General features: G+C 71.2%; 55 protein-coding genes and 1 tRNA gene (2 of these 56 only partly in view). 32 read left to right on the top strand and 24 right to left on the bottom strand.

What is annotated here, in order from left to right:
- A protein-coding gene (locus ABT294_RS24785) for a T3SS effector HopA1 family protein (RefSeq protein ID WP_350808630.1) crosses the window boundary here: on the bottom strand, positions 1 to 437 show its start. 589 nt of this gene lie to the left of the window's left edge; only the first 437 of its 1,026 coding nucleotides appear in the window; its start codon is at positions 435 to 437; its stop codon lies beyond the left edge, outside the window.
- Entirely contained in the window at positions 434 to 1,588 is a 1,155-nt protein-coding gene (gene lxmK, locus ABT294_RS24780; RefSeq protein ID WP_350808629.1) for a class V lanthionine synthetase subunit LxmK, read from the bottom strand. The genes ABT294_RS24785 and lxmK overlap by 4 nt, the downstream gene beginning before the upstream one ends.
- A gap of 205 nt (positions 1,589 to 1,793) precedes the next feature.
- On the opposite strand from lxmK, the gene ABT294_RS24775 reads away from it, so the two are divergent.
- The gene (locus tag ABT294_RS24775) at positions 1,794 to 2,432 is read left to right on the top strand and encodes a GOLPH3/VPS74 family protein (RefSeq protein WP_350808628.1); all 639 of its coding nucleotides are present in this window, start codon (positions 1,794 to 1,796) and stop codon (positions 2,430 to 2,432) included.
- A 69-nt stretch (positions 2,433 to 2,501) separates the two neighbouring features.
- Here the strand turns inward: ABT294_RS24775 and ABT294_RS24770 are convergent, their stop codons facing one another.
- Positions 2,502 to 2,942, bottom strand: coding sequence for a hypothetical protein (locus ABT294_RS24770; protein WP_350808627.1), 441 nt, complete (start codon positions 2,940 to 2,942; stop codon positions 2,502 to 2,504).
- A 372-nt stretch (positions 2,943 to 3,314) separates the two neighbouring features.
- Here ABT294_RS24770 and ABT294_RS24765 point away from each other — a divergent pair, with 372 nt between their 5' ends.
- From ABT294_RS24765 to ABT294_RS24735, 7 genes are read left to right on the top strand one after another with little or no spacing between them, the layout of a single operon-like run.
- The gene (locus ABT294_RS24765) at positions 3,315 to 4,832 is read left to right on the top strand and encodes a nucleotide-binding protein (RefSeq protein WP_350808626.1); all 1,518 of its coding nucleotides are present in this window, start codon (positions 3,315 to 3,317) and stop codon (positions 4,830 to 4,832) included.
- Positions 4,829 to 5,716, top strand: coding sequence for an ATP-binding cassette domain-containing protein (locus ABT294_RS24760; protein ID WP_350808625.1), 888 nt, complete (start codon positions 4,829 to 4,831; stop codon positions 5,714 to 5,716). Before ABT294_RS24765 ends, ABT294_RS24760 begins: the two co-directional genes overlap by 4 nt.
- 2 nt (positions 5,717 to 5,718) lie before the next feature.
- Complete coding sequence (locus ABT294_RS24755) at positions 5,719 to 6,492, top strand: ABC transporter permease (protein ID WP_350808624.1); 774 nt, start codon at positions 5,719 to 5,721, stop codon at positions 6,490 to 6,492.
- Positions 6,489 to 6,992 carry a hypothetical protein gene (locus ABT294_RS24750; protein ID WP_350808623.1) on the top strand — a complete coding sequence of 168 codons (504 nt, stop codon included), beginning with the start codon at positions 6,489 to 6,491 and terminating at the stop codon, positions 6,990 to 6,992. The genes ABT294_RS24755 and ABT294_RS24750 overlap by 4 nt, the downstream gene beginning before the upstream one ends.
- Positions 6,989 to 8,086, top strand: a complete 1,098-nt coding sequence (locus ABT294_RS24745; RefSeq protein WP_350808622.1) for a peptidoglycan-binding protein — start codon at positions 6,989 to 6,991, stop codon at positions 8,084 to 8,086. Before ABT294_RS24750 ends, ABT294_RS24745 begins: the two co-directional genes overlap by 4 nt.
- Positions 8,083 to 8,748, top strand: a complete 666-nt coding sequence (locus tag ABT294_RS24740; protein WP_350808621.1) for an ABC transporter ATP-binding protein — start codon at positions 8,083 to 8,085, stop codon at positions 8,746 to 8,748. The genes ABT294_RS24745 and ABT294_RS24740 overlap by 4 nt, the downstream gene beginning before the upstream one ends.
- Positions 8,745 to 9,935, top strand: a complete 1,191-nt coding sequence (locus ABT294_RS24735) for an ABC transporter permease (RefSeq protein ID WP_350808620.1) — start codon at positions 8,745 to 8,747, stop codon at positions 9,933 to 9,935. Before ABT294_RS24740 ends, ABT294_RS24735 begins: the two co-directional genes overlap by 4 nt.
- A gap of 105 nt (positions 9,936 to 10,040) precedes the next feature.
- On the opposite strand, the gene ABT294_RS24730 is transcribed toward ABT294_RS24735, so the two are convergent.
- The 3 genes from ABT294_RS24730 to ABT294_RS24720 all read right to left on the bottom strand — a co-directional run bounded on the left by ABT294_RS24730 (position 10,041) and on the right by ABT294_RS24720 (position 12,578).
- Positions 10,041 to 10,901 (bottom strand): DivIVA domain-containing protein, encoded by an 861-nt coding sequence (locus ABT294_RS24730; protein WP_350808619.1) that lies wholly within the window; start codon positions 10,899 to 10,901, stop codon positions 10,041 to 10,043.
- Entirely contained in the window at positions 10,898 to 12,031 is a 1,134-nt protein-coding gene (locus tag ABT294_RS24725) for a globin domain-containing protein (protein ID WP_350808618.1), read from the bottom strand. Before ABT294_RS24725 ends, ABT294_RS24730 begins: the two co-directional genes overlap by 4 nt.
- A 130-nt stretch (positions 12,032 to 12,161) precedes the next feature.
- Positions 12,162 to 12,578 (bottom strand): hypothetical protein, encoded by a 417-nt coding sequence (locus ABT294_RS24720; protein WP_350808617.1) that lies wholly within the window; start codon positions 12,576 to 12,578, stop codon positions 12,162 to 12,164.
- 136 nt (positions 12,579 to 12,714) lie between these two features.
- Here ABT294_RS24720 and ABT294_RS24715 point away from each other — a divergent pair, with 136 nt between their 5' ends.
- The 4 genes from ABT294_RS24715 (at position 12,715) to ABT294_RS24700 (ending at position 17,425) form a co-directional block, all read left to right on the top strand.
- Positions 12,715 to 13,488 carry a phytanoyl-CoA dioxygenase family protein gene (locus ABT294_RS24715; RefSeq protein ID WP_350808616.1) on the top strand — a complete coding sequence of 258 codons (774 nt, stop codon included), beginning with the start codon at positions 12,715 to 12,717 and terminating at the stop codon, positions 13,486 to 13,488.
- Between the two features lie 45 nt (positions 13,489 to 13,533).
- Positions 13,534 to 13,914: an NHL repeat-containing protein gene (locus ABT294_RS24710; RefSeq protein WP_350808615.1), complete on the top strand. Its 381-nt coding sequence runs from the start codon at positions 13,534 to 13,536 to the stop codon at positions 13,912 to 13,914.
- 145 nt (positions 13,915 to 14,059) lie between these two features.
- Positions 14,060 to 14,962, top strand: coding sequence for a helix-turn-helix transcriptional regulator (locus ABT294_RS24705; protein WP_350808614.1), 903 nt, complete (start codon positions 14,060 to 14,062; stop codon positions 14,960 to 14,962).
- A 333-nt stretch (positions 14,963 to 15,295) separates the two neighbouring features.
- The gene (locus ABT294_RS24700; protein ID WP_350808613.1) at positions 15,296 to 17,425 is read left to right on the top strand and encodes a family 20 glycosylhydrolase; all 2,130 of its coding nucleotides are present in this window, start codon (positions 15,296 to 15,298) and stop codon (positions 17,423 to 17,425) included.
- 323 nt (positions 17,426 to 17,748) lie between these two features.
- On the opposite strand, the gene ABT294_RS24695 is transcribed toward ABT294_RS24700, so the two are convergent.
- Entirely contained in the window at positions 17,749 to 18,300 is a 552-nt protein-coding gene (locus tag ABT294_RS24695) for a hypothetical protein (RefSeq protein ID WP_350808612.1), read from the bottom strand.
- A gap of 1,086 nt (positions 18,301 to 19,386) precedes the next feature.
- On the opposite strand from ABT294_RS24695, the gene ABT294_RS24690 reads away from it, so the two are divergent.
- On the top strand, positions 19,387 to 19,551 hold the full coding sequence (locus tag ABT294_RS24690; RefSeq protein ID WP_350808611.1) for a hypothetical protein: 165 nt from the start codon (positions 19,387 to 19,389) through the stop codon (positions 19,549 to 19,551).
- Positions 19,552 to 19,925: 374 nt separating this feature from the next.
- Here the strand turns inward: ABT294_RS24690 and ABT294_RS24685 are convergent.
- Positions 19,926 to 20,002, bottom strand: a tRNA-Lys gene (locus tag ABT294_RS24685).
- 113 nt (positions 20,003 to 20,115) lie between these two features.
- Between ABT294_RS24685 and ABT294_RS24680 the strand changes: the two genes are divergently transcribed.
- Positions 20,116 to 20,949 carry an AAA family ATPase gene (locus tag ABT294_RS24680; RefSeq protein WP_350808610.1) on the top strand — a complete coding sequence of 278 codons (834 nt, stop codon included), beginning with the start codon at positions 20,116 to 20,118 and terminating at the stop codon, positions 20,947 to 20,949.
- Positions 20,950 to 20,980: 31 nt separating this feature from the next.
- Entirely contained in the window at positions 20,981 to 22,339 is a 1,359-nt protein-coding gene (locus ABT294_RS24675; RefSeq protein ID WP_350808609.1) for a vWA domain-containing protein, read from the top strand.
- Between the two features lie 38 nt (positions 22,340 to 22,377).
- On the opposite strand, the gene ABT294_RS24670 is transcribed toward ABT294_RS24675, so the two are convergent.
- Together ABT294_RS24670 and ABT294_RS24665 are read right to left on the bottom strand one after the other, a co-directional pair.
- On the bottom strand, positions 22,378 to 23,523 hold the full coding sequence (locus ABT294_RS24670) for a hypothetical protein (RefSeq protein ID WP_350808608.1): 1,146 nt from the start codon (positions 23,521 to 23,523) through the stop codon (positions 22,378 to 22,380).
- A gap of 265 nt (positions 23,524 to 23,788) precedes the next feature.
- Positions 23,789 to 24,553: a nuclease-related domain-containing protein gene (locus tag ABT294_RS24665; protein WP_350808607.1), complete on the bottom strand. Its 765-nt coding sequence runs from the start codon at positions 24,551 to 24,553 to the stop codon at positions 23,789 to 23,791.
- A 184-nt stretch (positions 24,554 to 24,737) separates the two neighbouring features.
- Between ABT294_RS24665 and ABT294_RS24660 the strand changes: the two genes are divergently transcribed.
- On the top strand, positions 24,738 to 25,328 hold the full coding sequence (locus ABT294_RS24660) for a TetR/AcrR family transcriptional regulator (protein WP_350808606.1): 591 nt from the start codon (positions 24,738 to 24,740) through the stop codon (positions 25,326 to 25,328).
- Here the strand turns inward: ABT294_RS24660 and ABT294_RS24655 are convergent.
- From ABT294_RS24655 to ABT294_RS24645, 3 genes are read right to left on the bottom strand one after another with little or no spacing between them, the layout of a single operon-like run.
- A complete protein-coding gene (locus tag ABT294_RS24655; protein WP_350808605.1) occupies positions 25,287 to 26,414 on the bottom strand; it encodes an acyl-CoA dehydrogenase family protein in 1,128 nt (375 codons plus the stop codon). The two genes, ABT294_RS24660 and ABT294_RS24655, sit on opposite strands and share 42 nt — an antisense overlap.
- Positions 26,411 to 27,574, bottom strand: a complete 1,164-nt coding sequence (locus ABT294_RS24650; protein ID WP_350808604.1) for an acyl-CoA dehydrogenase family protein — start codon at positions 27,572 to 27,574, stop codon at positions 26,411 to 26,413. The genes ABT294_RS24655 and ABT294_RS24650 overlap by 4 nt, the downstream gene beginning before the upstream one ends.
- Positions 27,575 to 27,588: 14 nt before the next feature.
- Entirely contained in the window at positions 27,589 to 28,791 is a 1,203-nt protein-coding gene (locus ABT294_RS24645; protein ID WP_350808603.1) for an acyl-CoA dehydrogenase family protein, read from the bottom strand.
- A gap of 106 nt (positions 28,792 to 28,897) precedes the next feature.
- Between ABT294_RS24645 and ABT294_RS24640 the strand changes: the two genes are divergently transcribed.
- Positions 28,898 to 29,476: a GNAT family N-acetyltransferase gene (locus ABT294_RS24640; protein WP_350808602.1), complete on the top strand. Its 579-nt coding sequence runs from the start codon at positions 28,898 to 28,900 to the stop codon at positions 29,474 to 29,476.
- A gap of 24 nt (positions 29,477 to 29,500) precedes the next feature.
- On the top strand, positions 29,501 to 31,906 hold the full coding sequence (locus ABT294_RS24635; RefSeq protein ID WP_350808601.1) for a protein kinase family protein: 2,406 nt from the start codon (positions 29,501 to 29,503) through the stop codon (positions 31,904 to 31,906).
- A 133-nt stretch (positions 31,907 to 32,039) separates the two neighbouring features.
- Here ABT294_RS24635 and ABT294_RS24630 read toward each other — a convergent pair whose 3' ends face one another.
- The gene (locus ABT294_RS24630) at positions 32,040 to 32,594 is read right to left on the bottom strand and encodes a TetR/AcrR family transcriptional regulator (protein ID WP_350808600.1); all 555 of its coding nucleotides are present in this window, start codon (positions 32,592 to 32,594) and stop codon (positions 32,040 to 32,042) included.
- Between the two features lie 150 nt (positions 32,595 to 32,744).
- Between ABT294_RS24630 and ABT294_RS24625 the strand changes: the two genes are divergently transcribed.
- A complete protein-coding gene (locus tag ABT294_RS24625; protein WP_350808599.1) occupies positions 32,745 to 33,905 on the top strand; it encodes an FAD-dependent monooxygenase in 1,161 nt (386 codons plus the stop codon).
- On the opposite strand, the gene ABT294_RS24620 is transcribed toward ABT294_RS24625, so the two are convergent.
- Together ABT294_RS24620 and ABT294_RS24615 are read right to left on the bottom strand one after the other, a co-directional pair.
- On the bottom strand, positions 33,808 to 34,692 hold the full coding sequence (locus tag ABT294_RS24620) for a DMT family transporter (RefSeq protein ID WP_350808598.1): 885 nt from the start codon (positions 34,690 to 34,692) through the stop codon (positions 33,808 to 33,810). The genes ABT294_RS24625 and ABT294_RS24620 overlap by 98 nt on opposite strands.
- Positions 34,693 to 34,819: 127 nt before the next feature.
- Entirely contained in the window at positions 34,820 to 35,194 is a 375-nt protein-coding gene (locus ABT294_RS24615) for a VOC family protein (RefSeq protein ID WP_350808597.1), read from the bottom strand.
- A gap of 215 nt (positions 35,195 to 35,409) precedes the next feature.
- On the opposite strand from ABT294_RS24615, the gene ABT294_RS24610 reads away from it, so the two are divergent.
- A complete protein-coding gene (locus tag ABT294_RS24610; RefSeq protein WP_350808596.1) occupies positions 35,410 to 36,369 on the top strand; it encodes a DMT family transporter in 960 nt (319 codons plus the stop codon).
- A 185-nt stretch (positions 36,370 to 36,554) separates the two neighbouring features.
- Positions 36,555 to 38,705 carry an accessory Sec system translocase SecA2 gene (gene secA2, locus ABT294_RS24605; protein WP_350808595.1) on the top strand — a complete coding sequence of 717 codons (2,151 nt, stop codon included), beginning with the start codon at positions 36,555 to 36,557 and terminating at the stop codon, positions 38,703 to 38,705.
- A gap of 10 nt (positions 38,706 to 38,715) precedes the next feature.
- Here the strand turns inward: secA2 and ABT294_RS24600 are convergent, their stop codons facing one another.
- The 3 genes from ABT294_RS24600 to ABT294_RS24590 form a co-directional block, all read right to left on the bottom strand.
- Entirely contained in the window at positions 38,716 to 39,543 is an 828-nt protein-coding gene (locus tag ABT294_RS24600) for an SAM-dependent methyltransferase (RefSeq protein WP_350808594.1), read from the bottom strand.
- Between the two features lie 175 nt (positions 39,544 to 39,718).
- Positions 39,719 to 40,315 (bottom strand): nucleotidyltransferase family protein, encoded by a 597-nt coding sequence (locus tag ABT294_RS24595; protein WP_350808593.1) that lies wholly within the window; start codon positions 40,313 to 40,315, stop codon positions 39,719 to 39,721.
- Positions 40,312 to 41,217, bottom strand: a complete 906-nt coding sequence (locus ABT294_RS24590; protein ID WP_350808592.1) for a LysR family transcriptional regulator — start codon at positions 41,215 to 41,217, stop codon at positions 40,312 to 40,314. Before ABT294_RS24590 ends, ABT294_RS24595 begins: the two co-directional genes overlap by 4 nt.
- Before the next feature lie 125 nt (positions 41,218 to 41,342).
- Between ABT294_RS24590 and gudD the strand changes: the two genes are divergently transcribed.
- The 3 genes from gudD to ABT294_RS24575 all read left to right on the top strand — a co-directional run bounded on the left by gudD (position 41,343) and on the right by ABT294_RS24575 (position 44,105).
- Positions 41,343 to 42,662: a glucarate dehydratase gene (gudD, locus tag ABT294_RS24585; protein WP_350808591.1), complete on the top strand. Its 1,320-nt coding sequence runs from the start codon at positions 41,343 to 41,345 to the stop codon at positions 42,660 to 42,662.
- Positions 42,663 to 42,825: 163 nt separating this feature from the next.
- Positions 42,826 to 43,020 (top strand): type II toxin-antitoxin system VapB family antitoxin, encoded by a 195-nt coding sequence (locus ABT294_RS24580; RefSeq protein ID WP_350808590.1) that lies wholly within the window; start codon positions 42,826 to 42,828, stop codon positions 43,018 to 43,020.
- Positions 43,021 to 43,052: 32 nt separating this feature from the next.
- Entirely contained in the window at positions 43,053 to 44,105 is a 1,053-nt protein-coding gene (locus ABT294_RS24575) for an ABC transporter substrate-binding protein (RefSeq protein WP_350808589.1), read from the top strand.
- Here the strand turns inward: ABT294_RS24575 and ABT294_RS24570 are convergent.
- Complete coding sequence (locus tag ABT294_RS24570; RefSeq protein ID WP_350808588.1) at positions 44,090 to 44,989, bottom strand: NmrA/HSCARG family protein; 900 nt, start codon at positions 44,987 to 44,989, stop codon at positions 44,090 to 44,092. The genes ABT294_RS24575 and ABT294_RS24570 overlap by 16 nt on opposite strands.
- Positions 44,990 to 45,093: 104 nt before the next feature.
- Between ABT294_RS24570 and ABT294_RS24565 the strand changes: the two genes are divergently transcribed.
- Positions 45,094 to 45,678, top strand: coding sequence for a TetR/AcrR family transcriptional regulator (locus tag ABT294_RS24565; protein WP_350808587.1), 585 nt, complete (start codon positions 45,094 to 45,096; stop codon positions 45,676 to 45,678).
- A 6-nt stretch (positions 45,679 to 45,684) separates the two neighbouring features.
- Here ABT294_RS24565 and ABT294_RS24560 read toward each other — a convergent pair whose 3' ends face one another.
- A complete protein-coding gene (locus ABT294_RS24560) occupies positions 45,685 to 46,419 on the bottom strand; it encodes a metallophosphoesterase family protein (RefSeq protein ID WP_350808586.1) in 735 nt (244 codons plus the stop codon).
- A complete protein-coding gene (locus tag ABT294_RS24555; protein WP_350808585.1) occupies positions 46,403 to 46,651 on the bottom strand; it encodes a BON domain-containing protein in 249 nt (82 codons plus the stop codon). The genes ABT294_RS24560 and ABT294_RS24555 overlap by 17 nt, the downstream gene beginning before the upstream one ends.
- 111 nt (positions 46,652 to 46,762) lie before the next feature.
- On the opposite strand from ABT294_RS24555, the gene ABT294_RS24550 reads away from it, so the two are divergent.
- Both ABT294_RS24550 and ABT294_RS24545 read left to right on the top strand, forming a co-directional pair.
- Positions 46,763 to 47,017 (top strand): hypothetical protein, encoded by a 255-nt coding sequence (locus ABT294_RS24550; protein WP_350808584.1) that lies wholly within the window; start codon positions 46,763 to 46,765, stop codon positions 47,015 to 47,017.
- A 90-nt stretch (positions 47,018 to 47,107) separates the two neighbouring features.
- Positions 47,108 to 48,931 (top strand): transketolase, encoded by a 1,824-nt coding sequence (locus ABT294_RS24545; RefSeq protein WP_350808583.1) that lies wholly within the window; start codon positions 47,108 to 47,110, stop codon positions 48,929 to 48,931.
- 9 nt (positions 48,932 to 48,940) lie between these two features.
- Here the strand turns inward: ABT294_RS24545 and ABT294_RS24540 are convergent, their stop codons facing one another.
- Together ABT294_RS24540 and ABT294_RS24535 are read right to left on the bottom strand one after the other, a co-directional pair.
- Complete coding sequence (locus ABT294_RS24540; RefSeq protein ID WP_350808582.1) at positions 48,941 to 49,327, bottom strand: ChaB family protein; 387 nt, start codon at positions 49,325 to 49,327, stop codon at positions 48,941 to 48,943.
- Between the two features lie 13 nt (positions 49,328 to 49,340).
- Positions 49,341 to 49,622, bottom strand: a complete 282-nt coding sequence (locus ABT294_RS24535) for a hypothetical protein (protein WP_350808581.1) — start codon at positions 49,620 to 49,622, stop codon at positions 49,341 to 49,343.
- 118 nt (positions 49,623 to 49,740) lie between these two features.
- Between ABT294_RS24535 and ABT294_RS24530 the strand changes: the two genes are divergently transcribed.
- From ABT294_RS24530 to ABT294_RS24510, 5 genes are all read left to right on the top strand, one after another.
- A complete protein-coding gene (locus ABT294_RS24530) occupies positions 49,741 to 50,295 on the top strand; it encodes a GNAT family N-acetyltransferase (protein ID WP_350808580.1) in 555 nt (184 codons plus the stop codon).
- 107 nt (positions 50,296 to 50,402) lie between these two features.
- Complete coding sequence (locus ABT294_RS24525) at positions 50,403 to 53,726, top strand: protein kinase domain-containing protein (RefSeq protein WP_350808579.1); 3,324 nt, start codon at positions 50,403 to 50,405, stop codon at positions 53,724 to 53,726.
- Positions 53,727 to 53,809: 83 nt separating this feature from the next.
- Positions 53,810 to 54,910 carry a winged helix DNA-binding domain-containing protein gene (locus tag ABT294_RS24520; protein ID WP_350808578.1) on the top strand — a complete coding sequence of 367 codons (1,101 nt, stop codon included), beginning with the start codon at positions 53,810 to 53,812 and terminating at the stop codon, positions 54,908 to 54,910.
- 71 nt (positions 54,911 to 54,981) lie between these two features.
- The gene (locus ABT294_RS24515) at positions 54,982 to 55,740 is read left to right on the top strand and encodes an IclR family transcriptional regulator (protein ID WP_350808577.1); all 759 of its coding nucleotides are present in this window, start codon (positions 54,982 to 54,984) and stop codon (positions 55,738 to 55,740) included.
- A protein-coding gene (locus ABT294_RS24510; protein WP_350808576.1) for a sugar kinase crosses the window boundary here: on the top strand, positions 55,737 to 55,919 show its start. Its footprint extends 765 nt past the window's final position; 183 of the gene's 948 nt are visible here — the first part of the coding sequence; the start codon lies at positions 55,737 to 55,739; its stop codon lies beyond the right edge, outside the window. Before ABT294_RS24515 ends, ABT294_RS24510 begins: the two co-directional genes overlap by 4 nt.

Here is a 55,919-nt window from a genome sequence, read left to right as displayed (position 1 = left end):
AGCGCCGGCCGCATGGGCGACAGGGCCAGGTCGACCGTCCGCCCTCGGGTGAGCGGCGGCTCGGTCAGGATCCTGTCCCGAGGCACCCAGACGCGCGGTCCACCGCACTGGACGAGGACCATCGAGCCCTCCTCGGCGGCCACCGTCTCGCACAGGACACCCGGCGCCACCATCCTCGCGTGCGGGACGCGCTCCGCGAGGACCCGTTCGAACTCCCGGTCCCTGATGTGGAACGGGAGCGGCCCGTCACCGTCCGGACGCCTGCCGGAGTGGAAGACCTCGTAACAGGTCTGGGCGAGTCTGACCCCCAGCTCCAGCGAGCTCTCGGCCTCGACCGTGACGTCGGCGACGGTGGCCCGGAGCCGGTCGAGATCGACGTCGACCGCGTCCAGCACCGGGAGGAGGGCGCTGGGCACCGTCAGGTCCGCGACGCTCACTCTTCCTCCAGTCCCAGGGCGATCGTGAAGCGCTCCGGCGTCAGCAGCGCGGTCCGGCCGATGCCCGCGGCGGCCCGCTCGATCCCGGAGAGCTTCGCCGAGCGCGATCCCGAGGCGAGCAGGCGGTCCATCATGTGCCAGCCCGCGAAGGCCGTCGCCCGTACCGCGAGCCCCTCGTCGAGCTCGGCGAGCCGCGGCCTGGCGGCCAGGTAGCCCAGCCAGAAGCTGTGGATGCGCGGGCGGAGCCGTTCGATCTTCTCCGTGCCCCGCTTGATGACCAACTCGTGTGTCAACTCGGCCTGCTCGAAGACCGCCTCGTCGCCGCGCGAGGTCACGATGTCCAGGATGGAGCGGAACAGCCATTCGCCGGCGAAACCGCCGACGTCACGGGCCGGGTCGCCGAGCCGGAAGTCCTCCCAGTCGGTGACCAGGAATCCGCCGTCGTCCAGCAGCAGCTGGTCGACGCGGAAGTCCCCGTGGACGGGCGTCTTCGGCGCCTGCCGCTCCCGCTCGCACAGCTCGACGATCCCCCGCGTGAGCTCGGGGTCGCCGTGCAGGATGCTCCAGGTCTCCAGCTCGCCGAAGCTCAGGTTGTGCCACATGTCCAGCGGCAGCCCGCGCAGCAGCTCCAGGTCCGGCAGCGGGAAGGGGCCGTCGTCCAGCTCCTCTCCGGCTTCCGGGACGGTGCTGTGCAGCAGGCCGATCGCCTCGCCCACGCTCCGTGCGAGGTCGTCGCCGAACGACTCGTCCAGCATCGACTCGGCGCCGGTCGTGGCTCCGTCCACGTACTCGAACGCCACGAGACGGGCGTCCTCGTCGGCCCCGAGGAACCCGGGCGTCCGGAGGCCGTCCGTGAGGAGTGGCCTGGCCGCCCTGAAGCGCTCGAAGGCGAGCATGCGCCGCAGGCGCGGCAGCACGTCTTCCCCTCCGACGAGACGCTTGACGAAGACCTTGCGGCCGCCGGCGGTCTCGCCCGCCCACACCTCGTTGCGCCCCACGGGCGCCACCACCGTGTCACGGTCGAAGCGGCCGTAGCCGCTGCGACCGAGAAAATCCTCGACCTCGGGAACCCGGTCGAGGTCGATCGGTGCGATCCCCTCTTTCCCCCGTTTACCTGTGCTGCTCTTCTCCTGCTGCTTCAGCGCCGTCATTGTCTCCCCGTCTATCGACCCCCGGGCGCGGAGCTGCTCGAACGAAGCCGCTCAAGTTGTTCGGGGCAAAGCTAACAATTGCCACTTCCTTCTGGCTTCCTCGAAGGTTCCGGGCTGTTTCGACGGCGTCCGCATGATAGATGTCACATTCTGCCGATGACATCGGGATCTGTTCGTGCCTGCGCGCGGGAATCAGACTCGTGATATGTCCACAGCACAGCTGACCATCGCGGAAGAGCTCGTCCTGCTGGCTCACCGAGAGCACGACGGTAAGCCGCTGATCTCCAACATGATTCTCGATATCGGTCTCATCGCCGCCGACCTCGCCGAGCTGGCGGAGCGCGGGAAGGTAAGGCTGTCAGGCAGGGACCTGGTCGTGGCCGACCAGGGACCGGTCGGCGACCCTGAACTGGACGCCGTGCTGGCCCGCATGGTCAAGGTGGGGAAGGCCCTTCCGCCCCGCCGTTGGCTGGACAAGGTCAACCCGATGGGCAGGCGCAAGCGTTACCTGCAGCGGCTCTCGGAGCGCGGCGCGCTCAGCGCCGAGAAGCGCAGGATCCTGGGGCTGTTCCCCGTCGAGCGCTATCCGGAGGCGGATCCGACGCTGGAGCGCGAGATCAGGGACCGGCTCGGCAAGGCCCTGCGTGGCAGGCAGCCCGACTCCCGGACCGTCGCCCTCCTCGCCGTGGCGCACAGGAGCGGTCTGACCAAGCAGCTCTTCGCCCCTTCGACGACGAAGCGGATCGAGGAACTGATCGACAAGGACTGGGCGGGCAAGGCCGTCAAGGCGTACGTCGACGAGTCGAACGGGAGTGTGGCGGTAGTAGCCGCCGCCGCGACCTAACATCTCATGTGTACGGCTGACGCCGGACTCCTGCATAGTCCGGCGCCAGCCGTACGCCTTCGGGGAAGGTCAGTTGGAGAAGTACTGCTTCGCGCTGCCCGACAGGAGCAGGGCGATGACGATCACCGACAGGACGACCGAGACCGCGGTGCCCAGGTAGGAAGCGGTGAGCACGCCGCTGACGACGGTGAGGACCGCCGACACCGCGAAGAGCCAGATAATAGCGTTGCGCGTGCCGGCCTGACGGCGCGGGATCCTGATCACCAGCACCAGCTCGGCCACCAGCAGCACGGCCGAGATCACCATCAGGCCCCACATCACCCCCATCGGGGGCATCTGGCCGCCGAGGGTGGCCATGGCGTCGTCCGACGAGAGCGCGGCGACCGCCACGAGCCCGAGAACTCCCACCACCAGGGAGATCGCCCCGAGCACCACGCCGATCCACATGAGCACCTGGACGGCCCTGACTCCGCCCGGCATCGCCGGGACCAACTCGTTGTCATGTGTCATTCGTCTTTCCTTTCCGAGACACACAGGAAGCGTAGAGGAGTGGATCAGTCACACTCCAGCGTCTGAAAGTCTCAGAACAATTGCGGCAATCTCACGAGTCACACCAATCACGAAATTCACGAAAGGGATAAATTGGACATTTGCCGTATAGAACCGAAAATACGGGCGGTCACATATTTGGTCTTCAGGTTTGACAAGTCCGCTTGTAGGTTGTTATGCGTGGGGTGATCTGGCAGCGGCATATGCGCGTCAAGCGCGGACGGGTGAAGCATGCACGACGGGCCGGATGAACAGTTACAGGGGAATGTCGACGACCAGATAACGGTCGAGGTGAACGGGGAAGGCGTCCTGGATCCGGATCAGACACGCACCATGCGTTTCCCTCCGCCCAACCGCTCCATCGGCCTGCCCGCCGTCGACCCGCCGCCTGCGTCGCCCGCGCCCTGGCGGCAGCAGGACCCGGACGAGCCGGAAGCGTCCGCGCCACCTCGGCGCCAGGGGCACTTCGACGCGTTCAGCGCCCCCGACCAGGCCGTCCGGAAGCCTCCGACAGCTCCCGACCAACCCGCGTGGAAGCCCCCAGCGGCTCCCGACCAGGCCGCGTGGAAGCCCTCAGCGGCTCCAGGCCCCGAACCGGCCGCGTGGAAGCCCCCGGCAGGCCCTCCCGACCTCGGCCAGACCGGCTGGACCCCCGCCGGCCCCGAACCAGCCGTCCCCGAGCGGGCTGTCCCGGAACGGGCCCCGGGGTCTGCCGTCCCGGGGTCTGCCGTCCCGGAACGGGCCGCCGCCGAGCGCGCGATTCCGGAACGGGCCGCCGCGGAGCGCGCGGTTTCGGAGCGGCAGGCCAACGGTGCGCGGCCCGCCGGACAGAACCCCGAGCCGCCCGCCTCACCGGCACCCCGGCCCGACCAGGTCGTGTTCCCGCCGCCGGACCAAGAGGCGTTTCCCGGCAGCACGTCGTCCGAGAGCCTGCGCCCCGACCGGCTGCTGCGCACGCGCAGGCGACCCCCTGTGGGCGGCTGGCGCAGGGCCGTGTTCCAGCTGACCGGCGGCCTGATACGCCCGCCCGACTCCAAGGCGGAGCGCCGCCGGCAGGAACTGATCGAACGCATCAGGCAGCCCGTCGCGCAGGGCCACTTCAGGGTCGCCGTGATGAGCCTCAAGGGCGGCGTGGGCAAGACCACGACGACCATCGGGCTCGGCTCCACCCTGGCCCACCAGCGCGGCGACCGGGTCATCGCGGTCGACGCCAACCCCGACCGCGGCACCCTGTCGGAGAAGCTCCGGCTGGAGTCGCCCGCCACCGTCCGCCACCTGCTCAACGACCGCGGCGGCATCTGGCGCTACGCCGACGTGCGCTCCTACACCTCCCAGGCGCCCTCGCGGCTGGAGGTGCTCGCCTCCGACCGCGACCCGGCGATCTCCGAGGCGTTCAACGCCGACGACTACCGCGCCGTCGCCCAGATCCTGGAGCAGTTCTACTCCATCGCGATCACCGACTGCGGCACCGGCATGCTCCACTCGGCGATGACCGCCATCCTGGACATGGCCGACCAGATCGTCCTGGTCAGCCCGGTCACCGTCGACGGCGCCCGCTCGGCCTCGGCGACCCTCGACTGGCTCCAGGCCCACGGCCACCAGGATCTGGCCAGGGACGCCGTCGTGGTCCTGTCGGCGGTGAAGAACCCGCGCAGGAACGCCGTCAACGTCGAGGAGCTCAAGGGGCACTTCTCCAAGCGCTGCCGGGCCGTGATCGGCGTGCCGTTCGACCCGCACCTGGAACAGGGCTCCGAGGTCGACCTGGACCTCTTACGCACCGACACGCGCGACACCTACCTCGAGGTGGGCGCCACGATCGCAGATCGTTTCGGCAGGCGAGCGGACCCATGACGCCGCTGCTCCGTGTCACCGACCTGAGCAGGTCACCCGCTCTGGAGGAGGTGTCACTGTCCGTCGAGCGCGGCGAGGTCGTCTGCGTCGTGGGCCCTCCGGGCAGCGGCAAGACCGCGTTGATGGAGTGCCTGGCCGGCGCCGCGGACCCGGACTCGGGGCAGGTCGAGATCCTGGGCACGACGGTGGGCCCCGGCGTCCGGCGCCCTCCCGGCATGGCCGTGAACCTGCGTGACGAGAGCCCTCCCGCGCGGATGAAGGTCGCCGAGGCCGTCTCCCTGTTCTCCCGCCTGTACGGCACACGCGGCCTGCCCGCGCGCCTGGTCGACCTGCTCGACCTGGAACCACTGCTGCCCAAGCGGTTCTCGGCCCTGACCGAGGGCCAGCGCAGACGGGCCATGATCGGGCTGACCCTGGTCGGCAACCCCGAACTCGTCCTGCTGGACCAGCCGACGTCCGGGCTCAAGGAGGGCAGCAGGCAGCGCGTCGAGCAGACGATCTCCGAACTGCGCACCGGCTACGGAGGGGTGTGCGTCACGCTCGACGACCTGGCGCAGGCCGAGAGGCTGGCCGACCGGGTGGTGCTGCTGCGCGACGGCCAGGTCCTCGCGGAGGGCTCGCCGTCGCGGCTGATCAGGTTGCTCGGCTCGACCTTCGTCCTGCGGGTGCCGCCGACCATGCGGGTCGACCGGCTGCGGGACGTGCGCGTGCTGCCCTGCGCCACCTCCACGTACCTGTACGGCTCGCGGCAGGCGCTGGAGGAGGCGATCCAGGAGCTGTCGCCCATGAGCGGCGACCGGATCTGGTCGATCCGCCCTCCCACGCTGAGGGACGCCTACCTCACCCTGTCCGCCGTCCGCGAGCCCGCCGCTCTGGAGTCCTAGCCATGACGGGTACGTTATGGGCGCTGGTCCGCACCGAGGTGACCCTGCTCGTGCGGACGCCGCTCGCGCTGTTCGCCGCCGTCGCCCTGCCGTTCGCGGTCCTGCTGCTGATGGTGCTGTTCATCGGGTTCTCCTTCCCCACGCTGGAGTTCGGGGCCATGCCGGGGGTCAGGGTGATCGACAGGCTGCTGCCCGAGATGGCGGGCACGGTCGCGACGGCGGTCGGGATCACGTTGTTGACCACGCACGTCGCCGACAGCCGCGCCCGCGGGATGCTCAGGTGGCTGCGCCGTACCCCGATGCGCGAGGGCTCGTACCTCGCGGCCCAGGCGATCGCGGCCGGCGTGCTGGTCGTCGCCTCCACGGCGCTGTTCACCGCGGCGACGTTCGCGATCTACGGCCTGCCCCGCTCGTGGCACCCGCTGAACCTCGTCGGCGCCACCCTGATCGTGACGTACTGCGCCTTCAGCACCGGCCTGCTGCTCGGCGGCCTGCGGATGCCGCCGGCCGGGGCGCGGGTGGCGGCCCCGCTCTGCTTCGCGCTGCTGTTCGCCGGCAGCGGCCTGGGTGTGCCCCGCGAGGGGTGGGCGGGGGTGGCGCCGTGGTTCTACGAGATCACCAACTACAACCCGCTGGCCCAGCTGAACGACTTCGTCTTCAACGCCTACCTGGGCCGGCTCTCCGGCACCTGGCCCGTCGTGGCCGGGCTGCTCCTGACGGCCGTCGTGGTGAACCTCGTGACCAGGCGCTCCTTCGACTGGGACGGACGGCCATGAGCAGAGTCCTGACAGCCGTGCTCCTGCTCTCGCTGCTGGTCGCCGGGTGCGCCCAGCGGGACGAGCGGCACCCCCTCGCGATCGCCATCGCGGGCACCCCGGCCGCCGCGGCCTCGGCCGCGCCCAAGGCGTCGGCCGCGGCCACGGTCGACCCGAACGACGCCCTGCTCAAACTCGCCCAGTGCCTGCGCCAGAACGGCATCGACGTGCCCGATCCCGGCTCCCCCGAGGAGAAGACCTGGCAGTACAAGGGTGACCAGGCCACCCTGCAGAAGGCGGTGAAGGCCTGCGAGAAGTTCGCGGCGCAGATCCCCAACCCGATGAACGACCCGAAGACCCGCGACGAGCTGGTCAAGTTCGCCCGTTGCATGCGGGAGCAGGGCATCGACGTGCCCGACCCGCCCCAGCAGAACACCGGCCTCGACCCCAACGACCCGAAGTTCCAGAAGGCCGCGGAGGCCTGCGCGAAGCTGCTGCCGAGCCAGGGCGGCACGCAGTGAACGGGCGGCTCAGAGGGGTCCTGGTCGCGCTGGGCGTCGTGGCCGTCGGCAGCGCCGTCACCGCCGGCGGCGTCCACGCCTCGGCCGCGCTCTTCGACACCGGCCCGCGGGCGAAGGTGGCCGGCACGCCGACCGCCCGTCCGGTGGCCGCGGCCACCAAGGAGATCACCCGCGGCGACCTCGTCGACGAGGAGAGCGTCGACGGGAAACTCACCTACGCCGGCAGCCGCACGATCAAGGCCGGCTCGGGAGGCACGATCACCAGCCTCCCCACAGAGGGAAAGGTCATCAACCGCGGCGAGGCGCTCTACCACGTCGACCGCGAGCCGCGGATCCTCCTGTACGGCAAGCTCCCCGCCTACCGGACGCTCAGGCAGGGGGTCGGCAAGGGCCCGGACGTCAAGCAGCTCGAACGCAACCTCCGCGCCCTCGGCTTCGGCAAGGGCGTGACGGTCGACACTCGCTTCACCAGCGCGACGGCGAAGGCCGTGCGGAAGTGGCAGAAGCGCACCGGCATGAAGAGGGACGGCGAGGTGACGCCCGCCGACATCGTCTTCCTCTCCGACGCCGTACGAGTGAGCGGCACGAACGTCGAGGTGGGCGACCAGATCGCGCCGCAGCGACCGGCGCTGGAGGTCACCGCGACGGACAGACTGGTCCGCATCAACCTGGACGCCGACAAGCAGGACATCGCCAAGGTGGGCCGGAAGGTCACCGTCAAACTCGCCACCGGCAAGAGCGTCACCGGCAGGATCTCGCGGGTCGCGAAGGTCGCCAAGGCCGTCAAGCGGTCCGACAACCAGGAGAGCGGCGCCACCGTCGAGGTGGAGATCAAGGTCGCGGACCGGTCGCTCGGCTCGCTGGACGAGGCGCCGGTGACCGTGGAGCTGCAGCGCCAGCGGGCGGAGAACGTCCTCACCGTGCCGGTGGAGGCCCTGCTCGCGCTGCCCGACGGCGGCTACGGCGTGGAGATCGTCGAGCAGGGGCACGCCAGGCGCGTCCCGGTGCGTACCGGCTCCTTCGGCAACGGCCGGGTCGAGGTGAGCGGCACCGGGCTCACCGAGGGCATGAAGGTCTCGGTATCGGGCCGATGAACATCCTGGAGATCCGCGGCGTCAGCAAGAGCTACGGCAAGGTGCACGCCCTGCGCAACGTGGACCTGACCGTCCGCAGGGGCGAGATGGTGTCGATCGTCGGCCCGTCCGGGTCGGGCAAGTCGACCCTGCTGCAGATCGCGGGCACCCTCGACCGGCCGACGTCCGGGACGGTGCGCGTGGCCGGCCACGACGTGAGCGTGCTGTCCGACAGCGAGCTGTCGGCGCTGCGCGCACGCTACATCGGCTTCGTCTTCCAGCAGTTCCACCTGTCGCCCGGCTCGTCCGCGCTCGACAACGTCGCGGACGGCCTGCTCTACTCCGGGCTGTCCAGGAGGCAACGGCGCGACCGGGCGGCGGCGGCGCTCGACCGGGTCGGGCTGGGCAACCGCCTCGCGCACCGGCCGCACCAGCTGTCGGGCGGGCAGATGCAGCGGGTCGCCGTCGCCAGGGCGGTCGCGGGCGAGCCGCCGCTGCTGCTCGCCGACGAGCCGACCGGCAACCTCGACTCGGAGGCGGGCGCCGAGGTCATGTCGCTCTTCCGCAAGCTCAACGCGGGCGGCGTCACCATCGCGATCATCACGCACGACTCCGAAGTGGCGATGGCCTGCCCGCGCCGGATCCGGGTACGCGACGGCCTGGTCAGGTCCGAGGTGTCATGACAGCGCTGCGCCCCGCCCGGCTGCGGCCGACGGACCTCGCCCGGCTCGGCGCCTCAGGGCTGCGGGCCAGGCCCGTCCGGGCGATCCTCGCCGCGCTCGGGATCGCCATCGGGATCGCCACCATGGTCACGGTCGTCGGCATCTCCGCCTCCAGCCAGGAACAGCTGCTGCGCCAGCTCGACGCGCTCGGCACCAACCTGCTGCGGGTGCAGCCGGGAGACAGCCTCTTCGGCGACAAGGCCAAGCTGCCCAAGACCGCCGCCGACATGGTGAAACGGATCGACGGCGTCACCAAGGCCGGCCAGACCGGCGAGACGGGCACCACCGTCCGGCGCACCGACCTCATCCCCAGCGGCGTCTCCCTCGGCATCACCGTCCAGGCGTCCAGCCTCGACCTGCTCGACACCCTCGACGGCAGGGTGCGGGCCGGCACCTGGCTCAACGCCGCCACCGACCGTCAGCCGGCGGTGGTGCTCGGCGCGGTGGCCGCCGAGCGGCTCGGCCTGACCAGCCCCGGCGTGCAGGTCTGGATCGGCAACCGGTGGTTCGCCGTCATCGGCATCCTCGACAGGATGCCGCTGGCCGAGGAGATCGAACGGTCCGCGCTGGTCGGCTTCCCCGCCGCCAAGGAGTACCTGAACCACGACGGGCACCCGACCACCGTGTACGAGCGGTCGTCGGACGAGTCCGTCGAGAGCGTCCGCGCGGTGCTGGCCCGCACGGTCAACCCGGAGAGCCCGAACGAGGCCCAGGTCAGCAGGCCGTCGGACGCGCTCAAGGCCAAGGCCGCGGCGGCGGGCGCGTTCACCGGGCTGATGCTCGGCCTCGGCGCGGTCGCCCTGTTCGTCGGCGGGGTCGGCGTGGCCAACACCATGGTGGTCGCTGTGCTGGAACGCCGCAGGGAGATCGGGCTGCGCAGGTCGTTCGGCGCGACCAGAGGCCAGGTGCGCAGCCAGTTCCTCGTCGAGGCGCTGCTCCTGTCGGCCTTCGGCGGGGGCGCCGGGGTGCTGCTCGGCGCGCTGGCCACCTTCGGCTACGCGCAGATCAACTCCCTTCCAGCCGTGGTGCCCCTGTGGGCGCTCGGCGGCGCGCTGGGCACGACGGTGCTGATCGGCGCGCTGGCCGGCATCTACCCGGCGCTGAGGGCGGCCCGCGTCCCGCCGACCGTGGCCCTCACCGGTCAGTGACCCGACGAGCGTCCGCCGACCGTGGCCCCTCAGCACTCAACGAGCGGCCCGCGTTCCCCGACCGTGGCCCCCGGCGCCCCGTGAGACGCCGCCTCGCCCGACGGGTCAGTGCGGCAGTTCGGTGATCTCCGGTGAGGCGCCGATGTCCTCCGTCGTCTCCCACTCGTCGAGGTTCATCAGCAGCAGTTCGAAGTAGTCGCGCAGCTTGCCGCGGTACTGGCGGTTGGCGGCGCGCAACCGGGCGGCCTCCCGTTCCCACGACTCCGCGCCCGCCGCCGTGCCCTGCTCGGCGTTCGCCTTCGCCATCAGCTCGCCTCGCCTGCGGCGGGCGTCCTCGATCAGCTCGCGGCTGTAGCGCTGGGCGTCCTCGATGTACTGGTCGGCGGTCTGCTGGGCTTGCGACAGCAGGCTGGCCGCGTACACGTGCGCTTCCTGTACCCGGCTCGCCACCGACTGCGACTCGGCGTGGCCCGGCTCGACCCGCGCCAGCCTGGCCCCTCTGCTGACGGGCGCCGTCGCCTCGATCTCTTCGTGCTGTTGCTGGGGCTGTGGAGTCGCCGACGGGGCCTGTGACAGGGCCTGGGACGGCGCTCGTGACGGGGCCGAAACGGAGTCGCGCAGGAGCGTGAGCTCCGCTTCGAGCGCGTTCTTCTCCCGGGTGAGCAGGGTCAGCTCCTGTTCCACCCGGTCGAGAAGGTTGTTGACCTGGTGCTCGTCCAGCCCTCGCTTGCCCAGCGGGGCCCGCCTGAAGACCACGGCCCTGAGCTGCGCGGGCGTGAGCCGCTCAGCGGACTCCCCGTTCGACGGCTCCGCCGACTGCGGTTCGTCCCACTGCGGCTCCTCCCATGAGCCACCTGTCGCCTCGCCGGGCTCGTACCACCGCGCGACCTCGTTGTCGCCCGCGCCGTTGCTGTTGCCGTTGCCGTTCTCGGACGTGACGTGGAACTGCTGTATCGGGTCATTCATGTGGCGAACCTCTGTGACGGCGCGACCGCGCTCGCGAACCTCTCCAGTCGTATGCGGTTGTCGGTGAATCCGTTTCCTCGCAGCACGCTCACCGTGCTCTCGACCATGGCGGGCGGGCCGCACACGTACGCGTCGTACCCGTCCCACCGCCCGTAGCGGCTGATGACCTCGCTCACCGTTCCGGACGTGGCGACGTCCTGGTCGTCGATCTCTGACAGGGCGGCCCTGACGCTGAGCCACGAGTACCTTTCGGCCCAGGTGCGCAGGATGTCGAAGTCGTAGAGCCCGTCGGGTTCGCGCGCGCCGACGAACAGGGAAACCCAAGGGGGCACCGGTAACCTGGTCACATGCTCCAGAACTGCCTTTATCGGAGCAAATCCAGTGCCACCGGCAACAAGCAGGATATTTCGTCCTGTGTTCGGATTTAATGTGAGAGTTCCGACGGGTGCGCCGAGCTGGACGACGTCGCCTTCCTGCACCTTTCTGACCAGGGTCTGGCTCACCGCTCCATCGGCTTTCACGTGAAGCTCAATGGTGTTGTCCTGCCGTGGCACATTTGCCATCGAATAATATCGCCACATATTCGGCCACTGCCCGACCTCGACGGGCACCGACTGGCCGGGGACGTACGGGAACGGCTCGCCCACGAGCAGGCGTAACACCGCCGTGTCGATCGTCCTGCGCTCGTGGCTGATCACCTCGGCGGACCAGCGTGGCGGCCTGACGGTCGAGTCCTGGCGGGCGCCGTCGGCCAGGGCCTGCGCCAGCACGGCCAGGAACTCCCGCCACTCCCGCTCCAGCCCCTCGTCCCAGGCGCTGCCGGAGAAGCGTTCCATGGTGTTCACCACGCTGGCGGCCCACTGCGCGTAGTGCTCACGCTCGGTGCCGAACTTCCGGTGACTACGGGCCAACTGGTGCAGGTACGGCGTGATCTCGACAATGTTCCCGGAATTCTCCACCGCGAAAGCGAGCGCGGTCATGAGGCGCTCGCGCTGGCTCTTCATGTTGACCGGAAACATTTCGCGGAGATTCGGCGCCCGCATGAACATGTCGGAGAACAGATATAACGGCACGCCATCCCCGTACTTGGCGACCAGCTCGAAGTTGTCTCTGATTCGCTGAAAGCCCAACGCGGCCCCCCGGCGTCGCAGCACATCGGAAACATGTGGCCGAACTTAGTCTAGACAGCCACCGTCCGAATGTCCATTAATCGGGTAAATTCCGTTATCAAGATGACGTTCGGCGAACTTACCGGATCTGTCACAGACCTTCGCGGGAGGTGTAGTACGAGGTGACAGCGGGTTGACCGGTGTAGTTCGGCCCGGCCTGATCATCGGCGCCCAGATACCGGTACGGAAACTCGAAGACGCGCCGGCCTGAGCAGCGGATCCGCCGGGTCCGCCGGTCGTGGTCCAGCCCTCGGGAGCGAAGGTCCGCAGTGAGACGGCGGCCCGCGGAGACGCCGACGATCTCGACGCCGTCTCCCACCAGGTGCGCGGCCTCGCCGAGCGCGGTCGCCGTCCCGCAGCACAGGTCGAGCCAGCGCACCGGCCTCCCGGCGCGGCGCCGCAGCACGTCCAGCACGTCGACGCCCAGTTCGCGGTTGTAGCCGGGCAGCCGGCGCTCGCGGTTCATCAGGCAGTTCGCCACGACCGAGGACTGTTCGAGTGCGTTCACCGGCGCGGACGAGCACGCGACCGTGCTCCTGGGATGCCCGTGCGGGATCTGGGGCGGCTGGGGTGTCGGACGTCGCCAGAATTATGGCGGCGGTACGGGAACGCCTGTCCGCGCCCCGCCGACCTAGCTTGAGCGCATGGCAACCAACCCAATCTCCTCCCGCGCCGCGATCTTCCGCGAGGACGGCTATGCCCGCATCGGTGAGCTGCTTTCGTCGGCAGAGGTCGATCTGTACCGGGCGATCTACGACCGGTTTCTGACCGGCGAGATCTACTGTGGTGACAAGCGCTCCGACCTCGGCGCGGGCAGCGCCCACAGCGACGGTGCCGCCGAGAACATCACCCAGATCATGTGGCCTTCCGCGCTCTACCCTCCGCTGCTGGAGCTCCCTTTGCACGAACGGGGTCTCGCGCTGGCCCGGGAGATGATCGGTGACGACGCCGTTCTCGACTTCGACATGCTGATCGACAAGGCACCCCACACTGGGATGCCGACGCCGTGGCACCAGGACGCCGCCTACTGGGTAGATCTCCCCGACACCCGGGCCGTCTCGATCTGGGTCGCGTTGGACGAGTCGATATTGGATAACGGCTGCATGTGGTACGTCCGCGGCTCGCACGAGACCCCGATTCGGGCGCACTGGCCGGTCGGCGCCGGTGGCGGCGCGCTCGAGTGCGAGTGCTCGGAGGACGAGCCCGGGGCCACGCCGGTGCCGCTGACTCCTGGCCACGCGGCAGCCCACGCGGGCGGAACGCTTCACTACTCCCGCGGCAACACGACCGATGGACACCGGCGCGCGTACATCCTCAACTACCGCCCGGCGGACATGGTCCGGCTGGAGCGGGAGAAGGGGATGGACCACGGTCTGAAGGACAACGTACGGACCGTGCGGAACGCGGCCGCGCGCTGACGGCGGCACGAGAGCCAGCTCTTCGAGCCGACCGCCGTGCTCCCGTTGCCCGACTTCGGCCAGGTGTGGGCGAGCGACGGCTACGGTGCGGGCTTGGTGCACCGCTACAGCACCAGCGGGGACTTTCTGGGGATCGCACCGGCTAGCCAGGACGGCGCTTTGCGCTGCCCGCACGCGATGGTTCAGGACGGCGGTCGGGTCATTCTGGCGGATCGGGAGAACGACCGCCTGGTGAACCTCGATCCGGAAGGGCAGCTCATCGGGACTTTCGCGGATCGTCTACGCAGGCCGAGCTGCCTGGCCTTCCGTGACGAGACGCTCGTGGTCGGCGAGTTGTCGACCTCGGTGGCCCTGCTGGACTCGGACGGCCGGTTGATGGGGGCGCTACGGGGCCGACGACGCGGCCGGGCTGGCCCAACACCTTGAGCCACGGCGGACCTCGGCACGCCACCTCCCGGAGGCCGCAGTAGCGCCCCGTTCCGCCTGATCGCGGAGCGAGGTCTGGGCTGTGCAGGCTCGGCCGGTCATGGCACCATCGGCTTTCCTGAACCATAGCCGGAGAACGACCACCGTGACGCTGCCCTTCAACGACGAGGTCAACCTCGGACAGAGCGCTGAACGCACCGTTGTGGACCTGGCCGGGCGCGGCCTCGCACCGCTGCTGGCCCTGGGCCGCTATCGATACCTGCACGCTCATGTTCCCCGTCCGCCAGACCGGCATCGCACCCTGTTGGTGGTCGCGCTGCCGGTCCGCGGCACGTTCTCCTTCGACATCGACGGCACGGTCCACCCGGCACGCCCCGGCCAGGCGATCCGTGTCCCGCCCGGCGCGGTCTACAGCACGGGCCTGGCGGCCGAACCCCGCGGTTCACTGGTCTGGCTCATCGCCCGCGTCACGGCACAGCCCAGCCCGAACGCGCTTCATCGGGCGCTGCACCTGCTCGCCGCCCCGACCGGGCAGCTGACCGCCGATGGGACGGACCAGGCCCGCGACAGCCTGGAGCGGGCGCTGGCCCTCGCTGACCGCGCCCATGACTGGATCAACGACGCGTTGCTGCAGCACACGCTCGCCTCGGCGGTGTTGGAGCTGACCCGTGGGTTCACCAGCGCCGGATCGTCACCTGCGGCATGGCCGCACCACCGCATCACCCGAGTCCTGGCGTGGATCGAAGAACATCTCACCGACCCGATCACTCCCGCAGAGCTCGCCGCCATGGCCGAGCTGTCCACGAGCCAGTTCTACGAGGCGTTCCGCGCCGCCAGCGGCACCAGCCCCAAGGACTACCTCCTGCGCCGGAAGACCGAGTACGCGCGCGAGTGGCTGCAACGAGACCCGGCAGTGTCGATCACGGTTGTGGCCCACACTCTAGGGTTCTCCTCCTCACAGCGGTTCGCCACCGTCTTCCGCCGCTACCACGGCATCTCGCCCACGGCATCCAGAAGCACGCCTCCCGGTCACAGCGATTCACCATGAATTTACGGCGGAGGAACGGGAACGCGGCGCCCCGAGCCCGTACCTAGCCTCGGCCCCATGACGCAGAGTCCGTTCACACGCTCGACAAGGCCTGCCACTCGGACGGCCCCTCCCGCAGCGGGCCTCTGCTCTCCTCGCCCGAGTTCGCGGCCGCCGCAAACGGTGGCCGCGCCCTCGAGGCGCAGCGAGCCGTAACAGCCCTGCATGCGCAGGCGCGAACCTCGCCGGCCATCGACCTGCGGCGGCGCCCCCGGCTTTCTCTGGCCCGGGCGCGGCCGAGAGTTCATCGGCGGCGCCACCGAACACCTGCACACCCTTCCGATAGGAGACCCAGTGACCCAGTTCGCCAGCAAACGCCTCGCAGCAATCCTCGCCCCGGCCACCCTCGTCACCGTCCTACAGTCGGCGGCCGTCCTGCCCGCTGAGCCGGCCGTGGCAGCAGCCACGGGCGCCGATGTGATCATCCCGGCGCCTCGGACCGTCGCCCATACCGGCGCCGCCGCCTCGATCACGCCGGCGAGCCGGATCGTCTACCCGAGTGACCTGGGCCTGGACGAGTACGCCACCGCTCTCGCACAGCAAGTCGCCTTGGTCACCGGCACGGCACCCTCCCTCGCAGCCGGGGGCACACCTACCCCAGGCGACATCGCCATCACCAAGACCGGCACTTCGCACGACGGCTCCTACACCCTGACCGTCGACCGCATCGTCACGCTCTCCGCCGGCGATCAGAACGGCCTGGCCAACGCCTCCGCCAGCCTGCTCCAGATGCTCCAAGCCCACCGGACCATCCCCGGCATGATGATCACCGACGCACCCGACACCGCCTACCGGTCGCTGATGATCGACACCGCTCGCGGGTACTGGTCGATCGCGGATCTCCAGAACCAGATCGAGCTCTGCCACCTCTACAAGATCAACTATCTGCACCTGCACCTGACCGACGACCAGAACTTCATGTTCCCGTCGACCGCCTACCCGAACCTGTCGGCTCAGAACGCCAGCGGCCATCCGGCCTATACCCTGAGCGAGTTGACCGCCCTGGACCGGTATGCGGCGGCGCGCGGGGTGTCGATCATCCCCGAACTCGACGTGCCCGGCCATTCGATGAAGATGGTCACGCTGTACCCCGCAGTGTTCGGCGGCACCAAGGCCACCATCGACGTCACGTCGCCGCGCGCCCGGGCCGCCGTGAAGACAATCATCGGCGAGATGCTCGACGTGTTCACCCACACGCCCTACTTCCACTTCGGCGCGGACGAGAGCACCGCCTCGGGCTCGGCTTTCGCCTCGTTCATCAACGACCTGGACGGCTACATCACCGGCCGCGGCAAGACCTCCATCGTCTGGGAAGGCTTCAGCCGCGACATCCAGAGCCAGATCAACCACGGCGTGATCGTCGAGAACTGGGACAACTCCTTCTACCGCTTCGACCAGCAGGTCGCCGACGGGTTCACCGTCATCAACGCCGGCTGGGTCCCCCTGTACCTGGTCGCGCCGGTCTGGGACGACTACGCGGCCCCGCAGGCCAGCCTCTACGGTTTCAGCAAGTACACGTCGAACGGCGTCACCGTCGCCCCCACCAGCCGCGTCGCCGGCGCCTCGATCGCCTCCTGGGGCTACAACGGCGCCAACGGCCTGACGCCCGCCCGGCTGGCGGCCCCGCCGATCGCGGCCCAGCTGTGGAATCCGGCTGCCGAGACCGACTTCGCCGGCTTCACCGCACGGCGTGCCACCACGGACACCGCCCTGTCGAAGCTGGTGACCGTCGCCGATCAGTGGGGGGTCCACAAGGTGCGCGGCGACTTCAGTGGTCTCGAGGCGCAGCTCGGCGGCGACGGAGCCGGCGTCAAGCTCGCCGTCGACGGGTCGGACAACGTCTGGGTGGTGACCGCCGCCGGCCTGCTCTACCAGTGGGACGGGTCGCGATGGGATCCCGTCCCCGGGCCGAGCCAGAGCGCGGCCATCACGGACGTGGCAGCTGGCCGGAACGGCACCGTCGCCGTCATCCTCAACAACGGCGACATCTGGATCAGGGCGAACGGCACCTGGACGGCAACTCGCAGGCAGGGCAAGAGCGTTGCGGTAAGCGGAAACGGCGACATCTGGGCCGTCAGCACCACCGGCACCCCCTGGCAGTACGCGAACGGCACCTGGACGGCGCGCTCTCAGGGGCAGACCGCCGCCACAGTCGCCGCCGGCGCCAACAACACGGTGGCCATCACCACCGCCGCGAACGGCGAGATCATGCAGTGGTCGAACGGGGCATGGAACGACACCGGCGGACAGGGCACGGCACTGTCCATCGACGGCCTCGGCAACATCTGGGCCCAGAGCACCCGCGGCCACCTCTGGCAGCGCAGTGGAGCAACGTGGACCAAGCGCATGGACAACCGCGGCACCGGGGGGCTCCAGGCATTCGCCATCGGAAGCAATAGCCAGATGTACGCACTCAGCAACTAAGGAACGCATGGCACGACCCGGCCGTCACACACGGCGGCTCGACGGCGGGCACGCGAAGGCGCTCCGCTGGCTGACAACCTCAGCGACGAAAGGGACATCAACTCGCGAACCGCCAACTTAGTGGGCATCTGATGATGACCTGTCATAGTTCGTCTCAATTTCAGCCTGGCCCGAGATGTAGGGATTGAGCAGCATCACCACATTCAGCCTCCTCAATGAGGGACCAGCGAGCTGGCATTCTGCCTGATGAGACTCCGCATGTCCGTCCGATCTCGCGACGCCCTCTCAGAGCAGTCCACCGGGCTACCTCGTCGTCCGTGGGATCAGCGCCGGCTGCGCCTTCCACGAACGTCGTCGAACGGATCGTCGTGGTGCTCGGCTGGTTGTCGGTCTGTTCCTCGAGGAGTCGCGCTCTTGGGGCCGTGGGTTTCCGCTGCGGTTTGGCCGGGCGGCTCCTTGGTGCGCCCAGGGGGCGTGTGCTCCTGGTCGGCGTCCGGGACGTCGTGGCCTGTGGGCGGGTCCTTGTGGTGGGAGCGGGTTGCGGGGGCGCTGACCAGCGGCTTTGTCCGGACGGCCGTCGCGGGTGTGCGCTCGGGCGACGGGGTGCGGAAGGAATGCCGGGTTCGCGTAGGGAACGGTCCGTGCGTCGGTGACGTCGTCGGCCGGATGGTCGAGGCGGGATCGGCTGTCGGGAGGGCGCGCCGTGCGGGGACGGAGGAGGCCATCCGGTGGATGGCGGGCGCGGACGAGGGCGAGGCGGTGCCGTCGTCCGGGATGGCGATCGCGTCCAGGGTGGTGGAGAAGCCGGGGATACCGATCACGACGGCCGCGAGGATCAGCTGCAGGACACCGGCGAGCACGGCGGCGATCTTCACCGCCCGAGCACGACGGCCCGCGCGTTCTTCGGACGTAGGGGGCTGCTGGGCTGTCACGGGTTCGACGCCATGCTCGACCTCCGCAGTTCTCCGTCAAATCCGGATTGATCTAGACATGGATGCCGGAGACCGTCAAGAGATCAGACCGGCGGCGCCGAACGTGCGCTTCCCGCCAGACGACCGCTCCAGCCTGCTTGTCTGACCACCGCCGCGCTCGGAACGACGGACCATCAACGTGACCTGACCGTTATGTCGGCGGGCCCACATTCATCCGCCTTCGGCCCCCGCCAGACCGGGGTCGTTTCCCTGCGCATTGCCCGCGATGCCGAGTCGTTTCCACCGGACCGCGCGACGCTGCGACACCCTGGCATGCACGGGTATTGATCAGGGAGAGCCATGCACGATGACCATGACCACCTCACCCCCGCACCGGAAGGGACCTGGCGGCCACGGCAGCAGTCGTCCGGCCTGCGCTTCGGGGAGCCGGTCATGCCCTTCGGCGAGTTCGAGTCGTTCGGCTGGCGCAGATACTCGACCCCGACCCCGCCGAGGCGAGCGATGCCGCGGGGCTGGAGGTGCCTGACCGGGCCGGCGGTCGCCGCGGGCTTCCTGGTCTGCGTGGCCTTGGGGCTCTGGTCGGGCGCCCAGGGCACGGACGGCCCCTCCCGTGGAACAGGCACCGCCGCGGCCGAAGCAGGTGTCGGCACGGTTGGAACAGGCACCGCCGCAGCCGAAGCAGGTGTCGGCACGGTCGGAACAGGCACCGCCGCTGGAACAGGAGCCGCCGCGGTTGGAACGAGCGCCGCGGCGGCGCCCGCGCCTCGCCCGGACGTGGCCGAGCGCTCGGCCGTGTCCAGGATGCCACCGAGGCTCGTCCCCGCCCCCGGGGCTGTGTCCAGGACGCCGCCGACGCTCAGGCGCGCGCCCAACACACGGCCGAGGCTCGTGCCCGGGAGGCCGTCGAGGCTCGCACCCCGCACGGCCGGTTCGAGTCCCGCAGCGCCGAAGAGCGAGGCGACGTCATCGGGGAGACGTCACCGAGCCGCGCCCCCGGCCTTGCGACGTCAGCGACACGAGAGCGGGGCTGTGACCCCTGTCAGCCGCGCGGGAGAGACCGGGGGCGAGGAGCCGGAAGACGGCACCGACAGCCAGCCGTCCTCCTTGATCCCCTCGAAGTGCGACGAGCTGTTCCCGCCGTCCCGCGCCGAGTTCCGCGTCCGCAACCAGGCCTGCCATCAGCTCTACGGCTAGCCGCCCGCCGAAAACCTCTCCGCCGGGACGCCCACCGATGAACGCGCACAACCCCCGGCCGAGCGATTGCGGCACTCTCCGGCAACTGTCGGAGAGCGCCGGCAGACTTCTCAGCGACACCCCTGGCGAGAAAGGTGGGCAGCATGGCGCGCGGAGTGGGCCGGAACAGGGTTCGTGAGCTGCTCGGGCTCGCCGTCTGGGAGGTGGAGCTCGCGGTCGAGACTCGAGGAGGTCATCACCCTGTTGAAGAGCTCCTGCCGGTCACCCGGTCAAGGGTCGCTCGAGCAGCCAGCGAGCGCGCCTGAGCGGGAGCCCGCTGTCAAGGCTGCCCATGAACAAAGAAACCCTAGGTCACGTGACCTAGGGTTTCTTGCTGGTGCGCCGCCAGGGACTCGAACCCCGGACCCGCTGATTAAGAGTCAGCTGCTCTGACCAACTGAGCTAGCGGCGCTTGCCGAGATGAATATACCGGTCCTCGGCATCCTGGTCGAATCGGTAGCTGTCGCCTCTCTCTGGCTAGAATAAAGTTCGGCCGCACGCCGTCGCCTCGCAGACAGGAGCACTATGTTCGCCTCTCCCGCCGACGTGACCGAGCGGCTCGCCGCCGTGGGGTACCTGTCCGACGACGCCATCTCCACCTCGGTGTTCCTGGCCGCCGCGCTGGGCAAGCCGCTGCTGGTCGAGGGCCCCGCGGGGGTGGGGAAGACGCAGCTGGCCAAGGCCGTGGCGATGGCGACGGAGGCCGAGCTGGTGCGGCTGCAGTGCTACGAGGGGCTGGACGAGGCCAGGGCGCTGTACGAGTGGAACTACAAGAAGCAGCTGCTGCGGATCCAGGCCACCAGCGCCGACGACGACATCTTCACCGAGGAGTTCCTGCTGGAGCGGCCGCTGCTGAAGGCGATCAGGGCACAGGCGGCCACCGTGCTGCTCATCGACGAGATGGACAAGGCGGACGTCGAGGTCGAGGGGCTGCTGCTGGAGCTGCTGTCGGATTTCCAGGTGACGATTCCGGAGCTGGGAACCATCGCCGCCGTGCGCAGGCCGTACGTGCTGCTCACCTCCAACGCGACCCGCGAGCTGTCGGAGGCGCTCAAGCGGCGCTGCCTGTACCTGCACATCGAGTATCCGACGCCGGAGCGCGAGCGGGACATCGTCCTCAGCCAGGTGCCGACGATCAGGGGCGAGCTGGCCGAGCAGCTCGCCAGGACCGTCGCCACGCTGCGGGCGCTGGAGCTGAAGAAGGCGCCGTCGGTGGCCGAGACGGTCGACTGGGCGAACACGCTGCTGGCGCTGGGCCGCGAGGAGCTGGACGAGGCCACCGTGGCGGGAACCCTCGGGGTGGTGCTCAAGCACGCCTCCGACCACACGCGGGCGGTCAAGGAACTCGGCCTGTCCTGAGATCCGGGGCCTGAGATCTGTGGGAGGGCGCGTGTCGCTGGTCGATAGGCATGTCGGGTTCGTGCATGCGTTGCGGGAGGCCGGGTTGCCGGTGTCGCTGGCCGAGGGGCTGGACGCGGCGCGGGCGATGCTGGTGATCGAGCTGGCCGAGCGGGAGTCGCTGCGGGCCGCGTACGCGGCGACGCTGGTCAAGAAGCCGGCCTACCGGCCCGTGTTCGACGTGCTGTTCGACCTGTGGTTCCCGGCGGCCACCACCGGCCTGGAGGCTCGGCCGGAAGCCGGGCCGGATCTCGCGCAGGCGTCCGTGCCCGAGCTGCGCGACCGGCTCGCCCGGCTGCTGACCGGCGGCGACGTCCCCGAGATGCGGGAGTTCGCGCGGGCCATGGTCGAGCGTTTCGGACGCCAGCCCGCCGGCCCCGGGCGGCAGAACTGGTTCTCCTACAGCGTCCTGCGCGCGCTGTCGCCGGAGACGCTGATGGCCGGGCTCCTCCAGCAGTTGCTGGCCGGCCAGGAGCGGGGCGGGCTGGCGGAGAAGGCGGCGCGGCAGCGGGTGACGTCCGGGATCAGGAGGTTCGAGGACGCGGTCGCCGCCGACGTGCGACGGCGCATCGCCGAGGACTCCGGGGTCGAGCGGATCAGCCGCTCGGCCGTGCGCCCGCCGCTCGACCAGCTGGACTTCCTCCGCGTCACCAAGGCGGACCTGACGGCCCTGCGGCGCGAGGTCCACCCGCTGGCCAGACGGCTGGCGGCGCGCCTGACGATCAGGCACAGGAAGGGCAGGCGGGGGCGGCTGGACTTCCGCAGGACCGTGCGGGCGTCCCTGCAGAGCGGCGGCGTCCCGCTGGCCACCCACTTCCGTCCGCCGCGCCCGCACAAGCCGGAGCTGGTCGTCCTCTGCGACGCCAGCGACTCGGTCGCCTCGTTCGCGCACTTCACGCTGCTGCTCACGTACGCGCTGCGGGAGCAGTTCACCAAGGTGCGCGCGTTCGGCTTCGTGGACACGGTGGACGAGATCACCCGCTTTTTCACCCCCGGCGCGGACGTGGTCGAGGCCGTGACCAGGCTGGCGAACGAGGCGGACATGGTCCGGTTCGGACGCACCAACTACGGTTACGCGTTCGAGCGGTTCGCCGAGCGGTACGGCGAGGCCGTCGGCCCGCGGACGTCCCTGCTCATCCTGGGCGACGCCCGGTCCAACTACCAGCCGCCGGCCCTGGACGTGCTGAAGTCCCTGACGGCCCGGTGCCGCCACGCCTACTGGCTGAACCCGGAGCCCAGGCGGCAGTGGGACACCGGCGACTCGATCGCCTCCGACTACGGCGCGGTCGTCCCGATGCACGAGTGCCGCAACATCGCCCAGCTCGCCGCGTTCATCGAGACGTTGGCCTGAGGTCAGCTCGCCGCGTTCATCGAGACGCCGGCCTGAGGTCAGCTCTGCCGGCTGAGCAGGCCGATGCGTTCGCGGCTGAGTGAGAAGGCCTCCGCCGGGTCGAGCAGGCAGGGGGCGAGCAGGTCGCGGGCGCGGGTGAGCAGCGCGGGACGGTCGGGGTGGCCGGGGAGCCACTGTTCGGGGTCGCCGACGGTCAGCTCGACGCGTCCTCCTGGCAGTTCGACCGCGCCGGGCGGCGGTCCGCCGAGGCGGTCGAGGTGGCCGGCGGACAGGATCTGGTACCAGAGGGCGTCGGGGACCGCCAGGTCGCCGAGCAGTTCGACGTCCGGCCTGTCGCCGACGCCGTCCGGAACCCAGCGGGGTTCGAGCAGGTAGCGGGCGGTACGGCCGGCGGCGACGCCCGCCCAGACCAGGTTGTCGGCGGCGGCGCGCAGCACCTGGCGCTGTGCCAGCATCGCGGCGGCGACGTCGGTTCCGTCCCAGCCGGGCCTGGCCTCGGTGAGCGACGCCTCCGGAACCGCCCCGTACGGCCGCGCCACCGCTCCGGCCGCGGTGAGGTCGCCGGTGACGACCGCCATCGGCTGGCCGGCGGCGAGCACGGCGGCGGCGGTGTCGGCGACGGTGTCCCAGGTGAGCGGGGTCTCCACGGAGACGATCACGCCCAGGGGGTCGCCGCGCTCGCGCAGCCACTCCCCCGCCACGTCGAGGAACCACCCGGCCGTGGAGACCAGCGGCGGCGGGTTTCCGGGCACCGAGGAGCCGAGGCCCGGGGAGAACGACATCGGGCCGCGCAGCCAGGCCCTGGCCGCCGGGCCACGCTCCTGGGCCGCGGCGTAGCGGGCGCCGATGCGGGGCGGCAGCTCCACGGACGCGTTGCTGATCCCGGCGGCGCGCAGGCTGCGGGCCAGCAGCGCCGGGATGGTGCGTAGCAGGTCCACCGGGGTCCAGCCGACGTCCAGCAGGACCAGCCCGCCTCCCGGCACCGGAACCGGGCCCGACACGTACTTGGGGCCGTCCCTGTCGGAGCTGTCGTGCGCGGCCGGCCAGCCGCCGTTGAGCGCGGCGATGTCGAACAGCGCGGACCTGAGCGCGTCGTGCACGGGGTGCGGCGAGCGCACCGCGAGCACCACCGTCGCCTCCGGCTGGAGGGCGGCGGCGACCTCCTCGCTCACGATGATCGGCACGCTCTCGTCCTCGTCACGACCGATCCGGTAGATCGGCTCCTGTCCGCTCAACCCGCTGTACGCGCAGGTCGCGCCGCTCGGTTCAGCCGGGAACGCACGCGGTACGACGGATTCCGAGGCGGCATCGTGTCTCCCGGGGTGACAGGCATGCCGAAATCGGCGCTACCAGCGCGGACGTGCTTGGGGCAGGCCGGAGTCGGCAATGATCGGTGCTCGGCACACCGATGTCACCACGGTTCGATTTCCCAGTCAAGGAAACGGGAGATCAGGAACGTTGGAGTTCCCGAGCGGCCGTCCTGGTGAGCACCTCGATCTGCTCGCCGGTCAGCACGGCCTCCTCGCGATACCTGATCTGCTTGGCCGCGAGGCGCGGCTTGAGCAGCGTGAGGCCCTCCGCCGTCAGCACGCCGCCGCGCGGCAGCAGGCCGCAGTGGACGGCGAGCAGCGGCGTGATGCGCACGGGGATGCCGGTCTCCTTGGTCAGCAGCTCGGCGAACGCGTCGCCGGCCTCGATCAGCGGCTTGGCGACCTTGGTGCCGTACTTCTCGCCGAAGAAGAGCCGCCCGGCGTACGAGGCGATCTCGGTGTCGGGGCTCCACGACTCGTTGTCGATGATCCACACGCCGCCGGGGCCGATCACGAGGTGGTCGATGGACGCCTGGCCCCTGATGGCCCGTCCGTCGAGGACGTTGTAGCCGTGCCTGAGGAGCGAGCGGCGCAGCTTCCGCCCGGTGATGGTCTCGCCGCGCCGCTTGCCGCGCCAGACGGCGGTGGCGCGGAACGAGCGCCAGTGCCACCACCAGTCGGCGCCGGCCGCGATCACCGCACCGGCCAGGCCGCACAGGGCGCTGTAGTCGACGCCGAACCGCAGTGCCAGGCCGATGCCGACGGCGAACCCGACGACCGCCTTGATCGCCCTGGACCGCGTCCGGCTCTTGGCCCCTTCGCGCCAGTACTTCTCGTAGTACCACTGGGGCGAAGCCCCTGTGAACTTCTCGTCCTGCTGCACGTAGATAGAGCCACCAGGCACGGCAAACTCCCCGAATGAGTAGGTACCACCAGGATCTGCCACGCCGAAGATCCCTCGCCAAGTCAAGTAATACCCCATGGAAAGCAAGGGGACCCTAAGGTGACGGAAATAGCACCCATGAGGCCATCAACCGACCAGTCGGTATGCCCACTCGGTATGCTTTGCGGGTGACCAAGGGGGACTTGTGAAGGAAGAACCGGTACGCCAGCGACTGCTCGGCGAGGCGACGCGCCTGTTCGCCGAGCGCGGCTTCGAGGGAACGTCCGTCCAGGAGATCGTGGTCGCGGCCGGCGTCACCAAGGGCGCCATGTACCACTATTTCGACTCAAAAGATGATCTTCTGCACGAGATCTACGCCCGCGTGCTGCGCATGCAGATGGACCGGCTGACGCGGATCGCCGACGGCCCCGGCACGCTCACCGAGCGGCTGCACGCGGCGGCCGCCGACGTCGTGGAGACCACCACCGCCAACCTCGACGACTCCAAGATCTTCTTCCGCTCGATGCACCTGCTGGCTCCCGAGACGCAGAAGACCGTGCGGGCCGAGCGCCGCCGCTACCACGAGCGCTTCCGCGCCCTGGTGGCCGAGGGGCAGCGCCAGGGCGTGTTCAGCGACCGGGTGCCGGCCGAGCTGGTCGTCGACTACTTCTTCGGCTCCGTGCACCACCTGGGCACCTGGTTCCACGCGGACGGGCCGCTGACCGGCGCCCAGGTGGGCCGGCACTTCGCCGACCTACTGCTGACCTCCCTCAGGCCCGGGCACGTCGGCGAGTGAGGCCAGCGCCTCCTTGTGGTCGCCCGGGGTGCCGAGCGCGATCTCGGCGGCCTTGGCGCGCTTGAGGTAGAGATGGATGGGATGCTCCCAGGTCATCCCGATGCCGCCGTGCAGCTGCAACGCTTCCTCGGCGGCGTGCACGGCCACCGCCGAGTTCCACGCCTGGGCCACAGCGACCGACACCGCGTGGGAGGCCGACGAGGTGTCGGCGGCGGCAGCGCGGGCGGCCGCCCTGGCCCTGACGACGTCCAGCCACAGGTCGGCCAGCCGGTGCTTGACCGCCTGGAACGAGCCGACCGGGCGGGCGAACTGGTGCCGCTCCCTGACGTAGCCGAGCGTGCCGTCGAAGCACCACTCGGCCACCCCGAGCTGCTCGGAGGCCAGCAGCCCGGCTCCGAACCGCAGCACCCCGGCCAGGTCGCAGGCCCCGACGCGGGTGGCGGGCGTCCGTGAGAAGGTGACGGTCGCGACCGGACGGGTCAGGTCGAACGACGGCACGACCTCCACCGAGACCGCGCCCCCCTCGATGCCCGCCTCGATGCCCGCCTCGACGGCGAACAGGTCGCCCTCGATGGGGACGAGCAGCACGTCCGCGACGTCCGCCCCGGCGACCGAGGTGACCGTCCCGGACAGTAGCTCGCCGTCGACGCTGACCGACGCGCCCCTCAGCGGCCGGTACGGCGAGGCGGCGAACGACACGGCCAGGGCGGCGGTCGCCCGCCCCTCCGCGAGGCGGCCGAGCAACTCCCCCGCCGAGGTTCCGGCCGTTTCGGGGTTCCCGGCGGCCCGCACCAGCGCGTACGTCGCCAGCACCGAGCTGGTGAAGAACGGCACGGGCGCGACGCCCCTGCCCAGCTCCTCCAGCACCACCGCCGCCTCGCTCGCCGACGCGCCCGCCCCGCCGAACTCCTCGGGGACGAGCAGCCCCGCCACCCCGATCTCGCCCGCCAGCGTCTTCCACAGGTCCAGGTCGTAGGGGTCGGACTCGACCCGCTTCAGCACCGCGGCCGGCGGGCAGCGGTCGGCCAGCAGGGCGCGCACGGCGGCCCGCAGCTCCTCCTCGACCTCCGAGTACAGCAGCGTCATCGCGGCAGGTCCTTCCAGGGCACGTCCTTGTCGACGCGGGGTTCCGAGGGCAGGCCGAGCACCCGCTCGGCGATGATGTTGCGCAGGATCTCCGACGTGCCCCCTTCGATCGAGTTGCCCTTGGCCCGCAGGTAACGGTAGCCGGGGCCGCGGCCGTAGAAGTCGACCTCGTCGGAGCGGCGGAACGTCCAGTCGTCGTAGCCGAGGTCGCGCCTGAACTCCACGTCCAGGCCCGACAGCGCCTGGTTCAGCCTGGCGAACGACAGCTTCATGCCCGACCCCTCGGGGCCCGGCTGGCCCGCGGCGAGCTGCTCGCGCAGCCGCGCCCCTGACAGGCGGGTCACCTCGGCCTCCACCCAGAGCGACAGCAGCCGCTGATGCAGCTCGTGGGTGCGCAGCTCGGGGTGCGCGCGCCAGGCTTCGAGCACCGCGCCCACCATGCCGCCACCCTGCCGCACGGGCGCGCCGCCGATCGCGACCCGCTCGTTCATCAGCGTGGTCTGCGCGACGCGCCAGCCGTCGCCCACCTCGCCGAGCCGCAGGTCGTCAGGGAGGCGGACGCCGGTGAGGAACACCTCGTTGAACTCGGCCTCGCCGGTGATCTGACGCAGCGGGCGCACCTCGACGCCGGGCGCGTGCATGTCGCAGACGAAGTAGGTCAGGCCGCGGTGTTTGGGGACGTCCGGGTCGGTACGGGCGACCAGGATGGCCCATCGGGCGTGGTGCGCGCCGGACGTCCAGACCTTCTGCCCGTCCACGATCCACTCGTCGCCGTCGCGGACGGCGCGCGTGCCGAGGGTGGCCAGGTCGGAGCCCGCGCCGGGCTCGCTGAAGAGCTGACACCAGATCTCCTCGCCCGTCCACAGCGGGCGCAGGAAGCGGCGCCGCTGCTCCTCGGTGCCGAAGGCGAGGATCGTCGGGGCGGCCATGCCCAGCCCGATGCCCTGCACGCCGATGTTGAGCTGCGGGGTTCCGGCGAGCTCGCGTTCGACCACCTGCTGGAGCTCGCGCGAGACGCCGAGCCCGCCGAGCCCTTCAGGAAACCACACCCAGGCGAGACCGGCGTCGAACCTGGCGCGCAGGAACTCCAGCCGGTCGCCGCCGGGGTCGTTCCCGCCCAGGAACGCGGCCACCCGCTCCTTGAGCTGTGCTTCGTCCACCTGCGTCCTCCCGTTCAGCTGTACTTCCTGAGCTCCCGATAGGCCAGCGACCGCTTGTGCACCTCGTCGGGGCCGTCGGCGAGGCGCAGCGACCTGGCCCCGGCCCAGAGGGCGGCCAGCGGGAAGTCCTGCGAGACGCCGCCCGCGCCGTGCACCTGGACGGCCTTGTCGAGGATCCACTCGACGGTGATCGGGGTGGAGATCTTGATGGCCTGGATCTCGGTGTGCGCGCCCTGGTTGCCGACGGTGTCCATCAGCCAGGCGGTCTTGAGCACCAGCAGGCGGAGCTGCTCGATGCGGACGCGGGACTCGGCGATCCAGTCCTGGACGACGCCCTGGTGGGCGACCGGCTTGCCGAAGGTGGTCCGGGCGAGCGCCCGGCGGCACATCAGCTCCACCGCGCGCTCGGCCATGCCGATCAGGCGCATGCAGTGGTGGATCCGGCCGGGGCCGAGCCTGGCCTGGGCGATGGCGAAGCCGCCGCCTTCCTCGCCGATCAGGTTCTCGACCGGGACCCTGACGTCCTCGAAGACGACCTCGGCGTGGCCGCCGTGGTGGGCGTCGCTGTAGCCGAACACGTGCATGCCGCGCTTGATGTGCAGGCCGGGCGTGTCGCGGGGCACCAGGATCATGCTCTGCTGCCGGTGCTTGGGCGCGTCGGGGTTCGTCTTGCCCATCACGATGAAGATCTTGCAGTTGGGGTTCATCGCGCCGGAGATGAACCACTTGCGGCCGTTGATGACGTACTCGCCGCCGTCGCGGACGATCGACGTGGCGATGTTCGTCGCGTCGGACGAGGCGACGTCCGGCTCCGTCATCGCGAAGGCCGAGCGGATCTCGCCGTCGAGCAGCGGCCGCAGCCACTCCTTGCGCTGCCATTCGCTGCCGAACATGGACAGGACTTCCATGTTGCCCGTGTCGGGCGCGGCACAGTTGGTGGCCGTCGGGGCGAGGCTGGGGCTGCGGCCCATGATCTCGGCCAGCGGCGCGTACTGCAGGTTGGTCAGGCCCGCGCCGTGCTCTCCGGGCAGGAACAGGTTCCACAGGCCGCGCTTCTTGGCCTCGTCCTTGAGGTCGTCCAGCAGAGGCGGAGCGCTCCAGCCGCTGGTGGCGACCTGCTCCTCGAAGGCGGATTCTGCCGGGTAGACGCATTCGTCCATGAAGCGGAGCAGGCGCTCGCGCAGGTCCTCGGTGACGGTGTCGAAGGCGAAGTCCATGGCGAGAGCCTACCGACCGGCCGGTATGAGTGTCGACAGGTGGTTCTCCACAAAGAGTGGCATGTGGCCGTAAACAGGCTTCCCCGCTGTCCGTAAGGTGGCCGCCATGACCGCGAAGATGCCCTCGCCTGTGGTGCTCGAGGACGACGTCGTCCGCCTCGAACCGCTCACCCCGGCCCACCTGCCCGACCTGTTCGTCGCCGGCGGTGCGGACGAGGAGGTCTGGCGGTACTCGCCCTACCTGACGCCGCGCACCGAGGGGGAACTGGCCGCGCTCGCCCGCGGCATCCTGGACAGCGACAGGTACGTGGGGTTCGCGGTCGTCCTCAAGGAGACCGGCAGGGCCGTCGGCTGGACCACCTACATCGACGTGCCCGACTACGACGAGAGCCTCGAGATCGGCTGGACGTGGTACGGCCGATCCGTCTGGCGCACGGCCGTCAACACCGCCTGCAAGGTGCTGCTCCTCGACCACGCCTTCGGCCTGGGCTACAACCGGATGGTGCTCAAGACCGACGTGCGCAACACCAGGTCCCAGGACGCCATCAAGCGCATCGGCGGCGTGTACGAGGGCACCCTGCGGCGGCAGCGACTCAGGCCCGACGGCACCTGGCGCGACACCGTCTATTTCGGCATCCTCGAAGAGGAGTGGCCACAGCACCGAGCTCGCCTGGTGAACCGTTAGCCGAAAGGCGGCGTCCAACCCCGCATGACTGATCGGCTGGGGAGCTACTGGCTTGGCACCCGGCTCGGCGGCGACGGGCAGGTCATCGAGGCCTACGACGAGTCGGGCACTCGGCATGCGCTCTGGCCGCTGCGCCTTCCGGACACCCCGGAGGCGCGGGCCCGGTTCGCCGACGGCGCGAAGGCCGCGCAGCTGGTGCGCTCGCTGAGCGTCGCCACGGTGGTCGACGCCGACCTGACGGGCGAGCGCCCCTTCCTGGTCAGCGAGTACGTCCCTGGGCCCAGCCTGAGCCGGGTGGTGTCCCGGCACGGGCCGCTGGCGGGCGACGACCTGTACCGGCTGGCGGCGGCCACCGCCACGGCGCTGGCGGCGATCCACGAGGCCGGGGCGGTGCACGGGGCGCTGACGCCCGACAGGGTGATCCTGGGCGCGGACGGCCCTCGCGTCACCGGTCTCGGTGTCGCCCGTCCCGACGGCGGCCCGCCCGCCGACGTCCGGTCGTGGGGGCTCGTCCTCCTGTTCGCCGCCCACGGCCGCGAACCCGTCCAGACGGGACGGCTCGACCGGCTGTTACGCACGCTGGTGGCCTCGGCGCTGCACCCCGACCCCGCGCACCGGCCGAGCGCCCGCCAGCTGCTGTTATCCCTGCTCGACGCCCCCCAATCCCAACAGGGCCGGCTGCTGCCGCCCGAGCCGGTCGACGACCCGCCGCTCGGAGCCCGCGCCGAGGCCCGCTACCTCCAGCTCAGCCGGGCAGACCAGAACCTGGTGCCCGAGGTCTTCCTGCGGCTCGTCGGCCTCGGCTCCGACGGCTCCGACACCCGCGAACCCGCCACCCGCGACGACCTCGTCGCCGGACGCACCCCCGAACAGGCCGCCGCGATCGACCGCGTCCTGGAGGCGTTCGGCGAGGCGGGCCTGCTCACCCGCGACGGCGCGGTGACGATCGCACAGGCCGCGCTGCTGCGGGCGTGGCCGAGGCTGCACGACTGGCTGGACGCCGAGCGCGACGGGCTGGCCGTCCACAGGGAGCTGGCGCGGGCGGCGCGGCGATGGGAGGCGGCCGGCCGACGCGACACCGACCTGTTCCAGGACGACCCGCTGGACAGGACCCTGGCCTGGGCGGCGAGCGGGCGGCGGCACCTGACGCTCGGCGCGGGCGAGCAGGCCTTCCTCGACGCCGGTCTCGCCCTGGCCCGTGGCCGCGCCCGCCGACGCCGCACGGCCACGGCGGGTCTGGTGTCGGCGGTGCTGGTGGCGGCGCTGGTGGCGGTGGTGGCGGCGGTGTGGCAGAGCGGGGCCGCCGACGAGCGGGTGGACCGGGCGATGGCGAAGGTGGCGGCGTCCAGGGCGGAGGCGCTGCGGACGGCCGACCCGGTGCTCGCGCGCAGGCTGGCCCTGGCGGCCTGGCGGCTGTCGCCCGTCCCGGAGGCGCGGCGCGCGCTGGCGGACACGGCGGACGACCCGGCCGTGGACGTCTTCACCGACCCGTACGCGGGAGACCGCTCGGTCCACGCCCTCAGCGACGACGGCACCAGGCTCGCGTCCCTGACCGACGGGACGCTGCGCGTGTTCGACGTGGTCCGGCGACGGCAGCTCGCCCAGACGCCGGGGCCGGCGCAGAGCGTCCGGGCCATGGCGTGGGCACCGGACGGCCGGACGCTGGCCCTCGTCGGAGTCGACCGCTCGTACCTATGGGACACGGCCTCGGGCGCCGGGGTCGGCCCGCCCTTCGGCAGGGGGCTCGGCGCGCCAGGCCAGCAGTCCGCCTGGTTCAGCCCCGGCGGCGGCCTGCTGTTCGCGGCGGCTAGGCAGTCGGACGAGCGATGGGCGTGGGACCTGCGGGCCCGGCGGGCCGCCTTCGCGGGCGAGTACGCCGTCGTCGGGCCCGGCGACCGGGTGGCGCTGGTGTTCGCGGGCACCCACTCGCAGGCCAGAAGCGGCGGGACGAGCACCAGGAGACCCTGGCTGGACCGGATGCCCTGGGAGTACACCACCTTCAGCCCGGACGGCAGGCGGGTCGCGATCGCCGAGGAGACGGGCGTCCAGATCTACGACCTCGACGGCGTCCCGACGCTGCCCTCGCGCCTGCGGCCGTCCCCGGGCAACCTGCGTTTCAGCCCTGACGGCCGGCTCCTGAGCAGCACGGACAGCGACCGCGTCCGCGTGTGGCGGGTCCCCGACGGCACGCTGCTCGCCGACCGCCAGGTTCCCTCGGCGGGGGTCGACCGGCCGGTCCGCGCCGCGCTCGGCCCGGACGGCCGCTGGGTGCGCGTCCTGGCCGGGCGCGGCACCGTCCTGACGATCGACCTGGCGCACGCGGACGCCCCGGCGGACCCTGCGACGTCCCTCTGCGGCCGGTACGGCGGGCTGTCCCGCGCGGAGTGGAGCGGCCACCTCCCGGAAATCCCGTACCGCGACCTCTGCTGACCGACCGTCCGCCTCGGCGCGGGTCCGGACCTGCCCGCCCCGGCGCGCGTCCGGACCCGCCTGCCTGGCAGCGCCGCCGGCGGACCGGCGCCTGGGCCCGCCGACCCCCGCCGGGCCTTGGGCCCGCGCGCGGTCAGGCCAGCATGCCGCACAGCATGTCGCCGAACGCCTGGCGCAGGTCGTCGAGGGTGGGCTCCTTGCCCGCTCCGGCGATCGCGTCGAACATCAGCCCCTCACTGAAGGCGACGAGCTGCCACGCGTGCCGTTCCGGGTCGCGCGACCCGGCGGCGGCAAGGAGGGCGGCGGCGGGGTCGCGGAAGCGGCGGCTCGCCTCGTCGTAGATCGTGCGCAGCTCCGGCCGTCTGGTCGCCTCCAGGGCCAGCTCGTAGCGGGCCAGCGTGCGCCTGCGGTCTCCGAGCTGCGTGAGCACCGCCTCGGCCAGCTGCCCGGGCAGGTCGCCGTGCTCGCGCGGCACCTCCCGGTAGGCGGACGCCAGCGCCCGCTCCTCCAGCTCGGTCAACCGCGACAGCGTCAGTTCGAGCAGCGCCGCCCGGGTGCGGGCCAGATTGGACGTGGACCCGGGAGGCAGCCCGGCGGCCTCGTCGACGGCGCGGTGCGTCAGCCCGCGCATGCCCCGCTCCGCCAGCAGGCTGATCGCCGCGTCGGCGACGGCCTCGGATCGCTTCACGACCACTGAGACTACACCCGTAGTGCGACCCTTCAGGCAGCCGCCCACGCCGTCCCGGGGCGCCACAGCGCCGAAGACTACGCCCGTAGTTACGACCAAACTACAGGAGTAGTACCGTGGAAACTACAGACGTAGTAAAGGAGGCCGAACATGAGGAAGGCCGTAGTGATCGGCGGCGGCATCGGCGGGCTGACCGCCGGCATCGCGCTGGGCCGCGAGGGCTGGGACGTGACCGTGCTGGAACGCGCCGAACGGCTGGAGGCCGTCGGCTCCGGGCTCGCGATCGCGGCCAACGCGCTGAAGGCGCTCGACACTCTCGACCTCGGCGACCGGGTGCGCGAGCTGTCCCGGCTCCAGGGGAAACTCGGCATCCGCAGGCCGGACGGCCGATGGCTGGTGCACACCACCGAGGACCACGCGCAGGCCCGCTACGGCGACTCGATCGTCATCATGCTCCGCGCCACCCTGCTCGACACTCTCGCGCAGGCTCTCGGCCCGGCCCGGCTGCGCCTGGGCACCACGGTGACCGGCGTGGACCCCGCGACCGGCGTGGTGCGTACGGGCTCGGGCGATCTGGAGGCCGATCTCGTGGTGGCGGCCGACGGCATCCACTCGGCGACGCGGGCCGCGCTCTTCCCCGAGCGCCCCAGCCCGGCCTACTCGGGGGTGACGGCGTGGCGGGGGCTCGTCCCGTGGCCGGGTCCGGCCGTCCGGAGCCAGGAGAGCTGGGGCCGGGGCCAGGTGTTCGGCGTCCACCAGCTCGCCGACGACGTCGTCTACTTCTACGCCACGGACGTGCTGCCCGCCGGGGCCGCGCTCGGCGACGAGCGCGAGGAGCTGCTGCGCAGGTTCGGCGACTGGCACGACCCGATCCCCGAGCTGCTGCGCGCCTCGGAGTCCGGGCGGATCCTGCGCAACGACGTCTACTACGTCGACACGCCGCTGCCCGCCTTCCACCGGGGCAGGGTGGCGCTGCTGGGAGACGCAGCCCACCCGATGACGCCGAACCTGGGGCAGGGCGCCTGCCAGGCGATCGAGGACGCCGTCGTGCTGGCACACCTGGCCGGAGGGGATCTGGCCGCCTACACGCAGGCCCGCCTGGAACGGACGTCGAAGGTCGTGCGCAGGGGGATGTCGATCTGCAGGGCGACCAAGATCCGCAACCCTGTCGCGGTTCGGCTGCGCGACTTCGGGATGGCGATGGCCGGGAGGCTCAGCTCAGATCTGATGTTGCGGTCAATGGACGAGATTCTGAGCTGGCGTCCACCGGTGCGGTCCGGGAGTGGTCAGGGGCCAGCCGCCCGAGTGTGATCGTCCCGCCGATGGTCAGGGCGCCCGCGAGGACGGCGGGGATCGCGGTGGACGGGCTCGTCGGCAGCGCCTCGCCGAGCAGCAGCGCCCCCGCGAGGACGGACGTGATCGGGTCCACGACCTGCACGCCCGCGTAGGCGATGCCGAAGTACCCCACCGCGTACGAGTGTTGCAGCAGCACCACGGCGCAGACCAGCAGCACCGGCACGGCGAGGGTGAACCAGTGCAGCAACCGGCTCCAGTCGCCCTCCATGCCGCCGCCGACCACGCGGACGAACGTCGACACGCTCGCGGTCACCGCCCCCGCCCCCACCGACAGGAGCAGCGCCTTGGTCGGCCCCCCGGCCCGGTTCGCGAAGAGCTGCGTGACCAGCACGATGACCCCGATCACGGCGATGAACCCGATGGCCGCGCCGTTGCTGAGATGCGGGGTCACCTTGTGCTCCGGCACCAGGAGCGTGAGCCAGAGCAGCCCCACGGCCACCGCGATCGAGCCGAAGATCTCACCCCTGTGCGGCCTGCGCCCGTGCATCAGCGCGGCCAGCGGCACCGCGAACACCAGGGTGGCGACGCTGATCGGCTGCACCGCGACGAGCGGCGCGAAGCTGAGCGCCACGGCGTGCAGGCACGCCCCGGTGAAGCCGATGATGCCCCCGATCCACCATCGGGGGCGTCTCACCAGTCTGAGCGAGGCTCCCTCGGCCACGGCCTCGTACTGCTGCAGCGCCGCACCGAGCGCGTATCCGAACGCCCCCGCCAGCGCGATCAGGAGGCCGAACCAGGTCATCGTGGCCCGCGCAGGGGCGTGGATCCTTCCAAGAGCATTGCTCCAGCTTATGGGGGAACGATTGCCGTCGAATCATCCTTTCGGCTTATCAATCTCCCACGACTTTGGAGTTACATCACCTCAACCATCACGACTTCTCGGGGCAGACGCAGAACACGTGGCCTTCCGGGTCCTGCAGGACGACCCAGCCGACGCGGCCGTCGGTGATGCCCGGCTGGAAGTCGGGCCGGGTCGCGCCGAGCGCGACGTACTCCTCGACGGCCTTCTCCACGTCCGGCACCCGGAAGTCGAGGTGGAACTGCTTGTCGTCGCTCGGCCACACGACGGGCTTCCTGCCGGGGAGGCGGCCGAAGTAGATGTTCGTGGTGCCGTCGCCCACGGCGGCGTACTCGTCCTCGGAGTACTGGATGTCCAGGCCGGTGACCTGGTGGTAGAACTCGGCCAGCTTCTTGGGCTCCGCGCAGTCGATGGTGACGGCCAGGAGCTTCGCCTTCGTTGTCATGACGGAGAGTCTTCCAGGCATACCTGCCATCCTCTGTCAGGTACAGAACGGCCGTTTCGGCTAGTCTGACCGGGTGACGCGACGTCTGATCTGCTCCCCGCCGCCCGCCCAGTAGCGGGCGGCATTTCCTGAAATTTCCGGGTCTGACAGATCCGGGGGTGGTCGCTGCCCGCGTACGGGCCCCTTCCGACCACTCCACTCCGGAGAGCTCTGTCATGACCCACGTTTCCGCGCGCCGCGGCGCGCTCTACGCCTCCGTGGCCGCTGCCGCCTGGGGCACCGGGGGCGCCGCGGGCGCGCTCCTCTTCCAGTCCGGCGGCCTCGGGCCCGTCGACGTGTCCCTCTGGCGCTACCTGCTGGGCGCCGTCTTCCTCCTCGCCGTCAGCCGCCTGGCGGCCCGCCGGCGTCCGGCCGCCGGACGTCCGGCGAACCGCGAACCGGCCGCCGACCCGGTGAACCGGCCCGGTGCGGCCATCAGCCGCCGGGCGTCGGCCGCGCTCCCCCGCCTTCTCCTCCTCGGAGTCGGCATGGCCGTCTACCAGACCGCCTACTTCGTCGCCATCGCGCGCTCGGGGGTGGCGATCGCGACCGTGGTGACGATGGGCGCCACCCCGGTGTTCACGGCGCTCGGCAGCCGCTTCCTGCTGGGCGAGCGGCTGGAGCGGCTCGGACTGGCCGCGCTCGTCACGGCGCTGGCCGGGCTGCTGCTGCTCACCGGCGAGTCCGCGCTGGGCGGCGTGCGACAGGGCCAGCTGGCGGGCGTCGGGTTCGCGTTGCTGTCCGCCGCCGGGTACGCGGGCGTGACGCTGCACTCGCGGCGGCACCGGGACGATCCCGAAGGTACGGCCATCGGCGGGTTCGTCGTGGGCGCGTGCTGCCTGGCGCCGTTCGCGCTGGCCGACGGGGTGCTGCCGGCGGTGAACCTGCCGTCGCTGGCCCTGCTGGTGTATCTCGGCGCGGTGCCGACCGCGCTGGCGTACGGGCTGTTCTTCCGCGCGCTGACGGCGCTCAGCGCCACCACCGTCTCGATCATCTCGCTGGGCGAGGCGGTGGGGGCGGCCGTGCTCGGCGTCGCCCTCATGGGCGAGCGGCTGACACCGCTCGGGTGGTCCGGGTGCGCGCTGCTGCTCGCCGCGGTGACAGTGCTGGCCAGTGCCGGCCGCGAACACCCGTAACACCTGGCGGGAGCGGAGTGGCGGTTCGGGACGTCGTATGGGTTAGGGTCCGGTACGGCGACGCTTGCCGTACCGTCGCTCCGCCCCTCGCCCCGGGCGGGAACGGTGCAGACAGAGCGCGCGTTGGAGGAACTGTGGCCTCGATTTCCGGAATCTTCAGGAACCTACTGGACCGTCCAGGAGGCGTGAGCCTGAGCCCGTACCAGAAGGTCGTCAAGGCGGCGAACAGCCGCGCGGACCGGATCGGCGCGCTCGACGAGCTGCCGACCCCGGGCATGGACGACCTGGCCGAGTTCTGCGCCGTCGCCCGCGAGGCCGCCGACAGGACCCTCGGGCTCCGCCCGTACGACGTGCAGCTGCTCGGCACGCTGGCGCTGCTCGACGGGCAGGTGGCGGAGATGGCCACCGGCGAGGGCAAGACGCTGGCGGGCGCGATGGCCGCGGCGGGGTACGCGTTGCAGGGCAAGCGGGTCCACGTGATGTCCGTCAACGACTACCTGGCCAGGCGCGACGCGGAGTGGATGGGCCCGTTCTACGAGGCGATGGGCGTCAGCGTGGGGTGGATCGGGCAGAACTCCACGCCCGACGAGCGGCGCGAGGCGTACGCGAAGGACGTCACGTACGGGCCGGTCAGCGAGATCGGGTTCGACGTGCTGCGCGACCGGCTGCGCACCGACCCGGGCGAGATCATCGTCCCGGCGCCCGAGGTGGCGCTGATCGACGAGGCCGACTCGGTCCTCGTCGACGAGGCCCGGGTGCCGCTGGTGATGGCCGGGGCGGCCGACGCGGGCAGCGCGGTGCCGGAGATGGCGGCGCTGGTCAGGCAGCTGGTCAGGGGGTACCACTACGAGATCGACGAGCAGGCGCGCAACGTCTATCTGACCCCCAAGGGCGCCGACAGCGTGGAGAGCCTGCTCGGCGTCGAGCTCTACGACGAGCAGGAGCCCAACACGCTGATCGAGCTGAACCTGGCGCTGCACGCGCACGCCCTGCTCACCCGCGACGTCGACTACATCGTGCGCGACGGCGCCGTCCAGCTGATCAACCCCTCGCGCGGCCGGGTGGCGCTGCTGCAGCGCTGGCCCGACGGCCTGCAGGCGGCCGTGGAGGCCAAGGAGGCGCTGCCGCCGAGCGAGAAGGGCGAGATCCTGGACTCGATCACCATCCAGGGCCTCATCCGCCGCTATCCGCAGATTTCCGGCATGACCGGTACGGCCGTCGCCGTCAGCGAGCAGCTCGGCGAGTTCTACGGCCTGAAGGTCGCGGTGATCCCGTCCAACCGGCCCTGCGTGCGGGAGGACGAGCCGGACCGGATCTACCCCACGGTCCCCGACAAGGACGCCGCCCTGGTCGAGGAGATCCAGGCGGTCCACGAGACCGGCAGGCCCATCCTGATCGGCACGCTGGACGTCGCCGAGTCGGAGAACCTGGCCATGCTCCTCCAGCGTCGCGGCCTGGAGCCGGTGGTGCTGAACGCCAAGAACGACGCCGAGGAGGCCGCCATCATCGCCAGGGCGGGCGAGCGCGGCGCGATCACCGTCTCCACCCAGATGGCGGGCCGCGGCACCGACATCCGCCTCGGCGACGGCGTGGCCGAGCTGGGCGGCCTGTACGTGATCGGCTCGGGCCGCCACGCGAGCAGCCGCCTCGACGACCAGCTCCGCGGCCGGGCGGGCCGCCAGGGCGACCCCGGCGGCTCGGTCTTCTTCGTCAGCACGCAGGACGACCTCATCACCCAGTTCGTCCCCGACGAGCGCCCCCCTGCGGCCGACGCCGACGGCGTGGTGCGCCACCGCCGCGGCGCCTACCTGGTGGGCCACGCCCAGCGCGTCGCCGAGGGCGTCAACCTGGAGATCCACCGCAACACCTGGCGCTACACGCGGCTGCTGGAGCACCAGCGCGAGCTCATCCTGGAGTGGCGCGACAAGGTCCTGCACGGCGACGCGGCGGCCAAGGCGCTGGCCGAGGCCGACCCCGAGCGCTGGAACGCGCTGCCGGAGGACACCAGGGACGAGACGGCCAGGCAGATCGTGCTGCACGCGATCGACCGCTGCTGGACCGAGCACCTGGCGTTCCTGACGGACCTGCGCGAGGGCATCCACCTGCGGGCGCTCGGCCGGATGAGCCCGATCGACGAGTTCCACCGGGAGGCGGTGGCCGAGTACAAGACGTTGCAGGCCGAGATCGAGCGCCGCGCCGTCGAGTCGTTCGAGGCCCCCGAGCCCGACCTGAGCCGTCCCACGGCGACCTGGACCTACCTCGTCCAGGACAACCCGTTCGGCACCGAGTGGGACCGCATCCTCAAGCGCGTCAGCTCGGCGACCCGCCGAGGATAGTCACCGCTGGTCACCGCTTGCGGGCGACCCCGCCGAGCAGCAGCTCCTCCCAGGTGTCGAGCGGGCCGGGCAGCCGCTCGTCCGGACGCCATTCGGGCAGGTGGACGATGCCCGGCTCGACCGGCTCCAGCCCGGCGAAGAAGCGGGTGATCTCCTCGCGCGAGCGGAAGTAGCCGGTGCCCATGGTGGCCTGGAGCATCGCCTCCAGCGCCGTGGCCTTCGGGTTGGCGCCCGGGCCAGGGGTGGCGAGCATGGTCGACGCGGCCAGGTGGCTGCCGGGCGCGAACACGTCCATGTACTGCCTGACCAGCCCGTGCGGGTCGTCCCTGTCGGGGAGCAGGTGCAGCAGGCCGACGGCGAGCAGGCCGACGGGTCTGGAGAAGTCGATGCGCCGTACCAGCTCGGGGTGGCCGAGGACGGCGTCGACGTCCCGGACGTCGGCGGTGATCGCGGCGACCCGGGCGTCGCCGCCCAGCAGCGCCCGCGCGTGCGGCTCGACCATCGGGTCGATGTCGACGTAGACGACCCGCACGGAGGGGTCGGCGAACTGGGCCACGTCGTGCGTGTTCTCGATCGTGGGCAGCCCCGAGCCCAGGTCGACGAGCTGCCGGACGCCCGCCTCGCGGACGAGGAAGTCGACGACCCTGCCGATGAACGCCCTGTTGCACCAGAGGAGGTTCACCACTTCGGGCACGGCGTCCTTCAGCCTGCGCGCGACGGCCCTGTCCACGGCGAAGTTCTCGGTCCCGCCGAGCAGGGCGTCGTGCACGCGGGCGATGCTCGGTGTGGCGGTGTCCACGCCGGGCGGGGCCCATTCCATTCCGGACGTGAGGCTCATCTCGCCTCCTTACACAGTCTGTGACGGGGATCGTATCCAGACTTCTGCCTTCATGTCCGGCAAGCTGCTTATATGTCCGAAAATTGCGGCGTCCGCACTGGTCAGATGGCCGCCGCGCGGCCCGACCGACCACGTGGGCGCGTGCGCGAGCGATCACTCAACGTGACGCCGGACGTCACGGCCACCTCGGGTCGCCGCTGGGCTTGACCGGTGACTCCAGCACGGCCAGCCGTTCGAGCAGCGTCAGGAAGGTGGTCGCGTACGGCGAGTCGGCGGTCACCGCGGCCACCCTCGGCCAATTGACCTGCTCGCGCAGCGCCCGCACCTGCGACAGCAGCGCCCCGTAGTCGCAGGCGTGCTCCGACAGCGGCATCAGCCACGAGATGACCAGGTCGGTCGCCTCCAGCACGGGCACGATCACGGACGCCGCCTTCATCGGCTCGGCCCTGCTCAGCAGCTCGTCGGTGACCGGGCTGTCGGAGACCCGGAAGATCAGGTCCACCAGGCGGCCGTCGTCGTACGCCTTGACCAGCCAGTCCTCCGGCGGCTTGGCGGTCTTGAAGCCGATCGCGCGCAGTGCCTCCAGCGCGGCGGGCACGTCATCCTCGGAGAGCACGAAGTCCACGTCGTGCAGCGACGGCGCGGCGCCTCTGGCGTAGGCGGCGCATCCTCCGGCCAGCGCGTACTTCACTCCGGCGTCCTTCAGCGCGGAGCTGGCCCTCGTGAGCGTGTCGAGGATGGCGTCGGTGACTTCATGCCCGTGGCTGCTCATGGGATCGGGCTACCCGCACGATCGCCGAATAGGCGTCGTACGACGCCGACGAGAGGGAGCAGCGCGGGGTTGTCGTTGCCCGCCCGCCAGGCCAGGTCCAGCTCGACGAGGTCGGGCCCGAGGTCGGCGAGCGGGCGCAGCACGACGCCGTCGAGCCGCAGCGCCGACGCGGCGGCCGGGACGAGCGCCAGGCCGAGCCCGGCCTTGACCATGGCGAGCATGGTGTGGACCTGGCTGAGGTACTGCCGGTAGACAGGCTGGACGCCTGCCGTCCTGAAGACGCCGATGAGGACCTCGTGGAAGTAACGGGCGTCCGACGGCGAATACATGACGAACGGCTCGCCGTCGAAGTCGCTCACCCGCGGGGACGCCTCGCGCAGCGCGAGCGGGTGCCCCTCGGGCAGCGCGGCGAGCAGCGGCTCGCGGTGCAGGCGGGACGTCACGATGTCGGCCACCGTCACAGGCGGACGGACCATGCCCAGATCGACGGAGCCCGCCAGCAGCGCCTCGACCTGCGCCGCGGTGACCATCTCGCGCAGCACCAGCTCCACCCGGGGCAGCTCGGCGGAGGCCGCCGCGACGACCCGCTCCAGGAAGGAGTAGGCCGTGGACGCGGTGAACCCGATCGTCACCACGCCCACGTCGCCGCTCGGCGTGCGCCGGGCCGACAGCACGGCCTCCTGCGACAGCTGCAGGACCTTGCGCGCCTCGGCCAGGAACACCCGCCCGGCGGGTGTCAGTTTCACCGACCGGTTCGTCCGGTCGAACAGCTCGACGCCCAGCTCGCGTTCCAGCGCCTGGATCCGCCTGCTCAGCGGCGGCTGCGTCATCCGCAGCCGCTCGGCGGCCCGTCCGTAGTGCAGTTCCTCCGCCACGGCGACGAACCCGACGAGCTGCTCCATCGACACCATAGATACCTGTTTAGCATCACAGAATGCACATTTAGTGTTGGACCTGCATCAGTCGCCCGGCCTATCCTCCTGAACCACGCCAGACGAAAGGGACGCCCGTGGAAGAAGCCGGTCATGTGACCCCGGTCGTCACCGGCCTGCGAGTGATCCCGGTCGCCGGGCACGACAGCATGCTGCTCAACCTGAGCGGCGCGCACGCGCCCTTCTTCACCCGCAACCTCGTCGTGCTCACCGACTCCAGCGGCAACACCGGTGTCGGCGAGGTGCCGGGCGGCGAGGGCATCAGGCGCACCCTGGAGGACGCCCGCGAGCTGGTCGTCGGCCAGCCGATCGGCCGCTACCTGGGCGTCCTCGACCGGGTGCGGGCCGGGTTCGCCGACCGTGACGCGGGCGGGCGCGGCGCGCAGACGTTCGACCTGCGGGTGACGATCCACGCCGTCACCGCGCTGGAGGCCGCCCTGCTCGACCTGCTGGGCAAGCACCTGGACGTGCCCGTGGCCGCCCTGCTCGGCGACGGGCAGCAGCGCTCCCGGGTGCCGGTGCTCGGCTACCTGTTCTACCTCGGCGACCGCACCCGTACCGGCCTGCCGTACCAGGAAGGCGAAGGCGACGGCTGGGAGCGGGTGCGGCACGAGGAGGCGCTGACGCCGGAGGCGATCGTCCGCCTGGCGGAGGCGGCCCGCGAGCGGTACGGCTTCGCCGACTTCAAGCTCAAGGGCGGCGTCCTGCCCGGCGAGCAGGAGGCCGCGGCGGTGACGGCGCTCGCCGGACGCTTCCCCGACGCCAGGATCACCCTGGACCCGAACGGCGCCTGGTCGCTGGAGGAGGCGATCACGCTCGGCCGCTCGCTCACCGGCGTCCTCGCCTACGCCGAGGACCCGTGCGGCGCCGAGGGCGGCTACTCCGGGCGGGAGGTGATGGCCGAGTTCCGCAGAGCGACCGGCCTGCGCACGGCCACCAACATGATCGCCACCGACTGGCGGCAGCTGGTCCACGCGATCAAGGCGGACGCGGTCGACATCCCGCTCGCCGACCCGCACTTCTGGACGATGCGCGGCTCCGTCCGGGTGGCGCAGCTCTGCGAGTCCGCCGGACTGACCTGGGGCTCGCACTCCAACAACCACTTCGACGTCTCGCTGGCCATGTTCACCCACGTCGCCGCCGCCGCACCGGGCGACATCACCGCGATCGACACGCACTGGATCTGGCAGGACGGCCAGCGCCTGACCCGCGACCCGCTCCGGATCGAAGGCGGCGAGATCGAGGTGCCGCGGCTCCCCGGACTCGGCGTCGAACTGGACATGGACCGCGTCGAAGCGGCCCACCGGCTCTACCTGGAACACGGGCTGGGCAGCAGGGACGACGCCGCCGCGATGCAGTACCTGATCGCCGACTGGCACTTCGACCCGAAACGCCCCTGCCTGGTACGCGACTGACCCGAGGCCAGGCCGAAGATCCTCGCGGCGTGCGCGCTTCGCGCGTTTCAAGCGCGCGACTTCCCTCAGCGTCTTCAAGACCATCCGGGCGTTGCCTCCTCTGCACACCGTGCAGGCAGCAGATACTGGGCCTTGATCTGCATGTACAGGCGAGGGTGACATCATGACGAAGGCATCGGCCGACCTCGATCGCGACGCCGTGGTCGCGAAGGTGCTCGGCACCTCGTCCGAGAAGGACACAGCCGACGCCGTCCCGCGAGAGATCATCGACCGGCGTAGACGGTCAGCGGCTGTGGCTCGCATGCGCGACATGGTGGCTGAGGGAGGCATCGACTTCTCGGTCCTCGAGGCCGAGTGAGCGTGATGCACGAACTGAGGAGAACGATCAGCTTGCCTGACGAAGACGCCGCACGGTCCGATGAGAGCTCCGACGACATCGGACGGCTTCGGATGGGAGCCTGTCTCTCCCTGTCCGGCGAGTATGCGCGCTTCGGCAGGCAGGCTCGGCTGGGGCTCGACGTCTGGCGGGAGTGGCACGGCGCCGTCGAGGTGATCGTCGAGGACGACCGGAGCGACCCCCTGGTGATGGAGGCGGCGCTTCGCCGGTTGGCGGGCCGGTGCGACGTGCTGCTCGGCCCGTACTCGACGCGGCTGATGAGGAGGGCGGGCAGGGTCGCGGCGGCCCTCGACCGGCTCGTCTGGAACCACGGCGGATCGGGTGACGACGTGCAGGCGGCCCACCCCGGGCACGTCGTGTCGGTGCCCACGCCCGCGAGCCGGTACGCGGAGCCGTTCGTCCGGCACATCACCGCTGTCGCCGGGGTGCGGCTCCTCGTGATCGTCCAGGGCAAGGGCAGTTTCGGACGGCAGGTCGCCGAGGGGGCTGAGGGGGTCGCGCGTTCGCTCGGCGTCCCCACTGTCCGCCTTGGCCCGGGTGATGATCTTTCGGGAGAGGGAAGCTGGAATCTGTTCTGCGCCGGCTCGTTCGAGGAGGACGTCGAGGTGGTCAGGCGCAGCCGGGCCGCGCCGAACCCGCCGGAGGCGACGTGCGCCGTGGCCGCGGGTGTGCGGGAGTTCGGCCAGGCCGTCGAGCACCCCGCCGGGATCTACGGCGTGGGCCAGTGGTTCCCGGGACGGGGCGGCGAGGCCGAGATCGGGATCGGCGAGGCCGGCTTCGTCGGCGCGTACCGGGCGCGCTCGGGGCAGATTCCGGACTATCTGGCGGCTCAGGCGGCCGCCGCGGCGGCGATCGCCGTCCACTGCGCCGAACTCGCCGGCGGCACCGAACGCTCACAGCTGTGGTCGGCGGCCTGCTCGCTCGAGACCACCACGCTGTTCGGCCCCTTCAGCATCGACGCGCGCAGCGGCGTCCAGGTCGGCCACGTCGGCACCCTGGTCAGGTGGGACGCCGACGGGCCGGCGGCGGTTCAGCCGAGAGCCTGAACGCGCGGCGTGCCGGCGAGCATAGCTCTGATCTGCTCAGCGCCGCCCTGGTGGAGCCATGACGGGAAGTCCAGCAGGCCGGGATGGCGTTCCCGCAACGCGGCGATGTCGGCTCGCCAGAGACCGCGCTCGTCCGTGAACACCCGTTGCGCGTCCGGGCCCATTCCGGAACGGTCGAGGGGGGCCTGCCGGTAGGTGATCTCCCGTCCGAGGCTGCGGCTGATGAGCTCGACCGTCCGGCTGGGGGTCAGCTCGTCACCGGCGAGCTCGATCGCCCGTCCGACGTGGTCCTGTGGGCGGGTGAAGGCGAGGTGGGCGAAGACGCCGATGTCGGCGACGGCGATCAGCTGCACCGGGGTGTCCGGGGCGAAGAGGTGCCTGAGCTCGCCGTCGACGATTCCACCGAGGGGCAGCCCGGGAATGGTGTGGTTTTCCATAAACCGGACCGGCCGAAGGATCGTGGCGGGCAGGCCGAGCGCGCGTATGTGCTGCTCGACCTGCCATTTGCTCTCCCAGTAGGGGATGCCGGTACCTCGGTCGGCGCCGCCGACCGAGGCGAACACGAAGTGGGAGATGCCGGCGGCCGCGCCGGCGTCGGCGAGGTTGCGGCCGCGGCGGACCTCACGGTCGAGGTCGTGGTCGTCCGGTGTGACACCGAAGATGCCGTGAGCGCCGGCGGCGGCCGCCGCGAGCGAGCCGGGAACGTCGAGGTCACCGACGCGGAGTTCGGCGCCCTGCCCCTTGAGCGCCTGGGCGGCTGGAGCGTCCGGATCGCGGACGAGGGCACGCACCGGCCAGCCGTTGGCCAGGAGATGGGCGGCGGTGGCGCCGCCTTGGCGTCCGGTCACGCCGGTGACGAGGACGGGCTTGTCGGCGATGGTCACAGGGGTCCCTTCGACGGATGGGATGGGCTTGGCGACAGTAAGCTGAGACTGCCTCAAGAAATATATTGAGACTGTCTCAACTTAGCAACCCGGAGAGCGCCCACATGACGACCACCGGCCCGGCACCGCAACGCCGGATGCGCGCCGACGCGCGCCGCAACTACGAGCGACTGCTCGCCGAAGCGGCGACGGTGTTCGCCGAGCACGGCGTGGACGCCTCGTTGGAGGACATCGCCCGGCGGGCAGGAGTGGCGAACGGCACGCTCTACAGCCACTTCCCCAACCGGCAGGCTCTGCTGGAGGCGTTGATGCGCGACCGCATGCAGACGCTGTCCGAGAAGGCCCGCGATCTCCTCGACCATCCGTCCGCGCATGAGGCGCTGGTCATCTGGGCGCGGGCGGCGATAGCGCACACCACGATGTATCGAGGGCTCGCCGCATCCCTGATGCGCAGCGTCGAAGACGAGACCTCGGAGCTGCACACCGCCTGCCAATCGGTGCTCACGGCCGGCGAACAGCTCCTCAAGCGGGCGCAGGCCGCCGGAACAGTACGGGGCGACGCCACCGCCTCAGACCTGTACGCCCTGATCAACGCCGTCGCGTGGGCCGGGGAACAGACATCCGCCGCACAGGGCGAGCGCCTGCTGGCCTTCAGCATCGACGGGCTGCGCCCCTCCGGCCGGCGGTAGCCGTCGTCAGTCGACGCCGTCGAGGCAGTACATGCCGTACGCCCGGCCGAGGACGGGCAGGGCGACGTTGCGCACCCTGATGCCGCCCGGGGTCATGCCCTTCTCGGTGCCCTTGTGCGCGTGCCCGTGCAGGAACAGGTCGGCGCCGGTGGTGTCGACCGCCTCGGCCAGCAGGTAGCTGCCGAGGAACGGGTAGATCTCCAGCGGCTCGCCCTCCAGCGTCTCCTTGATCGGGGAGTAGTGCGACAGCACGACCCGCCGCTCGGTCTGGAGGTTCTTCAGCGCCAGCTTCCACGACTCGGCGATGGTCCTGGTGTGCGCCACGAAGTTCTTGATCTCCCGCTCCCCGAACTCGCTCGCGCTCTTGCCGGCGAACCCGCCGCCGAAGCCCTTGCCGCCGACCACGCCGAGCTTGGTGTCGCCGCAGCTGATGACGGTCCCCTCGTCGTCGAGGACGGTGACCCCGGCGTCGCGCAGCGCGGCGGCCATGTCGTCCTGCCGGTCGGAGTGGTAGTCGTGGTTGCCGAGGACGGCGACGACGGGCACGGGCAGGTCGCGGAACTCGTCCGCGACCAGGTGGGCCTCTTCCAGCGTGCCGTGCCGGGTCAGGTCACCCGCCAGCATCAGCACGTCGGCGCGTCGCTCGATGCCGTTCAACCGTTCCCGGTAGCTGCCCCGAACCTCCTCACCCAGGTGGATGTCGCCCACTGCCGCGATGCGCAGGTCAGTCAAGATGCTCATCCTCTCCCGGCTCGGTGACGTCCACGATCCTGATCTCGTTGTGCAGGCGCAGGCCGGGGGCGATCTCGTGCGCCACTTCTCCCAGCCGGTCGCGGTGCTCGGCCCCGCTCACCTGGCCGCGCAGGAAGAGCTGGTCCCCCCTGATGTCCACGCGGATGCCGAGCTCGCACGTACGCTCGTCCTCGGCCAGCGCCTGCTGGACGCGGGCCGCGACGTACTGCGGAGCTTCCATCGTCGCCTCCTTCTCCAGTCGCCGCATGCCCGGGGACGGACCACCCAAACGGCATGCCGCCGGCCGTTACCCCGGGCGTTAGGGGCCAAACCTCAGGGGCAGGTGAGGCGCATGACCGAAGATGACGATTGGGAACAGCGCTCGGCCACCGGCAAGCCCATGGTTCCGGCGACGCCGCGCGACGTCGTCCACATCCTGGTGGGCGCGTTCATGCTGATCTTCCTGTTCGCGTTCGCGTTTCTCGGCATCGTCGCGGGCGCCTGGGTGATGACGGGGATCGCCGTGATCCTGGGTGTGGTCGTCGGCGTGGACATCGCGCTGGCCGTGCGACGGCAGAAGGAACGCGGCACCGGAGAGGCGGGCTGACGCCGGACGTCACCGCGGCGCTGCGCCGGACCCGGCAGCGTTAGGCGGCCCGCCTCGGGGTAGGCGGCGGGGAACCACGAGGAGGACCTGATGTCTGAACGCGACCTACAGTTCCTGACCGACCTGGCCGCCCAGCTCCGCGTTGATTCGGTGCGGAGTTCCACAGCCGCCGGATCCGGCCATCCGACCTCGTCCATGTCCGCCGCGGATCTCATGGCCGTGCTGTTCGCCCACCATCTGCGCTACGACTTCGATCATCCGGACAGCCCGGCCAACGACCACCTGATCTTCTCCAAGGGGCACGCCTCGCCGCTGCTGTACGCGCTCTACAAGGCGGCCGGCGCCATCACCGACGAGGAACTGCTGACCTTCAGGAAGCGGGGCAGCCGCCTGGAGGGGCACCCCACCCCGCGGCTGCCGTGGGTGGACGTCGCCACCGGCTCGCTCGGCCAGGGGCTGCCCGTCGGCGTGGGCGAGGCGCTGGCCGGCAGGTTGGAGCGGCTGCCGTACCGGGTGTGGGTGCTGTGCGGCGACAGCGAACTGGCCGAGGGCTCCATCTGGGAGGCCGCCGAGCACGCGGGCTGCGAGGGCCTGGCCAACCTCACCGCGATCGTGGACGTCAACAGGCTGGGCCAGCACGGCCCCACCCGGCACGGCTGGGACACCGGCGCGTACGCCCGCAGGTTCGGCGCGTTCGGCTGGCACACGATCGAGATCGACGGCCACGACCCCGGCCAGATCGACTTCGCGCTGAACGACGCCCGGAACACGCGCAGACGGCCGACGGTGATCCTGGCCAAGACCCGCAAGGGCGAGGGCGTCCTGGAGGTGGAGAACAGGGAGGGCGCGCACGGCAAGCCGCTCAAGGACCCCGGCAAGGCCATCGACGAGCTGGGCGGGATCAGGAACGTCAGAGTCGAGGTGCAGCCGCCGCCCGAGGCCAAGCGGTGCCGGTTCCCGTCCGGGACGCTGACGCCGCCCGAGTACAAGGTCGGCGACAAGGTCGCCACCAGGTCGGCGTTCGGCGAGGCGCTGGCGGCGCTGGGCGCGGCCCGCGGCGACATCGTGGCGCTCGACGGCGAGGTGGCCGACTCGACCAAGACGGAGGAGTTCGCCAAGGCCTTCCCCGAGCGGTTCTTCGAGATGTACATCGCCGAGCAGCAGCTCGTCGCCGCCGCGATCGGCATGCAGGTGCGCGGCTGGGTGCCGTACGCCGCCACCTTCGCCGCCTTCCTGTCCAGGGCGTACGACTTCATCAGGATGGCCGGGGTGAGCGGGGCGTCGATCAGGCTCGTCGGCTCGCACGCCGGGGTGTCGATCGGCGAGGACGGCCCGTCCCAGATGGGGCTGGAGGACCTGGCCATGCTCAGGGCGGTGTACGGCAGTACCGTGCTGTATCCGTGCGACGCCAACCAGGCCGCCGCGCTGACGGCCGAGATGGCGGACCTGTCCGGAGTGTCGTACCTGCGGACCACGCGCGGCGCCACCCCCGTGATCTACCAGCCCGGCGAGCGGTTCCCCGTGGGCGGCTCGCGCGTGCTGCGCCAGTCGCCGGACGATCGGGCGACCATCCTCGCCGCCGGGGTGACCGTGCACGAGGCGCTCGCGGCGGCCGACGAGCTGGCCGACTCGGGTGTCCCGGTCGGCGTGGTGGACATGTACTCGGTCAAGCCCGTAGACGCGGCGGTCCTGACGGAGGCGGCCACCACCACGGGCAACCTGATCATCGTCGAGGACCACCGGCCCGAGGGCGGGCTGGGCGACGCGGTGAGCGACGCCGTCAGCGAGCTCGGGCCGCGGATGGTGAAGCTGGCCGTACGCGACCTGCCCGGATCCGCGACGCCCGAGCAGCAGCTCGCGGACGCCCGCATTGACCGCCGGGCGATCGCCGAGGCGGTCAAGCGGCTGCTGTGAGCGAACGGGTCAGCGGCGGGCCTTGGCGCTCGCCCGCCGGTTGGCCTTCTTGATGGCGTTGACCAGCTCCTCCTTGGTCATCTTGGACCGGCCGGGCACGTCGAGGCCGGCAGCCAGCTTCATCAGGTGCTCCTTGCTGGCGGTCGCGCTGACGCCCTCGGTCGTCCTGCGCGGGCGAGGGACCGCGGCCTTGCCGGACGGGCCCTTCTTGGGCTTGGGCTCCCAGTGGTCGCCGACCTTCTCGAAGGAGTGCTTCAGGGCGGCGAACGCCGTCATGTGGGCACGGCGCCCCTCGCCGTACGTCTCGACGGCGGAGTCGTGCGCCTTGACCCACGTGTCGCGCGCCTTCTTCGGCGAGCGCCTGATGGTTTCCGGCAGTTCCTGGATCCCCGGCATGTGGGTTCACCTCCTACAGCGGCGGTTCGTCGTAGCGACGACGCTCCTCGTAGACCGTGGTCCTGCGTGTTTCCGGCTCCTCGTAGATCTCGCGACGGTGTACCGGCTCGTCGATGGGGCCGACGGCCCGGCGGGTCACGCTGATCCGGTAGATGCCGAACAGCAGGCCCACCACTCCGCCGAGCATGAGGATGACGCCGACGACGTTGATGTCGAGGCCGGCGAGATCGAACTCGACGGCCCAGGTGAGGATCGCGCCGAGCATGATGAGGATGATGCTTCCGGCGATGGTCATCTCTTTTACCTCCTTGGCGTGAAGAACCTCTATCCACACGTCGAGAAACAAACCCGCCGCCGCCTGGGCGCGCGAAATGCGGTTGCCCGCGTCCGATCACGACTGATAGCCAGGGACGATGTTCGATCACAAACCCACGCTCACCGGCGAGCGCGTGACGCTCCTCCCGGTCGGCCCCGAGCACGTCGAGGGCCTGTTCGAGCTGGTCAGCGACCGCGAGGTGCAGCGGCTGACCGGCTCGCACGGCGAGCTCGACCCGGACGTCTGCCGCGCGTGGTACGCCACCAGGGGCGAGCACGCCGACCGGCTCGACCTGGCGATCATCGCGGACGACGAGTACGTCGGCGAGATCGTCATCAACGAGCTGGACGCGCACAACCTGGCGTGCAACCTGCGCATCGCGCTGATCGGGGCACGGGCGTTCGGCAAGGGGTACGGCACGGAGGCGATCACGCTGGTGCTGGACCACGTCTTCGCCGCCACCCCGCTGCACCGCGTCAGCCTGGAGGTGTACGCCTTCAACGAGCGGGCCAGGCACGTGTACAAGAAGGTCGGCTTCGTCGAGGAGGGCGTGCATCGCGACGCGCTGCTCTGGGACGGCGAGTGGCACGACGCGGTCACCATGGCGGTGCTGCGCACCGACTGGCAGTCAAGATCGGAAAGCCTGGCATAATGATCATGACGCCGCGGGTCCCCCGAGGCGCGCGGGGGGCCTGTGGCGTTTGGCCCAGGCATGGTAACGGGCAGAACCGATCCGCTGTTTCGCGCATCTAAGCATCAGTGACGACGCGTCTGGTGCCCGGAGATCCGGAGCGGCTTGGCGGCTACTGGCTGGCCGGTCGGCTCGGCGCGGGCGGCCGGAGCGTGGTCTACGAGGCCTACGACGACGACGGCGACCGGTACGCGGTCAAGGTGCCGCGCGGCGAGATCACGCTCACCGAGGCGGCCGGGCGGGTGACGTCCCCGCATCTGGCGCGGGTGGTGGCGTCCGGGCGCGACGAGGGCGTGCCGTACGTCGTGAGCGAGTTCGTCGAGGGGCAAGACCTGCGGCACGCGGTGGCCCGGCGCGGCCCGTACACGGGGGACGAGCTGGCCGCGCTGGCGGGCGCGCTGGCGTCGGCGCTCGCCACGCTGCACGAGGCGGGCCTGTCGCACCGCGACCTGAAGCCGGAGAACGTCCTGCTGGCGGCCGACGGCGCCAAGGTGGTCGACTGCGGTGTCACGGGCAGCGTCGACGGCACGCGCACCTACGTCGCTCCCGAGGTGTTCACGGGCCAGCCGCCGGGCCCCGCGGCCGACGTGTTCGCCTGGGGCGCGATCGTCCTGTACGCGGCGACCGGCCTCGACCCGTTCACCGGCGAGAGCCTGGGCGGCCTCATGCACCGCCTCCTGACCGCCGACCCGGACCTGGACGCGCTGCCGCCCGCACTGCGCCCCCTGGTGGCCCAGGCCCTGGCCAAGACCCCGGCGGACCGTCCCACGAGCGACGCCCTGTCGCAACAGACCTCCTCAGGCCCCATCACACCGATCGACGGGCTCTGCTGTCCGCCCCCGCTCGGGGAGGTGGCGGAGGCGGCCTACGCGACGCTCACGCCACGCCAGCAGGAAGAGCTGCCCGGCCTGCTGCTGCGCATGTACGGCGGCGAGACCCCGCGCGACGACGAGCACGGCGTGCTCGCCCGCCTCACCGAGGCCGGCCTGCTGGTACGGCGGAGCGTACGGGTCCCGCCCACGCAGACGGAGATCGGCAAGCTGGTGGCGGTCAGCGACGACGGCATCGCCCCTGCCAGCGCCGCGCTCTTCCGCGCCTGGCCCCGGCTGCGCGGCTGGGTCGCCGACGAGCGCGAGGGCCTGGCCGTGTACCGCGAGCTGCGCGAGGCCGCCCACCGCTGGGCCGCCCACCGCGCCGACCGTACGGGCCCGGCACCGCACGACCCCGCACGCCCCGGAGTGCCGGGCGACCCCGCACGGCGCTGGACGCCGCGCATGCTCGGGCGCCGCTGGACGGCCCGCCGCCGGGAGAGGGCGCTCCTGTACCGGGGGCACACGCTGGAGACGGCGGTCGGCTGGGCGGCGACCCGGCGCCGCCATGTGCGGCTCGACCCGCTGGAGCGCGACTTCCTCGACACCAGCGCCGCCCTGGTCGCCCGCCGGCCGGCCCGCCCCCCGGTCGTGGCCCTGATCGCGGCGCTGGTGGCGGTGGCGGTCACGATGTCGGTGATCGCCGTCCGGGGGCACGGAGACCTGGGCGACCAGCTCACCCAGGCCAACGCCCGCCTGGTGGCGGCCCGCGCGGAGGCCCTGCGGACGACGGACCCGCAGGCCGCGATGCGCCTCAGCGTGGCGGCCTGGAAGCTCTCACCGGTGTTCGAGGCCAGGGCGGCGCTGCAGGCGTCGCTGGTCCAGCCGGAACTGGGCGTGTTCACCGACTCCGCCGCGACCCCGCAGGCCGACTACCGCCTCACCGACGACACCCTGACCAGGTGGGTGGACGGCACGATCACCACCTGGGACGTCAGAACCGGACGCCAGACCTCCGCCCGCCCCCTCCCGCAGGGCACCACGGTCCTCAGCGACGACGCCAAGCACGCCGAGACCCGGGACGGCAGGCAGGTGACGGTCGCGACGTCCCAACCCGCCACCGCGGCCGCCTTCCTTCTCACCAGCGGCAACAGGACCACCCTGTACGCGGCGGGCAGGCAGGTGTTCCAGGTGACCGACAGCAGGACCGCCCTGTCCCGCGACGGTCGCAGGGCCGCGACCTCGGACCTGACCGGCCGCGTCGAGGTGTGGGACGTCCGCGCCCGCGCCAGGGTCCGCACCGTACGTGTCGCGCCGCCTTCCGGCGAGGACGCCGCCGCCCCGGCCCTGGCCTTCACCTCCGACGGCGGCGTCCTGGCGATCGCGGGCCGCGACGGCACCACGCTGGTCACCGAGGGGGCCACCGATGGGGGCGTCGAGCGGATCGACACGAAGGGGCCGGCCGACACGCCCGCCTTCAGCCCCGACGGCCGCCTCCTGGCCGTACCCGCGGCGGACGCCGTCGGCGTGTGGCGGGTCGCCGATCAGCGGCTGCTCGGCACCTTCCCGCTCCGCGATCCCGCACACGGCTACGCGTTCTCCTCCGACGGCCGGGCGTTCCACTACCTGAGCGGCCACGGCTCCGTCGTCTCGCTCGACGTCTCGAACCTGTCCACCGCCCTGTCCACCGGGCAGGAGGAGGACACCAGGGCCGCCGCGCTCTCCACCGACGGGCGGGTGGTCGCGGACGAGGTCGGCGGCGCGATCAGACTCACCGACGCGGTGCGCCGCCGCCCGCTCGGCCGGATCGCCGCGACGGGCGACCTGGCCATGAACCGGGCGGGCACGCTCGTCGCGGTCGCGGGCGATCCGGTGACCATCTGGGACGTCGCCACCGGCAGGCGGCTGGCCGTCCTCGACGCGGGCGGGGACGTCCCGGCCGTCGCCCTCTCCCCCGACGGCGGCACGCTGGCGACCGCGCGGGGCAGGACGCTGGAGACGTGGGACGTCGCCCGCGCCAGCCGCATCAGGTCCTACGAAGGGGTGGGCGACCTGGCCATGGCGTTCAGCCCCGACGGCCGGACCCTCGCAGTCGGGGCCAAGCTCCTCGACCTGGCCACCGGCTCGTCCACCCCGCTGAACGCCCCCTGGCCGACCGCGCTCGCCTTCACGCCCGACGGCCGCACGCTCGCGTCCGGGCTGGCCGACGGCGGCGTCCAGCTCTGGAGCGTCGCCGAGCGGACCCGGCGCGGCTCGTTCACGGCGGGCTCCGAGCCGGTGCGCGAGCTGCGTTTCTCCCCCGACGGCCGCACGCTGGCGGTCGACGGCGAGCGGATCGCGCTCTGGGACACCGCCACGCTCCGCGAGGTCGGCCAGGTGCCGGTCGGCCCGCACACCGCCGGGCTGGCCTTCAGCGAGGACGGCACCCGGCTGCGCGGCGTCGAACGCGACGGCACCCTGCGGGAGAGCCCGGTGGACCCGTCCCTGGCGGCGGCGGAGGTGTGCGCCCGCGCGGGCGGCCCCCTGAGCCAGGACGAATGGGACCGCCTCATCCCCGAAACCGGCTACCTCAAGGCGTGCTGACGGCGCCCTTCTGACGGCGCCCTTCTGACGGCGCCCTTCGATCGCGGCCAAAAGGTGGCCGCAATACCCCCTACCTTTGACCCATGGACCCCCTCATCACCCGCCGGGCCCTCAACCGGGCCACCCTCGACCGGCAGTTCCTGCTCCGCCGTGCCGATCTGCCCGTCCTGGACGTCGTCGAGCGTCTGGCCGGGTTGCAGGCGCAGACCCCGCACACCTGGTACACCGGGCTGTGGAACCGCATCGAGGGCTTCAAGGCCGCCGACGCCTCGGAGCTGCTCGAGAACCGGCAGGTCGTCCGCGTGGCGTTGCAGCGGTCCACGATCCACCTGGTGAGCGGGCGTGACTGCCTGGCGATGCGCCCGCTGCTGCAGGTGGTCACCGAGCGGAGCACGAGGGGCGCCTTCGGCAGGCAACTGGAGGGCGTCGACCTGGACGAGCTGGCCGCGCTCGGGCGGTCGCTGCTGGAAGAGCGTCCGATGACGTTCGCGGAGCTGGGGCGGACGCTGGGCGAGCGGTGGCCGTCCCACGATCCGCACGCGCTGGGGCAGGGCGTGCGCTGGCTGGTGTCGCTCGTGCAGGTGCCGCCCCGCGGCCTGTGGGGGCGCAGCGGGCCCGTGGCGCACACCAGCGCGGAGTCGTGGCTGGGCGTCGAGGCGCCGCCGATGACGGCGGCCGAACTGGTGCTGCGCTACCTGGCCGCCTTCGGCCCGGCCACGGTGCGGGACGTGCAGACCTGGTCGGGGCTGACGCGGCTGGCCGAGGTGGTGGAGGGCCTTGATCTGGTCCGCTTCCGCGACGAGGACGGCCGGATTCACTACGACTTGCCCGACGCTTCCCGCCCTTCCACCGAGATTTCGGCGCCCGTCCGATTGATGTATGACTTCGACAACCTGTTCCTGTCCTACGCCGACCGGTCGAGAGTGATCAGCGAGACCGGCGCCACCGCGCTGCGGGGGTTCATGGGCACCAACGTGATGCCCCGGATCATCCTGGTCGACGGCTTCACCGCGGGCGACTGGACCGTGACCCGCGCCAAGGGCACCTCGACCCTCAACATCCACCAGTGGGAGCCGATCGCCGACCTGGACGCGGTGGCCGAGGAAGGGACGAGGCTGCTGGAGTTCCTCGCGCCGCGCGACAAGCACGAGATAGCGGTGTTCGACCACCCGTCCAAGGTCTGAGGCTGTTGTGCAGTGCACAATGATGTGCTGCAGAATGTGACATCACGCGTCGCGGGCCGTATTTTTCCCTCGTGTCCGAACGCAACCAGTCCGCCTCGCTCCGCCGGGCCCTGACCGTGCTCGAACACGTCCGCGATCACGCCGAACACGAGGGCGGGCTGACGCTCACCCAGCTCGCCGAGGCGGTGGGGGTGTCCAAGAGCACCGTGCTCAGGCTGACCGTCCCGCTCATCGAAGCCAGGCTGCTGGAACGCGACAGGAAGAGCGGGGCCTACCGGCTCGGCCACGGCACGCTCCAACTCGGCCAGGCCTACCTCGCCACGCTCGACCTGCGGTCGGTCGCCGCCGAGGAGTCGCACCGGCTGATGAGCGAGGTGCGCGAGACCGTCCACCTGGTCGTCTACGACCCACCGCACGTCGTCTACATCGACAAGGTGGAGAACGAGACGAACGTCCGCATGGCCTCGCGCATCGGCAGCCGCGGCCCCGTCCACTGCACCGCGGTCGGCAAGGCGATCCTGGCCTGGCAGCCGGACGAGGCCGTCGACGAGCCCGAGCTGACCCGGCACACCATCACCGACCCGCGACGGTTCAGAGCCGAGCTGGCGGCCATCCGGCGGCGCGGCTACGCGGTCGACGACCGCGAGAACGAACCCGAGGTGCGCTGCGTCGGCGCGCCGATCTTCAACCACAACGACGCCGTCGTCGCCGCCATCTCGGTCTCCGGCCTCACCTCGCGGGTTCCGGCCGCGCGGGTGCGGGAGCTGGGGCCGCTCGTGGCCGGCGCGGCGGCCCGCATCTCCAGAAAGCTGGGAAGCCCGAGCCGATGACCGAGTTGGTGACCTTCGGTGAGACCATGGCGCTGTTCGCCGCCCGCCGTACCGGGCCGCTGCGTTTCGCCCGCGACTTCGACCTGGGCCTCGGCGGCGCCGAGTCCAACGTCGCCATCGGCGTCGCCCGGCTCGGCGGCAGCTGCGCCTGGATCGGCCGGGTGGGGGCCGACGAGTTC

Source organism: Nonomuraea sp. NPDC000554, assembly GCF_040300065.1.
GTDB lineage: Bacteria > Actinomycetota > Actinomycetes > Streptosporangiales > Streptosporangiaceae > Nonomuraea.
The sequence above is the reverse complement of the archived record's forward strand: the minus strand, read 5'-3'. Positions and strand labels throughout refer to the sequence as shown.

Excerpts from the sequence above, each read along its gene's own strand:
- lxmK (WP_350808629.1), bottom strand. The coding sequence starts at position 1,588 with ATGACGGCGCTGAAGCAGCAGGAGAAGAGCAGCACAGGTAAACGGGGG.
- ABT294_RS24775 (WP_350808628.1), top strand. The coding sequence starts at position 1,794 with ATGTCCACAGCACAGCTGACCATCGCGGAAGAGCTCGTCCTGCTGGCT.
- ABT294_RS24770 (WP_350808627.1), bottom strand. The coding sequence starts at position 2,942 with ATGACACATGACAACGAGTTGGTCCCGGCGATGCCGGGCGGAGTCAGG.
- ABT294_RS24765 (WP_350808626.1), top strand. The coding sequence starts at position 3,315 with ATGCGTTTCCCTCCGCCCAACCGCTCCATCGGCCTGCCCGCCGTCGAC.
- ABT294_RS24760 (WP_350808625.1), top strand. The coding sequence starts at position 4,829 with ATGACGCCGCTGCTCCGTGTCACCGACCTGAGCAGGTCACCCGCTCTG.
- ABT294_RS24755 (WP_350808624.1), top strand. The coding sequence starts at position 5,719 with ATGACGGGTACGTTATGGGCGCTGGTCCGCACCGAGGTGACCCTGCTC.
- ABT294_RS24750 (WP_350808623.1), top strand. The coding sequence starts at position 6,489 with ATGAGCAGAGTCCTGACAGCCGTGCTCCTGCTCTCGCTGCTGGTCGCC.
- ABT294_RS24740 (WP_350808621.1), top strand. The coding sequence starts at position 8,083 with ATGAACATCCTGGAGATCCGCGGCGTCAGCAAGAGCTACGGCAAGGTG.
- ABT294_RS24735 (WP_350808620.1), top strand. The coding sequence starts at position 8,745 with ATGACAGCGCTGCGCCCCGCCCGGCTGCGGCCGACGGACCTCGCCCGG.
- ABT294_RS24730 (WP_350808619.1), bottom strand. The coding sequence starts at position 10,901 with ATGAATGACCCGATACAGCAGTTCCACGTCACGTCCGAGAACGGCAAC.
- ABT294_RS24715 (WP_350808616.1), top strand. The coding sequence starts at position 12,715 with ATGGCAACCAACCCAATCTCCTCCCGCGCCGCGATCTTCCGCGAGGAC.
- ABT294_RS24680 (WP_350808610.1), top strand. The coding sequence starts at position 20,116 with ATGTTCGCCTCTCCCGCCGACGTGACCGAGCGGCTCGCCGCCGTGGGG.
- ABT294_RS24655 (WP_350808605.1), bottom strand. The coding sequence starts at position 26,414 with ATGACGCTGCTGTACTCGGAGGTCGAGGAGGAGCTGCGGGCCGCCGTG.
- ABT294_RS24645 (WP_350808603.1), bottom strand. The coding sequence starts at position 28,791 with ATGGACTTCGCCTTCGACACCGTCACCGAGGACCTGCGCGAGCGCCTG.
- ABT294_RS24640 (WP_350808602.1), top strand. The coding sequence starts at position 28,898 with ATGACCGCGAAGATGCCCTCGCCTGTGGTGCTCGAGGACGACGTCGTC.
- ABT294_RS24635 (WP_350808601.1), top strand. The coding sequence starts at position 29,501 with ATGACTGATCGGCTGGGGAGCTACTGGCTTGGCACCCGGCTCGGCGGC.
- ABT294_RS24625 (WP_350808599.1), top strand. The coding sequence starts at position 32,745 with ATGAGGAAGGCCGTAGTGATCGGCGGCGGCATCGGCGGGCTGACCGCC.
- ABT294_RS24620 (WP_350808598.1), bottom strand. The coding sequence starts at position 34,692 with ATGACCTGGTTCGGCCTCCTGATCGCGCTGGCGGGGGCGTTCGGATAC.
- ABT294_RS24615 (WP_350808597.1), bottom strand. The coding sequence starts at position 35,194 with ATGACAACGAAGGCGAAGCTCCTGGCCGTCACCATCGACTGCGCGGAG.
- ABT294_RS24610 (WP_350808596.1), top strand. The coding sequence starts at position 35,410 with ATGACCCACGTTTCCGCGCGCCGCGGCGCGCTCTACGCCTCCGTGGCC.
- ABT294_RS24600 (WP_350808594.1), bottom strand. The coding sequence starts at position 39,543 with ATGAGCCTCACGTCCGGAATGGAATGGGCCCCGCCCGGCGTGGACACC.
- ABT294_RS24595 (WP_350808593.1), bottom strand. The coding sequence starts at position 40,315 with ATGAGCAGCCACGGGCATGAAGTCACCGACGCCATCCTCGACACGCTC.
- ABT294_RS24590 (WP_350808592.1), bottom strand. The coding sequence starts at position 41,217 with ATGGAGCAGCTCGTCGGGTTCGTCGCCGTGGCGGAGGAACTGCACTAC.
- ABT294_RS24580 (WP_350808590.1), top strand. The coding sequence starts at position 42,826 with ATGACGAAGGCATCGGCCGACCTCGATCGCGACGCCGTGGTCGCGAAG.
- ABT294_RS24565 (WP_350808587.1), top strand. The coding sequence starts at position 45,094 with ATGACGACCACCGGCCCGGCACCGCAACGCCGGATGCGCGCCGACGCG.
- ABT294_RS24560 (WP_350808586.1), bottom strand. The coding sequence starts at position 46,419 with ATGAGCATCTTGACTGACCTGCGCATCGCGGCAGTGGGCGACATCCAC.
- ABT294_RS24555 (WP_350808585.1), bottom strand. The coding sequence starts at position 46,651 with ATGGAAGCTCCGCAGTACGTCGCGGCCCGCGTCCAGCAGGCGCTGGCC.
- ABT294_RS24550 (WP_350808584.1), top strand. The coding sequence starts at position 46,763 with ATGACCGAAGATGACGATTGGGAACAGCGCTCGGCCACCGGCAAGCCC.
- ABT294_RS24545 (WP_350808583.1), top strand. The coding sequence starts at position 47,108 with ATGTCTGAACGCGACCTACAGTTCCTGACCGACCTGGCCGCCCAGCTC.
- ABT294_RS24540 (WP_350808582.1), bottom strand. The coding sequence starts at position 49,327 with ATGCCGGGGATCCAGGAACTGCCGGAAACCATCAGGCGCTCGCCGAAG.
- ABT294_RS24535 (WP_350808581.1), bottom strand. The coding sequence starts at position 49,622 with ATGACCATCGCCGGAAGCATCATCCTCATCATGCTCGGCGCGATCCTC.
- ABT294_RS24530 (WP_350808580.1), top strand. The coding sequence starts at position 49,741 with ATGTTCGATCACAAACCCACGCTCACCGGCGAGCGCGTGACGCTCCTC.
- ABT294_RS24520 (WP_350808578.1), top strand. The coding sequence starts at position 53,810 with ATGGACCCCCTCATCACCCGCCGGGCCCTCAACCGGGCCACCCTCGAC.